The organism is Streptomyces sp. NPDC058045 (assembly GCF_042885635.1).
GTDB lineage: Bacteria > Actinomycetota > Actinomycetes > Streptomycetales > Streptomycetaceae > Streptomyces.
In genome coordinates, this window is the sequence record NZ_JBHVRR010000014.1 from 57,672 (window position 1) to 114,241 (window position 56,570).

At 72.9% G+C, this 56,570-nt stretch carries 54 protein-coding genes and 1 pseudogene (2 of these 55 cut by a window edge); 38 read left to right on the plus strand and 17 right to left on the minus strand.

Annotated elements, in window-relative coordinates:
• The 4 genes from ACFVST_RS11755 to ACFVST_RS11770 all read left to right on the plus strand — a co-directional run.
• Nucleotides 1-350: the end of an aldehyde dehydrogenase family protein gene (locus ACFVST_RS11755; protein WP_390149358.1), read on the plus strand. Its footprint begins 1,048 nt before the window's first position; only the last 350 of its 1,398 coding nucleotides appear in the window; its start codon lies off the left edge, out of view; it ends in the stop codon at nt 348-350.
• A complete protein-coding gene (locus ACFVST_RS11760; protein WP_390149360.1) occupies nt 347-1,144 on the plus strand; it encodes a 3-oxoacyl-ACP reductase in 798 nt (265 codons plus the stop codon). The genes ACFVST_RS11755 and ACFVST_RS11760 overlap by 4 nt, the downstream gene beginning before the upstream one ends.
• A 68-nt stretch (nt 1,145-1,212) precedes the next feature.
• A complete protein-coding gene (locus ACFVST_RS11765) occupies nt 1,213-2,496 on the plus strand; it encodes a haloacid dehalogenase-like hydrolase (protein WP_390149361.1) in 1,284 nt (427 codons plus the stop codon).
• Nucleotides 2,497-2,573: 77 nt separating this feature from the next.
• Nucleotides 2,574-3,656 (plus strand): DUF2510 domain-containing protein, encoded by a 1,083-nt coding sequence (locus ACFVST_RS11770; protein ID WP_390149485.1) that lies wholly within the window; start codon nt 2,574-2,576, stop codon nt 3,654-3,656.
• A gap of 51 nt (nt 3,657-3,707) precedes the next feature.
• On the opposite strand, the gene ACFVST_RS11775 is transcribed toward ACFVST_RS11770, so the two are convergent.
• Nucleotides 3,708-4,940, minus strand: a complete 1,233-nt coding sequence (locus tag ACFVST_RS11775) for an amino acid deaminase/aldolase (RefSeq protein WP_390149362.1) — start codon at nt 4,938-4,940, stop codon at nt 3,708-3,710.
• A gap of 343 nt (nt 4,941-5,283) precedes the next feature.
• On the opposite strand from ACFVST_RS11775, the gene ACFVST_RS11780 reads away from it, so the two are divergent.
• Together ACFVST_RS11780 and mycP are read left to right on the plus strand one after the other, a co-directional pair.
• The gene (locus ACFVST_RS11780; RefSeq protein WP_390149363.1) at nt 5,284-6,711 is read left to right on the plus strand and encodes a hypothetical protein; all 1,428 of its coding nucleotides are present in this window, start codon (nt 5,284-5,286) and stop codon (nt 6,709-6,711) included.
• Between the two features lie 10 nt (nt 6,712-6,721).
• Nucleotides 6,722-7,897: a type VII secretion-associated serine protease mycosin gene (mycP, locus tag ACFVST_RS11785; RefSeq protein WP_390149364.1), complete on the plus strand. Its 1,176-nt coding sequence runs from the start codon at nt 6,722-6,724 to the stop codon at nt 7,895-7,897.
• An 11-nt stretch (nt 7,898-7,908) separates the two neighbouring features.
• Here the strand turns inward: mycP and ACFVST_RS11790 are convergent, their stop codons facing one another.
• Nucleotides 7,909-8,832 (minus strand): serine hydrolase, encoded by a 924-nt coding sequence (locus ACFVST_RS11790; RefSeq protein ID WP_390149366.1) that lies wholly within the window; start codon nt 8,830-8,832, stop codon nt 7,909-7,911.
• 122 nt (nt 8,833-8,954) lie between these two features.
• Here ACFVST_RS11790 and ACFVST_RS11795 point away from each other — a divergent pair, with 122 nt between their 5' ends.
• Nucleotides 8,955-9,749, plus strand: a complete 795-nt coding sequence (locus ACFVST_RS11795; RefSeq protein WP_390149368.1) for an SseB family protein — start codon at nt 8,955-8,957, stop codon at nt 9,747-9,749.
• Nucleotides 9,750-9,803: 54 nt separating this feature from the next.
• Here ACFVST_RS11795 and ACFVST_RS11800 read toward each other — a convergent pair whose 3' ends face one another.
• Nucleotides 9,804-10,199 carry a DUF1844 domain-containing protein gene (locus ACFVST_RS11800; RefSeq protein WP_390149370.1) on the minus strand — a complete coding sequence of 132 codons (396 nt, stop codon included), beginning with the start codon at nt 10,197-10,199 and terminating at the stop codon, nt 9,804-9,806.
• Between the two features lie 348 nt (nt 10,200-10,547).
• Here ACFVST_RS11800 and infC point away from each other — a divergent pair, with 348 nt between their 5' ends.
• From infC to ACFVST_RS11840, 8 genes are all read left to right on the plus strand, one after another.
• Entirely contained in the window at nt 10,548-11,195 is a 648-nt protein-coding gene (gene infC, locus ACFVST_RS11805) for a translation initiation factor IF-3 (protein ID WP_390149487.1), read from the plus strand.
• Between the two features lie 109 nt (nt 11,196-11,304).
• Nucleotides 11,305-11,499 carry a 50S ribosomal protein L35 gene (gene rpmI / locus ACFVST_RS11810; protein ID WP_390149372.1) on the plus strand — a complete coding sequence of 65 codons (195 nt, stop codon included), beginning with the start codon at nt 11,305-11,307 and terminating at the stop codon, nt 11,497-11,499.
• 109 nt (nt 11,500-11,608) lie between these two features.
• Complete coding sequence (rplT, locus tag ACFVST_RS11815; RefSeq protein WP_390149374.1) at nt 11,609-11,992, plus strand: 50S ribosomal protein L20; 384 nt, start codon at nt 11,609-11,611, stop codon at nt 11,990-11,992.
• Nucleotides 11,993-12,187: 195 nt separating this feature from the next.
• Nucleotides 12,188-13,057 carry a TrmH family RNA methyltransferase gene (locus tag ACFVST_RS11820; RefSeq protein ID WP_390149376.1) on the plus strand — a complete coding sequence of 290 codons (870 nt, stop codon included), beginning with the start codon at nt 12,188-12,190 and terminating at the stop codon, nt 13,055-13,057.
• 3 nt (nt 13,058-13,060) lie between these two features.
• Nucleotides 13,061-14,146, plus strand: a complete 1,086-nt coding sequence (locus ACFVST_RS11825) for an ATP-binding protein (RefSeq protein ID WP_390149378.1) — start codon at nt 13,061-13,063, stop codon at nt 14,144-14,146.
• A gap of 194 nt (nt 14,147-14,340) precedes the next feature.
• Nucleotides 14,341-15,471 (plus strand): phenylalanine--tRNA ligase subunit alpha, encoded by a 1,131-nt coding sequence (gene pheS / locus ACFVST_RS11830; protein ID WP_390149380.1) that lies wholly within the window; start codon nt 14,341-14,343, stop codon nt 15,469-15,471.
• Nucleotides 15,471-18,038: a phenylalanine--tRNA ligase subunit beta gene (gene pheT / locus ACFVST_RS11835; protein ID WP_390149382.1), complete on the plus strand. Its 2,568-nt coding sequence runs from the start codon at nt 15,471-15,473 to the stop codon at nt 18,036-18,038. The genes pheS and pheT overlap by 1 nt, the downstream gene beginning before the upstream one ends.
• 389 nt (nt 18,039-18,427) lie before the next feature.
• Entirely contained in the window at nt 18,428-19,489 is a 1,062-nt protein-coding gene (locus ACFVST_RS11840) for a PP2C family protein-serine/threonine phosphatase (RefSeq protein WP_390149384.1), read from the plus strand.
• A 95-nt stretch (nt 19,490-19,584) separates the two neighbouring features.
• Here ACFVST_RS11840 and ACFVST_RS11845 read toward each other — a convergent pair whose 3' ends face one another.
• Nucleotides 19,585-20,442: a 3-hydroxybutyryl-CoA dehydrogenase gene (locus tag ACFVST_RS11845; RefSeq protein WP_390149489.1), complete on the minus strand. Its 858-nt coding sequence runs from the start codon at nt 20,440-20,442 to the stop codon at nt 19,585-19,587.
• A 213-nt stretch (nt 20,443-20,655) separates the two neighbouring features.
• Between ACFVST_RS11845 and ACFVST_RS11850 the strand changes: the two genes are divergently transcribed.
• Entirely contained in the window at nt 20,656-21,849 is a 1,194-nt protein-coding gene (locus tag ACFVST_RS11850; protein WP_390149386.1) for a glycoside hydrolase family 10 protein, read from the plus strand.
• Between the two features lie 20 nt (nt 21,850-21,869).
• On the opposite strand, the gene ACFVST_RS11855 is transcribed toward ACFVST_RS11850, so the two are convergent.
• Nucleotides 21,870-22,067, minus strand: a complete 198-nt coding sequence (locus ACFVST_RS11855) for a DUF1918 domain-containing protein (RefSeq protein WP_390149388.1) — start codon at nt 22,065-22,067, stop codon at nt 21,870-21,872.
• A 64-nt stretch (nt 22,068-22,131) separates the two neighbouring features.
• Nucleotides 22,132-23,106, minus strand: coding sequence for a DMT family transporter (locus ACFVST_RS11860; protein ID WP_390149390.1), 975 nt, complete (start codon nt 23,104-23,106; stop codon nt 22,132-22,134).
• Between ACFVST_RS11860 and ACFVST_RS11865 the strand changes: the two genes are divergently transcribed.
• Entirely contained in the window at nt 23,105-24,535 is a 1,431-nt protein-coding gene (locus ACFVST_RS11865; RefSeq protein WP_390149392.1) for a PLP-dependent aminotransferase family protein, read from the plus strand. The genes ACFVST_RS11860 and ACFVST_RS11865 overlap by 2 nt on opposite strands.
• Nucleotides 24,536-24,563: 28 nt before the next feature.
• On the opposite strand, the gene ACFVST_RS11870 is transcribed toward ACFVST_RS11865, so the two are convergent.
• The 3 genes from ACFVST_RS11870 to ACFVST_RS11880 form a co-directional block, all read right to left on the minus strand.
• A complete protein-coding gene (locus ACFVST_RS11870) occupies nt 24,564-26,129 on the minus strand; it encodes a hypothetical protein (RefSeq protein WP_390149394.1) in 1,566 nt (521 codons plus the stop codon).
• Nucleotides 26,126-27,208 carry a hypothetical protein gene (locus ACFVST_RS11875; protein WP_390149396.1) on the minus strand — a complete coding sequence of 361 codons (1,083 nt, stop codon included), beginning with the start codon at nt 27,206-27,208 and terminating at the stop codon, nt 26,126-26,128. The genes ACFVST_RS11870 and ACFVST_RS11875 overlap by 4 nt, the downstream gene beginning before the upstream one ends.
• Nucleotides 27,209-27,273: 65 nt before the next feature.
• Nucleotides 27,274-28,614: an MFS transporter gene (locus ACFVST_RS11880; protein ID WP_390149398.1), complete on the minus strand. Its 1,341-nt coding sequence runs from the start codon at nt 28,612-28,614 to the stop codon at nt 27,274-27,276.
• A 204-nt stretch (nt 28,615-28,818) separates the two neighbouring features.
• Between ACFVST_RS11880 and ACFVST_RS11885 the strand changes: the two genes are divergently transcribed.
• Complete coding sequence (locus ACFVST_RS11885; RefSeq protein WP_390149400.1) at nt 28,819-29,535, plus strand: GntR family transcriptional regulator; 717 nt, start codon at nt 28,819-28,821, stop codon at nt 29,533-29,535.
• A gap of 34 nt (nt 29,536-29,569) precedes the next feature.
• On the opposite strand, the gene ACFVST_RS11890 is transcribed toward ACFVST_RS11885, so the two are convergent.
• Nucleotides 29,570-30,574: a MerR family transcriptional regulator gene (locus ACFVST_RS11890; RefSeq protein WP_390149402.1), complete on the minus strand. Its 1,005-nt coding sequence runs from the start codon at nt 30,572-30,574 to the stop codon at nt 29,570-29,572.
• Between the two features lie 15 nt (nt 30,575-30,589).
• A complete protein-coding gene (locus ACFVST_RS11895; RefSeq protein WP_390149491.1) occupies nt 30,590-31,267 on the minus strand; it encodes a HEAT repeat domain-containing protein in 678 nt (225 codons plus the stop codon).
• Nucleotides 31,268-31,571: 304 nt separating this feature from the next.
• Between ACFVST_RS11895 and ACFVST_RS11900 the strand changes: the two genes are divergently transcribed.
• The 3 genes from ACFVST_RS11900 to ACFVST_RS11910 all read left to right on the plus strand — a co-directional run bounded on the left by ACFVST_RS11900 (nt 31,572) and on the right by ACFVST_RS11910 (nt 34,286).
• Nucleotides 31,572-32,585: an ArsR/SmtB family transcription factor gene (locus tag ACFVST_RS11900; RefSeq protein WP_390149404.1), complete on the plus strand. Its 1,014-nt coding sequence runs from the start codon at nt 31,572-31,574 to the stop codon at nt 32,583-32,585.
• Nucleotides 32,586-32,703: 118 nt separating this feature from the next.
• Complete coding sequence (locus ACFVST_RS11905; protein WP_390149406.1) at nt 32,704-33,693, plus strand: alpha/beta hydrolase; 990 nt, start codon at nt 32,704-32,706, stop codon at nt 33,691-33,693.
• A gap of 71 nt (nt 33,694-33,764) precedes the next feature.
• Nucleotides 33,765-34,286 carry an AAA family ATPase gene (locus ACFVST_RS11910; protein ID WP_390149408.1) on the plus strand — a complete coding sequence of 174 codons (522 nt, stop codon included), beginning with the start codon at nt 33,765-33,767 and terminating at the stop codon, nt 34,284-34,286.
• 18 nt (nt 34,287-34,304) lie between these two features.
• Here the strand turns inward: ACFVST_RS11910 and ACFVST_RS11915 are convergent, their stop codons facing one another.
• Nucleotides 34,305-35,918 (minus strand): N,N-dimethylformamidase beta subunit family domain-containing protein, encoded by a 1,614-nt coding sequence (locus ACFVST_RS11915; RefSeq protein ID WP_390149410.1) that lies wholly within the window; start codon nt 35,916-35,918, stop codon nt 34,305-34,307.
• A 139-nt stretch (nt 35,919-36,057) separates the two neighbouring features.
• Here ACFVST_RS11915 and argC point away from each other — a divergent pair, with 139 nt between their 5' ends.
• From argC to ACFVST_RS11940, 5 genes are all read left to right on the plus strand, one after another.
• On the plus strand, nt 36,058-37,086 hold the full coding sequence (gene argC, locus ACFVST_RS11920; RefSeq protein WP_390149412.1) for an N-acetyl-gamma-glutamyl-phosphate reductase: 1,029 nt from the start codon (nt 36,058-36,060) through the stop codon (nt 37,084-37,086).
• 82 nt (nt 37,087-37,168) lie between these two features.
• Entirely contained in the window at nt 37,169-38,347 is a 1,179-nt protein-coding gene (gene argJ / locus ACFVST_RS11925) for a bifunctional glutamate N-acetyltransferase/amino-acid acetyltransferase ArgJ (protein ID WP_390149414.1), read from the plus strand.
• A complete protein-coding gene (gene argB, locus ACFVST_RS11930) occupies nt 38,344-39,258 on the plus strand; it encodes an acetylglutamate kinase (protein WP_390149416.1) in 915 nt (304 codons plus the stop codon). The genes argJ and argB overlap by 4 nt, the downstream gene beginning before the upstream one ends.
• Nucleotides 39,255-40,478, plus strand: coding sequence for an acetylornithine transaminase (locus tag ACFVST_RS11935; RefSeq protein WP_390149418.1), 1,224 nt, complete (start codon nt 39,255-39,257; stop codon nt 40,476-40,478). The genes argB and ACFVST_RS11935 overlap by 4 nt, the downstream gene beginning before the upstream one ends.
• A 7-nt stretch (nt 40,479-40,485) precedes the next feature.
• A complete protein-coding gene (locus tag ACFVST_RS11940; RefSeq protein ID WP_390149420.1) occupies nt 40,486-41,031 on the plus strand; it encodes an arginine repressor in 546 nt (181 codons plus the stop codon).
• Nucleotides 41,032-41,086: 55 nt separating this feature from the next.
• Here ACFVST_RS11940 and ACFVST_RS11945 read toward each other — a convergent pair.
• Nucleotides 41,087-42,055: pseudogene (locus ACFVST_RS11945) on the minus strand (bile acid:sodium symporter family protein).
• 194 nt (nt 42,056-42,249) lie between these two features.
• Nucleotides 42,250-42,846, minus strand: coding sequence for a pyridoxamine 5'-phosphate oxidase family protein (locus tag ACFVST_RS11950; protein ID WP_390149422.1), 597 nt, complete (start codon nt 42,844-42,846; stop codon nt 42,250-42,252).
• Nucleotides 42,847-43,016: 170 nt separating this feature from the next.
• Between ACFVST_RS11950 and ACFVST_RS11955 the strand changes: the two genes are divergently transcribed.
• From ACFVST_RS11955 to ACFVST_RS11970, 4 genes are all read left to right on the plus strand, one after another.
• Nucleotides 43,017-44,210 carry an argininosuccinate synthase gene (locus tag ACFVST_RS11955; RefSeq protein WP_390149424.1) on the plus strand — a complete coding sequence of 398 codons (1,194 nt, stop codon included), beginning with the start codon at nt 43,017-43,019 and terminating at the stop codon, nt 44,208-44,210.
• 108 nt (nt 44,211-44,318) lie between these two features.
• A complete protein-coding gene (gene argH, locus ACFVST_RS11960; protein ID WP_390149426.1) occupies nt 44,319-45,746 on the plus strand; it encodes an argininosuccinate lyase in 1,428 nt (475 codons plus the stop codon).
• Between the two features lie 54 nt (nt 45,747-45,800).
• Nucleotides 45,801-46,355 (plus strand): TetR/AcrR family transcriptional regulator, encoded by a 555-nt coding sequence (locus tag ACFVST_RS11965; RefSeq protein ID WP_390149428.1) that lies wholly within the window; start codon nt 45,801-45,803, stop codon nt 46,353-46,355.
• A complete protein-coding gene (locus tag ACFVST_RS11970) occupies nt 46,352-47,962 on the plus strand; it encodes an MFS transporter (RefSeq protein WP_390149430.1) in 1,611 nt (536 codons plus the stop codon). The genes ACFVST_RS11965 and ACFVST_RS11970 overlap by 4 nt, the downstream gene beginning before the upstream one ends.
• Nucleotides 47,963-48,074: 112 nt before the next feature.
• Here the strand turns inward: ACFVST_RS11970 and ACFVST_RS11975 are convergent, their stop codons facing one another.
• Nucleotides 48,075-48,746: a lysophospholipid acyltransferase family protein gene (locus tag ACFVST_RS11975; RefSeq protein ID WP_390149432.1), complete on the minus strand. Its 672-nt coding sequence runs from the start codon at nt 48,744-48,746 to the stop codon at nt 48,075-48,077.
• Nucleotides 48,747-49,118: 372 nt separating this feature from the next.
• Between ACFVST_RS11975 and ACFVST_RS11980 the strand changes: the two genes are divergently transcribed.
• From ACFVST_RS11980 to ACFVST_RS11990, 3 genes are all read left to right on the plus strand, one after another.
• Nucleotides 49,119-50,309 (plus strand): glycerophosphodiester phosphodiesterase, encoded by a 1,191-nt coding sequence (locus ACFVST_RS11980; RefSeq protein WP_390149434.1) that lies wholly within the window; start codon nt 49,119-49,121, stop codon nt 50,307-50,309.
• A 209-nt stretch (nt 50,310-50,518) separates the two neighbouring features.
• Nucleotides 50,519-51,079: a sigma-70 family RNA polymerase sigma factor gene (locus ACFVST_RS11985; protein ID WP_390149436.1), complete on the plus strand. Its 561-nt coding sequence runs from the start codon at nt 50,519-50,521 to the stop codon at nt 51,077-51,079.
• 59 nt (nt 51,080-51,138) lie between these two features.
• On the plus strand, nt 51,139-51,642 hold the full coding sequence (locus ACFVST_RS11990) for a GNAT family N-acetyltransferase (protein WP_390149438.1): 504 nt from the start codon (nt 51,139-51,141) through the stop codon (nt 51,640-51,642).
• Between the two features lie 24 nt (nt 51,643-51,666).
• On the opposite strand, the gene ACFVST_RS11995 is transcribed toward ACFVST_RS11990, so the two are convergent.
• Complete coding sequence (locus ACFVST_RS11995) at nt 51,667-52,089, minus strand: hypothetical protein (protein ID WP_390149440.1); 423 nt, start codon at nt 52,087-52,089, stop codon at nt 51,667-51,669.
• Nucleotide 52,090: 1 nt separating this feature from the next.
• Nucleotides 52,091-52,450, minus strand: a complete 360-nt coding sequence (locus ACFVST_RS12000; RefSeq protein WP_390149441.1) for a hypothetical protein — start codon at nt 52,448-52,450, stop codon at nt 52,091-52,093.
• Between the two features lie 94 nt (nt 52,451-52,544).
• On the opposite strand from ACFVST_RS12000, the gene ACFVST_RS12005 reads away from it, so the two are divergent.
• From ACFVST_RS12005 to ACFVST_RS12025, 5 genes are all read left to right on the plus strand, one after another.
• Entirely contained in the window at nt 52,545-53,192 is a 648-nt protein-coding gene (locus ACFVST_RS12005) for an HAD-IA family hydrolase (RefSeq protein ID WP_390149443.1), read from the plus strand.
• A gap of 407 nt (nt 53,193-53,599) precedes the next feature.
• Entirely contained in the window at nt 53,600-54,703 is a 1,104-nt protein-coding gene (locus tag ACFVST_RS12010; RefSeq protein WP_390149445.1) for a methionine ABC transporter ATP-binding protein, read from the plus strand.
• A complete protein-coding gene (locus ACFVST_RS12015; RefSeq protein WP_390149447.1) occupies nt 54,700-55,524 on the plus strand; it encodes an ABC transporter permease subunit in 825 nt (274 codons plus the stop codon). Before ACFVST_RS12010 ends, ACFVST_RS12015 begins: the two co-directional genes overlap by 4 nt.
• A gap of 79 nt (nt 55,525-55,603) precedes the next feature.
• Nucleotides 55,604-56,440 carry a MetQ/NlpA family ABC transporter substrate-binding protein gene (locus ACFVST_RS12020; protein WP_390149493.1) on the plus strand — a complete coding sequence of 279 codons (837 nt, stop codon included), beginning with the start codon at nt 55,604-55,606 and terminating at the stop codon, nt 56,438-56,440.
• A gap of 121 nt (nt 56,441-56,561) precedes the next feature.
• A protein-coding gene (locus ACFVST_RS12025; RefSeq protein ID WP_390149449.1) for a GNAT family N-acetyltransferase crosses the window boundary here: on the plus strand, nt 56,562-56,570 show its beginning. Its footprint extends 633 nt past the window's final position; the window shows 9 of its 642 coding nt (coding positions 1-9); it begins with the start codon at nt 56,562-56,564; its stop codon lies beyond the right edge, outside the window.

Here is a 56,570-nt window from a genome sequence, read left to right on the forward strand (position 1 = left end):
TCCTCACCGGCACCGATCCCACCGCCCCCGTCGCCGTCGAGGAGGTCTTCGGCCCGGTCGCCGTCGTGCTGCCCTTCGACGACGAGGAGGACGCGGTACGGCTCGCCAACGCCACCGAGCACGGACTCGCCGGCTCCCTCTGGACCCGCGACGTGGGCCGGGCGCTGCGCGTCTCGGCAGCCGTCCGGGCCGGCAACCTCTCCGTCAACTCCCATGCCGGTGTGCGGTACTGGACCCCCTTCGGCGGCTACAAGCAGTCCGGGCTCGGCCGCGAACTCGGCCCCGACGCCCTCGCCGCCTTCACCGAGACCAAGAACGTCTTCATCAGTACGGAGGACCGAGCCCAGTGACCGAGCACCCCGCACCCGCCCCGGCCGTCTGCCGCCGCCTGGTGGACCGCACCGCCGTCGTCACCGGCGCCGGCAGCGGCATCGGACTCGCCGCCGCCCGCCGCCTCGCCACCGAGGGCGCCCATGTGGTGTGCGCCGACATCGACGCCACCGCGGGCCGGGCCGCCGCCGACACCGTGGGCGGCACCTTCGTCCACGCCGATGTCACCGACCCGGACCAGGTCGACGCCCTCTTCGCCACCGCCGACGCCGTCCGCGGTGGTATCGACATCGCCTTCAACAACGCCGGGATCTCCCCGCCCGAGGACGACTCCATCCTGGACACCGGCCTGGACGCCTGGCGCCGCGTCCAGGAGGTCAACCTCACCTCCGTCTACCTCTGCTGCAAGGCCGTACTGCCGTACATGCGCCGCCGGCGGCGCGGGTCCATCATCAACACCGCCTCCTTCGTCGCCGTGATGGGCGCCGCCACCTCCCAGATCTCCTACACCGCGTCCAAGGGCGGAGTGCTCGCCATGTCGCGGGAGCTGGGGGTGCAGTTCGCCCGGGAGGGCATCCGGGTCAACGCGCTGTGCCCCGGGCCGGTCAACACCCCACTGCTGCAAGAGCTGTTCGCCGCCGACCCGGAGCGCGCCGCCCGCCGGCTGGTGCACATCCCGGCCGGGCGGTTCGCCGAGGCGGAGGAGATCGCCGCCGCCGTCGCCTTCCTCGCCAGCGACGACTCCTCCTTCGTCAACGCCACCGAGTTCCTGGTCGACGGGGGGATCGCCGGCGCCTACGTCACCCCGCGGTGAGCGCGGGCGGAAACCGATCCGGCGTTTGTCCTGCCCCCGGGACCCGAACTCCGGTACGGTCCGCGCCCATGCGTATCCGATCCGTGCTCGCACTGAGCCTCGCCGCGGCCGCCACCCTCGCCGCCCCCGTGCCCGCCACCGCAGCCACCTCCGCGAACCCGGCCCCCTCCGCACACTGCCCCCAGCTCTCCAAGGACCTGCCCTGGTACGGCGCCAACCGGGCCCGGCTCCAGCAGGTCATCGACGCCCGCGGAAGCTGCGCCAATCCGCACCTCGGCCGAGGTCAGCGCCCCGTCGCCGCCTTCGACTGGGACAACACCGTCACCAAGAACGACATCACCGACGCCACCCTGTCCTGGGCCCTCGCCCACGACAAGATCCTCCGGCCCAAGAGCTGGCGCGACACCAGCAAGTGGCTCACCGAGGAAGCCGACCGCGCCCTCACCAGCGCCTGCGGCACCTCCGTACCCGTCGGCTCGCCCCTGCCCACCTCCACCAACACCCGCTGCACCGACGAGATCTGGGAGATGCGCGAGAAGGGCAGCCTGATGAACGGGCACCCCGGCTTCGCGGGCGACTGGAACCACCGCCGCACGGTCCCCCAGTACGCCTGGGTGCCGCAGCTCTTCACCGGGCGCACCGTCGCCGAGCTGAGCGAGTACGCCGAGCGGGCCAGAGCGGAGGCGCTCGCCGCGCCCGCCGGCTCCACCCGCACCGTCGGCACCCACACCATCCCCGGCTACGCCCGCTACTACCCGCAGCAGCGCGACCTGATCCGCACCCTGCAACGCGCCGGATTCGAGGTGTACATCGTCTCGGCCGGCTCCGAACCCGTCACCGAGGTGTGGTCCCGCGGAGTCGGCATCGACGCCGACCACACCATCGCCATCCGCTCCCTCACCGACCGCCGCGGCCGCATCACCCCCTGGTCCGAGGGCTGCGGCGGCACCCGTCCCAGCATGGGCGAGGAGATCCCGTACATCGACGGCAAGCGCTGCTGGATCAACCAGGACATCTACCGCGTCCGCGGCAAGGCGGCCTGGAAGCAGCAGCCCGCGCCACGGCGGATCGCCGTCGGCGGCGGTGACGCGGACACCGATGTCACCTTCGTCGCCGACGCCACCGGCGCCCACCTCGTCCTCAACCGCAACAAGGACGAGATCATGTGCCGCGCCTACGACGACGAGGACGGCCGCTGGCTGGTGAACCCGATGTTCATCGAGCCGCTGCCGCGCCGCACCGCGCCCTACCCCTGCTCCACCGCGGGCGACAACCTGCCCGGCGGAGGCAAGGGCCCGCTGCACCGCGCGGACGGCAGCGTCGTCCCCGACCAGCAGGACACCGCGTTCTGATCCACGTCCGCCGATCCGGGGGTGCGGAGCCCGCCGCACCCCCGCCGGACCGCAGGCTCTAGAGTGCCGGGATGAGCATGACACCCCCGCCTGGCTGGTACCCGGAGCCGCACACCCCCACCGGTGAGCGCTGGTGGGACGGGAACGCCTGGACCGAGCAACGCCGCGCCTCCGGATCCACCGAGCCCGCCGGGGGAGCCGCGCCGCAGGCGCCGGACGGAGCCCAACAGCCGGGCGGGGCAGGCCAGTTCGGGCCGCCCTCGGGTGACTCGGGCCAGTTCGGGCCGCCGTCCCCGCCGGACGGTCCCGGCGGGTTCGGGCCGCCGTCCCCGCCGGGTGGGCAGGGCAGTTTCGGCCCGCCCACCCCCGTACCGCCGGGCCGGCCGCCGGGTGGGGGGCGGAACAAGGTGATCGCGCTGGTGGTGGCCGCGGTGGTGCTGGTGGCCGCGGCCATCACCGGGGTCGTGGTGTTCGGCGGTGACGACGACCCGGAGGCCGGTCCCGACCCCTCGCCCACCGCCACCAAGGACGACAAGCCGGACCCGGTCGACAGCCCCACCGTGTCCGCCTCGCCCTCGGCCTCGGACGACCCCTCCACCGCGGTGGACCCCCTCAACGGCCTCGTGTTCAAGCTCCCCAAGGGCTGGGAGAAACCGGACAGCCTCTCCGACGACACCCTCAAGATGGCCTACGGCGACACCTACGACTGCCCCGGCAAGGGCCTGCTCTGCCGCCACGGCAAGGTGCACTCCACCACCGTCAGCTCCACCGACGAGAAGTCCCCCAAGGCCCTCGCCAGCAAGGACATCTCCGAGAACGCCAAACTCGCGTATGACGAGGACGAGTTGGGGGACCAGCCCTACGGCGGCATGAAGAGCCACCTGAAGGTCGACGAGGGCGCCATCGCGGTGGCCGGCCGCAGCGGCTACTACGTGCGCTGGAAGGTCGTCACCGAGGTCGGCCCCGGCGGCTATGTCCAGTCCATCGCCTTCCCGTCCAGCGTCGGCTCGGAGTCCCTGGTCATGCTGCGGCTGGTCTTCGACGAGGGCAAGGACGGGCCGCCGCTCTCCGACATGGACAAGATCGTCAAGGACCTCCGCTCCACCGCGGACAACGGCTCCGGCGGCGCGGGCAGCGATGTGAGCCCCACCGGCACCTGACCCGAACCACCGCCGGGCGGCGGTGACTTGACGGCGGGGGACGCAGCGGAATCAGAGGAAGGTGAGCCCCTCGCCGCGGTAGGTCGGCACCGTGTCCACCACCGCGTCGCCCTCGATCAGATGCAGCCGGTCGAACCGCTCGCACAGCTCCCCGGCCTTCGCGTGCCGGAACCACACCCTGTCCCCGATCAGCAGATCGTCCGCGGCCGGACCGAGCAGCGGCGTCTGCACCTCGCCCGGCCCCTCCTGCCGGTCGTAGCCGAGCCCCTCCGGCAGATACGGCACCGGCAGCCGGTCCCGGCCCGCCACCCCCGACGCGGGATACCCGCCGCCGAGCACCGTCACCACCCCCACCCCGGGCCGGCGCACCACCGGCTGGGCGAAGAGGGCCGCCGGACTACCGCTGAACGAGCGGTAGTTGTCGAAGAGATGCGGCACATACAGCCCGGACCCGGCCGCCACCTCCGTCACCGCCGCCTCCGCCGCGGTCCGCTGCACACTGCCGGTGCCGCCGCCGTTCACGAACTCCAACTCCCCGGCGACCGCCCGCACCGCCCGCACCGCCTCCGCTCGCCGCACCGCCAACTCCCGCCGGGCCGCCGCCTGCATCAGCCGCACCGCCCCCGAGTGCAGCGGCCGACCCGCCACCCGGTCACCCACGCCCGCCACATGCCCCTCGTACGCCATCAGACCCACCAGCCGGAAACCGGGCCTGCGCACCACCGCACGGGCCGCCTCCGCCAGCGCAGCCGGGGAGTGCAGCGGCGAACGCAGCGCGCCCACCCGCAGCCGGCCGCCCAACAGCCGTAGTGAGGTGTCCAGTTCGAGGCAGACGCGCACCTCCGCCCGGCCGCCGTCGCGCGCCTCGTCCACCAGCCGCAGTTGCGCCGGGTCGTCCACCAGTACCGTCACCGCCGCCGCCAGCTTCGGATCACCCGTCAGCTCGGCGAACCCGGCCCGGTCCGCCGAGGGATACGCCAGCAGCACATCCCCGAACCCGGATCGCGCCAGCCACAGCGCCTCGGCCAGGGTGAACGCCATCACGCCACAGAAGCCGTCCCGCGCCAGCACCCGTTCCAGCAGCGCCCGGCAGCGCACCGACTTGCTCGCCACCCGGATCGGCTTCCCGCCGGCCCGGCGCACCAGATCGTCCGCGTTCGCGTCGAAGGCGTCCAGATCGACGACCGCCAGCGGCGCCTGAAGCCCCGCGGTCGCCCGCTCCAACCGGGCCCTGCTGAGGGGAAGCCGGGGGCGGGCGGTGGTGCGGGGCGCTCGGGCTGTCATGCCGAAAGCCTGCCAGAACGCTGCTACCGGGGGTAGGTCCGATGGCCCGCCGGAGGGCGACATAGGGAGGTAAAGGGCAGATCACCCCCGTCTGCGGACAGGTTCCCGCAGGCCCGGCAGCAGCCCGTAAAGTGACGGCACACGGTGGCCATCACCCGCACCCCGGACGGCGCCCGATCGGCCACCCGGCGAGCGGACCGGCGACCGCCACCCGCACCCCACCGGGGCCCGCACCGGGTTCACGGACCGGCGGTTCGGGGCACGGGTACGGCGATACGGCAAGCAGCCGCGGGCACGAGGAGCCGGACGCGGGCAGCCAGAACGGAAACGGGGGGGGCGCGCAGTGGACACCGACGCGCAACCCACCCACGGCCACCGCCCCGGCCCCACCGCCTCTGCCCCCGCCTCCGAAGTCTCCGGCAAGAGCGCCCAGGGTGCGGGCCGGATGCCTGTGCCGACCCAGCCCGTTGCGCCGCCGCACACCGGCGCAGCCCCATCGCAGGGGGCGCCGACCCGCACCGGCCTGCCCGCGCCGCCCCCGCCCCTGGCCTCCACACGCTTCCCCGACACCGCGCCCCCGCCCGCCAACACCCCGCCCCCACAAGGGACTTCAGCCCCGAGCGGTCCCGCCGCCTCCCCGGGGCTCACTCCCGCACCCGCCCCGCCCGCCTTCGCCCCGACCGTCCCCGCACCCCCGGCCGCGCCCCCCTTGCCGCCGCTGCCCCCGCGGTACGCCGCCGCGGTCACCCCTCCCGCCCCGCACACCCTGCCGCCCGGCTTCACCGCCGCGGCCGACTCCCCGGCCACCGGGATCGGCCTCCCACCCAAGAGCGCCGCACCCACCTCCGCCCCAGCCTCCGGAACGGACGGGACGCGGGGACGGCGGCGCGCCGACGGGGTGGTGGGCCTCGTGTCGGGGCTCGGCGCCAGGTCGCCCTTCGCCCGGTTCGCGCGCCCCGCCCGGCGCGGGCCGGACGACCACCTCGCCCGGCTGCGGCCGGTGCCCGGTGCCCGGCTCGGGGCCCGTACCGCGGCGGCCGCGGTCTGCGCGGTGCTCGGACTCGGCCTCATCGGCGGTGCGGTGACCGGGAATTGGCTCACCGGGGACAGCGCCGCCGCGGCCGGTCCGCAGCAGTCGTACCAGGCCGCGGGGGACCTCTGGCACAGCGTGCCGGTGGACCGCCTCTTCCCGCCCGTGGTGCGCGGCGCGGGCGCGGGACCCGGTGGCGCGGACCGCAGGTGGACCCGGATCGGCATCGCCCCCGACGCCGACTGCAAGCAGGCCTTCGACCCGCTGCTGCGCAAGGTGCTCGCCCCCGTCGGCTGCGACCGGCTGCTGCGCGCCACCTACACCGACGCCACCCGCAGCCATGTCACCACCGTCGGCCTGCTGTTCACCGAGGCCGACGCCGGCACCATGACCGCGCTGCGCGACCGCCTCACCACCGAGCACCTGGACCGCCGCCCCGACCTGATGCCCCGCCCGTACCCGGTGCGGGGCACCCCGGCCGCCGCCTTCGGGGACCGCCAGCGCGGCTCCTGGGCGCTGTCCGTGCTCACCGACGCCCCGGTCGTCGTCTACGCGGTGTCCGGCTTCGCCGACGGCCGTACCGTGGCCGACCCGCAGCCCGCCGCCGAGGCGATGCGCAGCGGGGCCACCACCGCGCCCGCCCAGTCCGGCCTGGGCAACGAGGTCATGGGCCTCTCGGACCAGATCGAACACGGCCTGCGCCGGGCCGCGGAAGCCGCCGACACCGCAGACGACTCCTAGGGACCGCCCGATGACGCCCGCCCCGCACCCCCGCCGGCGCGCCCGCGGACCGGTACGTGCCGCCGCGGCCGCGCTGCTCGCCACCGGTCTCGCCCTGCTGCCCGCCACCACCGCGCACGCCGACGGCATCCGCGGCCAGCAGTGGGCCCTCGACGCGCTCCACGCCGAGCAGGCCTGGCAGACCACCAAGGGCAAGGGCATCACGGTCGCCGTACTGGACACCGGGGTCGACGGCCGCCACCCCGACCTCGCGGGCAGCGTGGCGAAGGGGCGGGACCTCGTGGGCTTCGGAGCCGGGCGCGGCGACCGCAGTTGGGCCCGGCACGGCACCGCCATGGCCGGCATCATCGCCGGCCACGGACACGGCACCGGCCGCGCCTCCGGCGTTCTCGGCATCGCCCCCGAGGCCCGGATCCTGCCGGTGCGGGTGATCCTGGAGGACGGCGACCCGGCCCGGAAGAAGGCCCGCAAGACCCGCGGCGGCGCCCTCGCCTCCGGCATCCGCTGGGCCGCCGACCACGGCGCCGACGTCATCAACCTCTCCCTCGGCGACGACTCGGCCTCCGCCCACCCCGAGCCCGCCGAGGACGCCGCCGTCCAGTACGCCCTGCGCAAAGGCGCCTCGGTGGTCGCCTCCGCGGGCAACGGCGGCGAGAAGGGCGACCACATCTCGTACCCGGCGGCCTACCCCGGCGTCATCGCCGCCACCGCCGTCGACCGCTACGACACCCGCGCCACCTTCTCCACCCGCCGCTGGTACGCCACCGTTGCCGCCCCCGGCGTGGACATCGTCCTCATCGACCCGGACCGGCGCTACTACGAGGGCTGGGGCACCAGCGCCGCCTCCGCGTTCGTCTCCGGCGCCGTCGCCCTGGTGAAGGCCGCGCACCCCGGGCTGGCACCGGCGCAGATCAAGCAACTGCTCCAGGACACCGCACGCGAGTCCCCCGTCGGCGGCCGGGACGACTCCCGCGGCTACGGCATGGTCGACCCGGCCGCCGCCATCCGCAAGGGCACCGGCCTCAAGTCCCGGTCCCTGCGCCCCGCCTCGTACGGCCACGAGTACTTCGGGCACGGTCCGGACAAGGCGGAGGGTGGCTCGGGCTGGGCCGGCTCGCTCGCCGGGGGCGCGGGCGTCGTGCTGCTGATCACCGCGGTACTCCTCTGGCGCACCCGCCGCAACTGAGCCGGCGGGTGTCAGTGCCGCCCGCCGGGCGCGATCTCGCCGACCGCCGCCTTCGCCGCCGCCTCCACCAGCTTGACGCCGTGCGCCATGCTCGGGGTGCCGCTGGACAGCACCGCCACCAGATACCGGTGACCGCCCACCGTCACCCGGCCCACGCTGTTCACATCCCAGCGGCCGGTGGCGCTCCGCGGCAGCCAGCCGTTCTTCAGCGCACACGGCGAGCCCGCCGCCGACACCCCCCACGCCTGCCCGGGATCGACCCGCCCCATCAGCTTCTGCAGATACGCGCGGTTCCCGGCACTGAACACCGGGCGGGGCGCTCCCTTGCCCGGCTCGTTCGCGAACACATGCCGCAGCAGCCGGAGTTGGTCGTCCGCGGTGGTCTGGGTCAGACCCCACTCGCCGCCCTTGCCGCCGTGGGTGCCGGTGAGGCCGAGCCGGCGGTTGGCCGCGTCGAGCGCCTTCTCGCCGCCCAGGTCGTGCCAGAGGTCGGTGGTGGCGTCGTTGTCGCTCAGCCGGATCATGTCGGCCGCCAGGGTCTTCTGCCGCTCGGTCAGCGGCTTCCGGTCGTCCTGGGAGCGCAGCAGCAGCGCCGCGAGCACATCGACCTTGACGATGCTCGCCGTGTCGAAGGTGGGGCCGTGGGCGTAGCGGGCGCCGCCGCCCGTCCCGTCCAGCGGTGCCACCGCCGCGGAGAGCCGCACCCCGTGCCCGGCACGCGCCACCAGCGGGGCCAGCGTGTGTGCGAGGCGTGTGTCGTGGTTCACGGCCCCCGGGGCGGAATTCCTGCTGCGGTCCATGCCCGTCTCCTGTTCGGTGGCCGCGGCGGCGGACCCGGCACCGAACACCGGGGACAGGGCCACGGCCGCGGTGGCCGCGAGAACCCCGGCGCGTACGGAGAAGCGTGACGTGCTGGTACTGGCGGATCGAGACATACCGGGGTCCGTTGTCCTCTCTCGGTGAACGTGCGTCCGCGGTCGTACGCGGCGAACGGGCGTCGCGGAGGCCCCCGGCTCCGCCCAGCACCATAGGCGCCCGGCTCGATATGGTCTGTGACGTGGCGAACAAGAACATCCCCGACCCTGGTTTCTCCGACGACGACGGTTCCGCCGATCCCCGGCTGGCCGCCGCCCTCCAGGCCTGGTCAGAGCTGGCCGAGGACAGCGGGGCCAAGGCCAGAGCCGCAGTCGAGACACAGGTGCTGGCGGCGCTCGCCGGGGCCCGGCTGCTGGTGCCCGTGGTCGCGGTCCTGGGCGAACTGGAGGAACCCGTACCGGCGTCCGCTGCCGGAGAGCGGGGCGGGGCGCGGGCGCTGCCGCGGGAGAAGACCAGCGACATGGCGGTGCCCACCCTGCGCGCCGGGGACCGCCTCGCCCTGCCCGCCTTCACCTCGACCGACTCGCTGGCCCGCTGGGATCCGGCGGCCCGCCCGGTCGCCGTCCCGCTGCACCAGGCCCTCCAGGCCGCCGCGCACGAGGGCGCCGACACCCTCGTACTCGATCTGGCGGGGCCGGTGCCGTACCAGGTGACGGGGGCGGCGCTGCGGGCGCTGGCGGAGGGGCGCAGTACCGCGGATCCGCTGGCCGATCCGGCGGTGACCGGGGCGGTGCGTGCCCATGTCGCCGGTCAACCCGCGGTCCGCCGGGCGCAGTTGGCGCCGGGCGAGGCGGACGGCACGCTGCTGCTGGTCCTCGACGCGGCGGCCGACCCGGCGGCCACGGTGAACGCGCTGGCCCGCGCCCTGGCCGCGGACGAGACCCTGCGTGCCCGCCTGGTCCGCGGCCTCGACCTGGCGGTGCTGCCCCCGGACAGCACCCCGCCCGGCGAGCCCCTCTACGTCCGCGAGGGCTGAGCGGCCCGCCCTGCTGTGAAGCCCGGACGTCCAGACGTCCAGACGTCCAGACGCTCAGCCGAAGACCGGTCCGGTGTACTTCTCGCCCGGCCCCTGGCCCGGCTCGTCCGGCACAACCGAGGCCTCGCGGAAGGCGAGTTGGAGGGACTTCAGGCCGTCCCGCAGCGGGGCCGCGTGGAAGGAGCTGATCTCGGTGGCGCCGCCGTCCAGCAGCCCGGCGAGCGACTGGATCAGCTTCCGCGCCTCGTCCAGGTCCTTGTGGTCCTCCTCGCCCTCCGCCAGCCCCAGATTGACCGCCGCGGCACTCATCAGATGCACCGCCACCGTGGTGATCACCTCGACCGCGGGTACGTCCGCGATGTCACGGGTCATGGCGTCGAAGTCGGTAACAGGTCCGTCGGCCGCGTCGGTCGCGGGGGAGGCCTGCGGGTCAGGGGTGGCGTCGCTCATGCCCACACGATAGGCCCCGTCCCACCGCGGTTAGCCGCACCCCCCGGAAGCTGCTAGCCTGGGCAAGGACCGGCTGGACAACTGCGTTACGCGGCTGCCCGGCCACAAGTGGAGGCTCCGCTCTCCCACCCGGCCGTCCATGAGGACGGCGGGTCACCGGTCAGGTTGTCCCGCAGTTGTGCGGGACATCCGATGCGCCCCGTGCTCGCGGTGGTGTTCCGGTAGTGACAGGAGCCCCGCTGTGATCGCCCGGGGCATTTTTTCTGCACCGGCGCGGTTCGGTCCAACGAACAGAGACGTTACGCGGCTGTCCGCCAGACCGTCGCGTGGTGCTACCGAGGAGGATCCATCAGCGCCGAGCCCCGCATCAACGACCGGATTCGCGTTCCCGAGGTGCGACTTGTCGGTCCCAGCGGCGAGCAGGTCGGGATTGTCCCGCTTGCCAAGGCCCTGGAGCTTGCGCAGGAGTACGACCTCGATCTCGTCGAGGTCGCGGCGAACGCCCGTCCGCCGGTCTGCAAGCTCATGGACTACGGGAAGTTCAAGTACGAGTCGGCCATGAAGGCCCGTGAGGCGCGCAAGAACCAGGCGCACACGGTCATCAAGGAGATGAAGCTCCGGCCGAAGATCGACCCGCACGACTACGACACCAAGAAGGGTCACGTCGTCCGGTTCCTCAAGCAGGGCGACAAGGTCAAGATCACGATCATGTTCCGCGGCCGCGAGCAGTCCCGCCCGGAGCTGGGCTACCGCCTGCTCCAGCGGCTCGCGGAGGACGTCCAGGACCTCGGTTTCGTGGAGTCGAACCCGAAGCAGGACGGCCGGAACATGATCATGGTCCTCGGTCCGCACAAGAAGAAGACCGAGGCGATGGCCGAGGCCCGCGAGGCCCAGGCGGCCCGCAAGGCGGACGCGAAGGCCCACCCCGGCCGCTCGCAGAACGCCGCCGACGAGGAGGCCGCCGAGGCTCCGGCCCAGGCCGCCGCCGACGCCTGACCGCTGGGACGTGCCCTCGGGGCCGCCCCGGACAGACACAACTGACGCCCCTGTGCCCGGCCCAGTGGACCGGGCACAGGAGCGCCACCGACGAGGAGAGTACGGCGCTATGCCGAAGAACAAGTCGCACAGCGGTTCCAGCAAGCGCTTCAAGATCACCGGCTCCGGCAAGGTGCTCCGCGAGCGCGCCGGCAAGCGCCACCTGCTTGAGCACAAGTCGTCCCGACTGACCCGGCGCCTCAGCGGCAACGCCGAGATGGCCCCGGGCGACGCCAAGAAGATCAAGAAGCTTCTCGGCAAGTGATGTCGCGCCCCCGGTGACGGGGGCCTCGCGACGCCGGACCGGGACCTAAGTCGAACCGGGCCGTGGACCCCACCCCACCCCCACGGCCCCGCTACAAGGAGTCAAACAAGTGGCACGCGTCAAGCGGGCAGTCAACGCCCACAAGAAGCGCCGGGCGATCCTCGAACAGGCCAGCGGCTACCGCGGTCAGCGTTCGCGCCTCTACCGCAAGGCGAAGGAGCAGGTCACCCACTCCCTCGTCTACAACTACAACGACCGCAAGAAGCGCAAGGGCGACTTCCGGCAGCTCTGGATCCAGCGGATCAACGCCGCCGCCCGCGCCAACGGCATCACCTACAACCGCTTCATCCAGGGTCTCAAGGCCGCCAACATTGAGGTGGACCGCAAGATCCTCGCCGAGCTGGCCGTCAACGACGCGAGTGCCTTCGCGGCGCTCGTCGAGGTCGCGCAGAAGGCGCTGCCCAGCGATGTGAACGCGCCTCGGGCGGCGTGACGCCGCGGTTGCCGTTTGGCGTGGGATCGGACCCGTGGGCCGTTGGGCCTGCGGGTCCGATCTCGTCCCGGGGGCGGGACTGGCCTGATTCGTCCGCCGGTCGGAGCCAGGTTCTGCGCAGTTCCCCGCGCCCCCGAAGATTTGCGCAGTTCCCCGCGCCCCTTAAGCGAGGGGTGCCCTTCCAGGTTGGAATTCATGGGTGCCGTACCCGAGTTGATCTCTGCTCGTTCGTCGCGGGTCGCTGCCGCGCGGCGGCTCGGTAGGCGGAACTTCCGTGGGAAGGAACGGCTGTTCCTCGCGGAGGGGCCGCAGGCCGTACGGGAGGGCGCCGCGCACCGGAGCGGTGGCGAGGCCACCCTGGTCGAGCTGTTCGCCACCGTCGAGGCCGCCGACCGGTACGCGGACATCGTGGGCGCCGCCCGGGACACCGGGGCCCGGGTCCACCTCGCCGACGAGGCCGTGATCGCGGACATCTCCACCACCGTCACCCCGCAGGGCCTGGTCGGGGTCTGCCGCTTCCTGGACACTCCGTTCACCGAAGTCCTCGCCGCCCGGCCCCAGTTGGTCGCCGTCCTCGCCCATGTACGCGACCCGGGGAACGCGGGCACCGTGCTGCGCTGCGCGGACGCCGCCGGTGCGGAGGCCGTCGTCCTCACCGACGCCTCCGTCGACGTCTACAACCCGAAGGCGGTACGCGCCTCCGTCGGCTCCCTCTTCCATCTGCCGGTCGCCGTCGGAGTGCCCGTCGAGGAGGCGGTGCGCGGGCTCGCCGGTACCGGGGTGCGGGTGCTGGCCGCGGACGGGGCGGGGCGGGACGACCTGGACACCGAACTCGACCGCGGCACCATGGGCGCCCCCACCGCCTGGATCTTCGGCAACGAGGCCTGGGGGCTGCCCGAGGAGACCCGGGACCTGGCCGACGCCGTGGTCCGCGTCCCCCTGCACGGCAAGGCCGAGAGCCTCAACCTGGCCACCGCCGCCGCCGTCTGCCTCTACGCCTCCGCCCGTGCCCAGCGCGCACCCGGCGGCTGCCGCACCGCACCCGGTGCCGGGCCGAGGAGCTAGCGGATGGACCACAGCACCGGCGCCCCGCGCCTGCCCCTCGGCCCGGACGACCTGCCCGACGGGCTGGTGACCGCCGACGCGAACGGCCGCGTCACCTGCTTCAACGCGGCCGCCGTCCGGATCACCACCGTGCCCGCCCGGCAGGCACTCGGCGCGCCCCTCACCGAGGTCCTGCCACTGGTGGACCTCGACGGGCGGCCCTGGTGGCAGCTCACCGACCCCTACGGCGGGCTCGCCACCCGCACCCGGCAGCCCGAGCGGAATCTGCTGCTGCCCGGCGGGCGGGAGGTCCTGGTCTCGGCGCGCTACGTCCGCACCGCGCCCACCGGGCCGGTGCACCGGCTGGTGGTGTGCCTGCGGGACACCGACGCCCGCCGCCGCACCGAGCGCAGCCACGCCGAACTCATCGCCACCGTCGCCCATGAACTGCGCTCCCCGCTCACCTCGGTCCGCGGCTTCACGGCGACCCTCCTCGCGAAGTGGGACCGCTTCACCGACGAGCAGAAGCGCCTGGTGCTGGAGACCGTCGACGCCGACGCCGCGCGCGTCACCCGCCTCATCGCCGAACTCCTCGACATCTCCCGGATCGACTCGGGGCGCTTGGAGGTCCGCCGCCAGCCCGTCGACCTGGCCACCGCCGTCGGCCGCCATATCCAGGCGCATGTGGCGGACGGCCGGCCCGCCGAGCGGTTCCTGCTGCGGGTGCGGCCGCCGCTCCCGGAGCTGTGGGCCGACCCCGACAAGATCGACCAGATCCTCGCCAACCTGCTGGAAAACGCGGTGCGGCACGGCGAGGGAACTGTCACCATCGAGGTGGCCCCCGCGGCCGGTGAGGAGCACGGCGGCTCTGGGGGAGGCACCGCCGTCACCGTCAGCGACGAGGGCCCAGGCATCCCGGAGGAGTCCATGAACCGCGTCTTCACCCGCTTCTGGCGAGGCAGCAAACGCGGCGGCACCGGCCTCGGCCTCTACATCGTCAAGGGCATCGTGGAGGCGCACGGCGGCACCATCACCGTCGGCCGGGCCCCCGGCGGCGGGGCCAGGTTCCGATTTACCCTGCCTGTGGCTGCTCCGGCCTACCTGGACTGAAATCAATGGGGGCCGCGCAGCGACATCGCAAGGGTGGTGGTGGGAGACGGGTGGGCAGGCGATCCCAGGGAAGCGCCCACCGTTAGAATCCCTCTTTGGCACCTTTGCGTCCCCGTCCGTGGACGATCCGGCCTCCGGCCTCCGAGTCGCGGACCAGGGGGCCGCCAGCCAGCCAACCGGAAGCACGGGAAGAGATGTCGGCACCGAACAAGTCGTACGACCCTGTCGAGGTCGAGGCACTGAAACCGGAAGAGATCGAGCGGATGCGGGACGAGGCGCTCGCCGCCTTCGCCGCCGCCGGCGACCTCGAACAGCTCCAGGAGGCCAAGGTCGCCCACACCGGCGGCACCTCGCCGCTGGCCCTCGCCAACCGCGAGATCGGCGCGCTGCCGCCGCACGCCAAGGCCGACGCAGGCAAGCGCGTCGGGCAGGCACGCGGCGCCGTCAACAAGGCGCTCGCCGCCCGGCAGACCGAGCTGGAGGCCGAGCGGGACACCCGGGTCCTCGTCGAGGAGGCCGTGGACGTCACCCTCCCCTACGACCGCACCGCCCCCGGCGCCCGCCACCCGCTGACCACCTTCATGGAGCGGGTCGCCGATGTCTTCGTGGCCATGGGCTACGAGATCGCCGAGGGCCCCGAGGTCGAGGCCGAGTGGTTCAACTTCGACGCGCTGAACTTCACCCCGGACCACCCGGCCCGGCAGATGCAGGACACCTTCTTCGTCCGGGGTCCCGCCACCGGTGAGCAGGGCGACGAGTCCGGTGTGGTGCTGCGGACCCACACGTCCCCGGTGCAGGCCCGCACCCTGCTGGACCGCGAGCCGCCGGTGTACATCGTCTGCCCGGGGCGGGTCTACCGGACCGACGAGCTGGACGCCACGCACACCCCGGTCTTCCACCAGATCGAGCTGCTCGCCGTGGACGAGGGCCTCACCATGGCCGACCTCAAGGGCACCCTGGACCACATGGTCAGGTCGATCTTCGGCTCCGACATGAAGACCCGGCTGCGGCCCAACTACTTCCCCTTCACCGAGCCGTCCGCCGAGATGGACATGCTCTGCTACGTGTGCCGCGGCACCTCGGTGGGTGACCCGGACCACCCGTGCCGCACCTGCTCCAGCGAGGGCTGGATCGAGCTGGGCGGCTGCGGCATGGTCAACCCGCGGGTGCTGGTGGCCTGCGGGGTGGACCCGGAGAAGTACAGCGGATTCGCCTTCGGGTTCGGCATCGAACGGATGCTGATGTTCCGCCACAACGTCGAAGACATGCGAGACATGGTCGAGGGTGACGTCCGTTTCACCCGGCCGTTCGGGATGGAGATCTGATGCGGGTCCCGCTTTCCTGGCTGCGGGAGTACGTCGACCTGCCGGCCACCGAGACCGGCCGCGACGTACAGGCCAAGCTGGTGTCGGTCGGGCTTGAGGTGGAGACCGTCGAGCGGCTCGGCGACGGGCTCAAGGGCCCGCTGGTGGTCGGCCAGGTGCTGACCATCGAGGAGCTCACCGAGTTCAAGAAGCCCATCCGCTACTGCACCGTCGACGTCGGCACCGCCAACGGGACCGGCGAACCGCAGGAGATCGTCTGCGGCGCCCGGAACTTCGCCGTCGGCGACAAGGTCGTCGTGGTCCTCCCCGGCGCCACCCTGCCCGGCGGCTTCGAGATCGCCGAGCGCAAGACGTACGGCCATATGTCCCGCGGCATGATCTGCTCCAGCGACGAGCTGGGCATGGGCGATGACGGCACCAAGGGCATCATCGTGCTGCCGCCGGAGTACGAGACCGGCACCGACGCCGTCGAACTGCTCGAACTCGTCGACGAGGTCCTGGACATCGCCGTCACCCCCGACCGCGGCTACTGCCTCTCGATGCGCGGCGTCGCCCGCGAGACCGCCATCGCCTACGGCCTCACCCTGCGCGACCCGGCCCTGCTCGACGTGCCCGCGCCCAACGCCTACGGCTACCCGGTCACCATCGGCGACCCGCACGGCTGCGACCGCTTCACCGCCCGCACCGTCACCGGTATCGCCCCCGAGACCCGCTCCCCGATCTGGCTGCGGCGCCGCCTCCAGAAGGCCGGGATGCGGCCCGTCTCGCTCGCCGTCGACATCACCAACTACGTGATGCTGGAGCTGGGCCAGCCGCTGCACGCCTACGACCGCTCTCGCGTCCAGGGCGCGATCGGGGTGCGCCGGGCCGAGCCGGGCGAGAAGCTCACCACCCTCGACGGGGTGCAGCGCAGCCTCGACCCGGGCGACCTGGTCATCACCGACGACCGCGGGCCGATCGGCCTGGCCGGAGTGATGGGCGGCGCCAACACCGAGATCGCCGACCCGGAGATCAACGCCGAGACCGGCGAGGCCGACGGCACCACCGAGGTCGTCATCGAGGCCGCGCACTTCGACGCGGTCTCCGTGGCCCGTACCGCACGGCGGCACAAGCTGTCCTCCGAGGCCTCCCGCCGCTTCGAGCGGGGTACCGACCCGCAGGCCGCCGCGGCCGCCGCGCAGCGCACCGTCGACCTGCTGGTGCTGCTCGCCGGGGGCTCCGCCGAGGCCGGCGTCACCGAGGTCATCGCGCCGTCCGCGCCGCGCACCCTCACCATTCCCGCCGACCACCCCGACCGGGTCGCCGGTGTCGCCTACGGCCGGGAGACCGTCGTCCGCCGCCTCCAGCAGATCGGCTGCGATGTCTACGGCCAGGACGAGCTGGTCGTCACCGTGCCGTCCTGGCGGCCCGACCTGACCGACCCCAACGACCTCGCCGAAGAGGTCATCCGCCTGGAGGGCTACGAGAATCTGCCCTCCACGCTGCCCAGGCCGCCCGCCGGCCGCGGCCTCACCGAGCGGCAGCGGTTGCAGCGCCGTATCGGCCGCGCGCTGGCCGGCGCCGGCTATGTGGAGGCGCTGAACTACCCGTTCCTCGGCGAGCAGGTCTTCGACCAGCTCCAGCTCGACGCCGACGACCCGGCCCGCCGGGTGGTCCGGCTGGTCAACCCGCTCTCCGACGAGGAGCCCGCGCTCCGCACCCTGCTGCTGCCGGGCCTGCTCGGCGCGCTCCGCCGCAACGACGGCCGCGGCAGCCACGACCTGGCCCTCTTCGAGACCGGCCTGGTCTTCCTTCCCCGAGCTCTCAGCTCCGTTCGAGCAGGGGAGACCCCAATCCGCGAGGAGCAGCGCGCCGCGGTACGGCTGCCCGTCGACCGGCGCCCCACCGACGAGGAGCTGGCCGTGCTCACCATGGCGCTGCCGGTGCAGCCGCGGCACGCCGCGGTGGTCCTCGCCGGGGCCCGGGAGCAGGCCGGCTGGTGGGGCAAGGGCCGCCCGGCCGAGTGGGCGGACGCCGTGGAGGCGGCCCGCGTCCTGGCCCGCGAGGCCGGTGCCGCACTCGTGGTCCGCCAGGGCCGTTACGGCCCCTGGCACCCCGGGCGCTGCGCCGAGCTGGCCGTCACCATCAACGGCCGTGAGCAGATCATCGGCCACGCGGGCGAGCTGCACCCCGGGGTGCTGAAGACCCTGGGCCTGCCCGCCCGCACCTGCGCCATGGAACTCGACCTGGATCTCCTGGAGTTGGCGGGCGACGGCCCGGTGCGCAGTCCGCGTATCTCCACCTTCCCGGTCGCCACCCAGGATGTGGCGCTGGTGGTGGACGGGGCGGTGCCGGCGGTGGAGGTGGAGCGGGCGCTGCGCGAGGGCGCGGGTGAACTGCTGGAGTCCATCCGGCTGTTCGACGTCTTCACCGGCGAGCAGCTCGGCGGGGACCGCAAGTCCCTGGCGTACGCACTGCGTTTCCGGGCCGCGGATCGCACGCTGACCGTGGAGGAGGCCAGTGCCGCCCGGGACGCGGCGGTCGCCCTCGCCGCGGAGCGCACCGGTGCCACCCTGCGCGGCGCCTGACCGCACCGCACGCAAGCAGGCAGAGGGGCCGTCCGCACACCGCGGGCGGCCCCTTAGGCCGTGTCGTTTGGATCTCCGCGGCGTCGCGGGGTCTGGTGCGCACTCTCGCCGCACCGGCCGAAAGCCCAAGTAGCTCCGCTACGAGGACTTCCAGCCGGCACGCCGAGAGCACGCACCAGACCCCGCTCCTTGCTCCACGGAGATCCAAACGACACGTCCTAGCCGTCTCCTCCCTGCCTCGGATCTCACTCGTTCGAGTGCCAATCGCCTTGGGGGCGGGCCGAGTTGGCCAACGGGTCGCCAGAATCGTCGGCGGCTGTAGGAACGGCCTGCCGCCGCAGAACCCGGGGCGGGACCCCCACCCCGGCCGAGCCGAGGGTGGCCGGGTGGTGCACAGGACGACAGGAGCGGCGCCCCGGCGCGGCCGCGGCCGCTCGCTCGCCCTGCCCGCGGTGTGGGGCGCGCTTACCGTCGGCTATGAGCTGGGCTGCCCGCTCGCCGCCGAGGACGCGCTCGGTGCCCGTCTCGCCACCAGCGCCGTCCTCCTCGCCGTCGGCTCGGGGCTGATGCTGCGGCTGCGGCGGGTGCTGCTGCGTGAGGTGCGGCAGGTGCGCCGGGTGGCGGGCGCCGCGCAGAACGCGCTGCTGGGGCCGCTGCCGCCGCAGGTCGCCGGGCTGGCCCTGGCCGCCCGCCGCCTCTCCGCCGACGGCCACGCCGCGCTCGGCGGCGACCTGTACGAGGTGGCGTCCACCGAACACGGGGTGCGGGTCGTCATCGGCGATGTGCGCGGACACGGCCTGGCGGCGCTCGGTACGGCCGCCGCACTGCTCGGCGGTTTCCGGGAGGCCGCCCACGACGAACCCGAACTGGCCGGTGTGCTGCGGAGGTTGGAGCGTACGCACGCCCGCCACCAGCGGCTGCGGGCCGGTCGGCGGCCGGCGGATCGGGCCTGGGGCGGCGAGGACTTCGTGACGGTGCTGCTGCTCCAGATCGCCGCCGACGGGCGGATGACAGCGCTCAACTGCGGGCACCCGTGGCCGTATCGGCTGCGCGGGCCGGCGGCCGGGGCGCCCGGGGCCGCCCGGCGGGTGGAGCAACTGCACGCGGACGATCCGCTGCCGCCACTGGGCAGCTTCCCGCTGCCGGCCGAACTGCCGCCGCTCAGCTGCGGGTTGCTCCGCCCCGGCGAGGCGCTCTTTCTGCACACGGACGGCGCCAGCGACGCCCGGGACGCGGCGGGCCGCTTCTTCCCGCTGCGCGCCGCGCTCGCGGACACCGTACGCCGCGCCCAGCCCGCGCCCCGGGCGGTGGTGGGCGCCGTGCACTCCCGGCTGCTGCGGCACACCGGCGGGGCACCCGAGGACGATGTGGCCCTGCTGGTCCTGCGCAACGACCGCCGCCCGCTGCCCGCCCCCGGCACCGGACCGATGGCCCGCCCCGCCGCCCGCTGACCGGACGACGGGGACCAACCGGAGCCCGCAGCAGGCCGGTTGACCGCTCTCACGGAACCGGCCTGGTGCTCAATAGGCGTGCTCAGCAGCCGTGCTCAGTAGGCGTAGAAGCCGCAGCCCGTCTTGCGGCCGAGGCGGCCCGCGTCGACCATCCGCTGGAGCAGCGGAGGAGCGGCGTACAGCGGCTCCTTGTACTCGGCGTACATCGAGTCGGCGACGGACGCGACGGTGTCCAGGCCGATGAGGTCGGAGAGCCGCAGCGGGCCCATCGGGTGGGCGCAGCCCATCTCCATGCCGTTGTCGATGTCCTCGCGGCTGGCGATCCCGGACTCGAACATCCGGATCGCGGACAGCAGATACGGGATCAGCAGCGCGTTGACGACGAAGCCGGAGCGGTCCTGGGCGCGGATGGCGTGCTTGCCGAGTGCCTTCTCCACCAGGGCCTGGGCCCGGCTGATGGTGCCCTCCGACGTGGTCAGCGCCGGAATCAGCTCCACCAACTGCTGTACGGGGGCCGGGTTGAAGAAGTGGATGCCGATCACATGGTCGGGGCGGCTGGTCGTGACGGCCAGCTTCACCAGCGGGATGGAGGAGGTGTTGGAGGCGAGGATGGCGTCCGGGCGGGTCACCACCTGGTCCAGCACCTGGAAGATCTCCGCCTTCACCTGCTCGTTCTCCACGACCGCCTCGATGACCAGGTCACGGTCGGCGAACTCGCCGAGGTCGGTGGTGAAGGTGAGCCGGGCCTGGGTGGCCTCCAGCTCCTCCGCGGTGATCTTGCCGCGTTCGGCGGCCTTGGCAAGGGAGTTGTACAGCCGGGTGCGGCCGAGCTCCAGCGCCTCGCCGGTGGTCTCGGCGACCTTGACGTCCAGTCCGGCGCGGGCGCACACCTCGGCGATGCCCGCTCCCATCTGGCCGCAGCCCACCACTCCGACGCGGGTGATGTCGGTCAGGGTGTCCGTCACATCAAGCCTTTCATGGTCTTCTGTCCGGCAGAGCCGGCCCCCGTGGTCGGCCTGCCTCGGGCTGCACGGTACTCCGGGATCCGGGATTCGCTCCCGGCCGGGTGGGGCAGGTCGCCGGTGCCGCAGAGCGGTGAGCGACAGGTGGTCCACAGCGGAGTGGCCCCGGTCACGGGGGCATCGACGAACAGAGGAGGCTGAAGGGTGCATATCTCTCGGAGAGGGTTCTCCACCGCGGTCGCGGCCGCTGTGGCCTCGGTCACAGCGGGCGGTACGGCGTATGCGAGCCCCTCGAAGGGCGAGGTGCGCGGGATGTGGGCGGCGACGGTGGAGAACCTGGACTGGCCCTCCGCGCCCGGCCTCCCCGTCGCCCGCCAGCGCGCCGAGCTGAAGACGCTGCTCGACACCGCGGTACGGCGCGGCCTCAACACGGTGATCCTCCAGGTGCGGCCCGCCGCCGACGCGCTGTGGCCCTCCCGGTACGAGCCGTGGTCCGAGTTCCTCACCGGCACCCAGGGGCAGGACCCGGGCTGGGATCCGCTGGGGACCGCGGTCGCCGAGGCCCATCGGCGGGGACTGGCGCTGCACGCCTGGTTCAACCCGTACCGGGTGGCCAACCACGGTGACCTCGGGCGGCTCGCGGAGGGGCACCCCGCCCGGCGCCGCCCCGAGTGGACCGTCGCCCACGGCGGGCGGCTCTACTACAACCCGGGCCTGCCCGAGGTCCGGCGCTTCGTCCAGAACGCCATCCTGGACGCGGTCCGCCGCTACCCGATCGACGGGGTGCACTTCGACGACTACTTCTACCCGTACCCGGTGCGGGGCGAGGTCTTCGACGACGACGCCGCCTTCGCCCGGTACGGCGGGGGCCTGGACCGGGCGGCGTGGCGGCGCCGCAATGTCGACCTGATGATCCAGGAGATGTCCGCCCGCCTACACCGGCAGAAGCCCCGACTCCCCTTCGGCGTCAGCCCGTTCGGAGTCTGGCGCAACGCGTCGACCGACCCGCGCGGCTCCCGTACCACCGCAGGTGTGCAGAGCTACGACGACCTGCACGCGGACACCCGGCGCTGGATCAAAGAACGCTGGGTCTCCTATGTGTGCCCGCAGTTGTACTGGAACATCGGCTTCGAGGCGGCGGACTACGCGGTGCTGCTGCCCTGGTGGGCGGAGGTGGTGCGGGGCACCGGGGTGGGGCTGCTGATCGGGGAGGGGCTCTACAAGGCGGGCGATCCGGAGCAGCCCGCGGCCTGGCAGGACCCGGCGGAGCTGTCCCGCCATCTCACCCTGGCCGCCCGCCACCGGCAGGTCGGCGGGCATGTCTTCTTCTCCGCCCAGGACGTGGCCGGCGACCCCATCGGCGCGATGGCCCGGGTGGCCGCCGACCACTACCGGTAGGCGGGTGGGCGGAAGCCGCCTCAGTGCCGGGTGGGGTGGGCGGGCTTGATCTCCGAGTCGGGCCCGGGGGACATGATCGCCTCGTGGCCGTCCTCGAACCGCACCCGGTACGGCGGCTCTCCGTGGTCGCCCATCACTTCGACTATCTTCGCGACCCTGTCGTGCTGTCCCACGGTCCTGCCGTGCATCAGCAGCCGGTCGCCCTTGGTTGCCTGCATCCCCGTGACCTCCTGAAAAGGGGTTCGCTGCCGTGTGCCCGCCGGGTGCCCACCGCGGGCCGTGTCAACCCCGGGTCCGCTGGGTCACCGCGATGCACACCAGTACCGCGAGGGCGGTGAGCGGGGCCGCGGGGGTGAGGTCCTCGCCGAGCAGGCACACCGACCAGACCAGGGTGAGCAGCGGCTGCGCCAACTGGAGCTGGCTGGCCTTCGGCACCCCGATCACGCCCATGCCCCGGTACCACACCACCAGCCCGAGGAACTGCGAGCCCGCCGCCAGCCACAGCAGCCCGGTCGCGCCCCGCACATCCCAGTGGACGGGCTCATGGGCGAGGGCGAGTACGGCGCCCAGGACGGCGACCGGCAGGCACAGCACCAGGGCCCAGGCGATGACCTGCCAGCCGGGCAGTTCCCGGGCCAGCCGGCCGCCCTCGGTGTAGCCGGCCGCGCAGATCAGCAGCGCCCCGAAGAGGTAGAGGTCGGCGGTGCCGAGCCGGCCGCCGCTCTGCTGCACGGTGAACGCGACGACCGCGGCCGCCCCGGCGAGCGCCGCCGCCCAGAAGGTGCGGCTGGGCCGGGTGCCGGTGCGCATGGCGGCGCACACGGCTGTGGTGAGCGGCAGCAGTCCGACGACGACGGCGGCGTGGGCGGTGGTCGCCGTGACCAGGGCGAGGGTGGTGAGCAGCGGGAAGCCGAGTACGGTGCCGGCTGCGACCATGGCGAGGCCGGGCCAGTGCCGTCGGGCCGGTAGCGGTATCCGCAGCGCCAGCAGGCAGCCCCCGGCGAGCAGTGCGGCCAGTACGCAGCGGATCGTTACCAGCGACCAGGGGCCGAAGGTGCTGAGGCCCCAGGCGGTGGCGGGGAAGGTGAGCGAGAAGGCGGTGACGCCGAGTGCGGCGAGCAGGGTCGCGCCCCGGCGAGCGCTCGGGGAGTGTGCCGCCGGGCCGGGTGCGGTGCTTGCGCCCACCGGCTCTCCGGGCGCCGCCGCCGACCCGACTGCTACTCCTGAACCATCCGTAGCGCTATTCTGTGCTCTCATGCAACAGCGTAGCAGTGTGGCCGAATTGGCGCAGATCCTCCGCGAGGAGCTGGAGCGCTACTCGCCGGGTGGAAAGCTGCCGTCGAGTCGGGAGCTGGTGGACCGCTTCCGGGTCAGCCCGGTGACGGTGTCCCGTGCGCTGGCGCGGCTCGCCGCCGAGGGGCTGGTGGTGACCCGGCCGGGCGCGGGTGCCTTCCGGGCCGAGGCTCCCGGACCGGCCGCCCCCGGTGACACCTCCTGGCAGGAGGTCGCCCTCAGCGCGGACGCCACCGCCGATCCGGTGCCCCGCTCGGTGGACGCCTCCGCCGTGTTCAGCACCCTCGACACCCCGCCCGACGGCGTCATCGAGTTCAACAACGGCTATCTGCACACCTCCCTCCAGCCGGAGCGGGCGATGGCCGCCGCCCTCGCCCGCGCCGGCCGCCGCCCCGGCGCGTGGAGCCGGCCGCCGGTGGACGGGCTGCCCGAGCTGCGGGACTGGTTCGCGCGCGGGATCGGCGGCGGTATCACCGCGGCCGAGGTGCTGATCACCGCCGGCGGCCAGTCCGCCCTCACCACGGCACTGCGCGCGCTGGCCCCGCCCGGCGCCCCGGTCCTGGTCGAGTCGCCCACCTATCCCGGGCTGCTCGCCATCGCCCGCGCCGCCGGACTGCGGCCGGTGCCGGTGCCGGTCGACCCGGACGGGGTGCGGCCCGAGCTGCTGGCCGCCGCGTTCCGCGCCACCGGTGCCCGCCTCTTCGTCTGCCAGCCCCTCTTCCAGAACCCGACCGGCGCGGTCCTCGCCACCGGCCGCCGCGGCGAGGTGCTGCGGATCGCGCGGGAGGCGGGGGCGTTCGTGGTGGAGGACGACTTCGTACGGCGGCTGGCACATGCCGATGCCGGGGTGCTGCTGCCGCCGCTGGCCTCGGACGATCCGGACGGGGTGGTGGTGCATGTCTGCTCCCTCACCAAGGCCACCTCGCCCAGCTTCCGGGTGAGCGCGCTGGCGGCGCGGGGGCCGGTGCTGGAGCGGTTGCGCGCCATCCAGGTGGTGGACCAGTTCTTTGTGCCGCGCCCGCTCCAGGAGGCCGCCGTCGAACTGGTCGGCTCGCCCGGCTGGGTGCGCCATCTGCGGTTCGTGGCGGGGGAGTTGAAGGCGCGGCGGCAGGCGATGGCGGCGGAGGTGGGACTGCGGCTGCCCGGTCTGGCGCTGCCGTACGTACCGGCGGGCGGTTACCACCTGTGGCTGCGGCTGCCCGACGGTACCGACGAACTCGCCCTGGCCGCAGGGGCGTTGCGGGCCTCGGTGGCCGTCTCGCCCGGTCGTCTCTACTTCGGTGCGGAGCCGCCTGCCCCCTATCTGCGGCTCAGCTATGCGGGGGTGGCGGGTGTCGGGGAGATCGCGGAGGGGGTGCGGCGGCTGGCCTCGGCGTGGGAGGGGCTGAAGTAGCCTGCCCGGAACCGGAGTTGGGCCGAGGCTACCGGCGTTGGGGGATGACGCAGCCGCGGCCCCTGCTGATGTTCTTCGGTGGGGACCCCTCCGGCCAGGCCAGGTCCACGAGGCGCGGGGTGGGCAGCGTCGGGTCGAGGCGGACCACGGCGACGGCCTTGTCGTACGGGTTGCCGTGGTTGTCCAGGCAGATCCAGCCGCTGGCGCCCTGCGCGGTGAGCTGGCCCTGGAGGCGGGTCCAGCCGTGGGCGATGCGCCGCAGCGGGGCGAGGTGGGTGCCCTGGGAGTGGACCTGGATGCCCTTGATCGCGGTGAGCGCCGAGTCGTAGACGCTGATGGTGCGGGTGTCCGCGAGGTCGACGGGCCCGATGGAGCCGGGCCCCTCGCCCTGCTCCGTCCCGCGGGCCAGCGCCTTCAGGTCTTCGAGTACGGAGGGGGTGCCGCCGGTGCGGGGGACCCGGCCGCGCTGCCAGGCGTCGGGGTGGGTGATCGCGGTGTACTGCACGGTGATCTTGCCGCGGCCGCTCTCCTTGTCCGGCAGCATCCGCTTCTTGTCGAGCCGCTTGTCCAGATAGAGGGTGGCCGCGTCGGATCCGCTGATCACCTTGAACGAGGTGCCGGCGCAGGCGCGTTCGGTGGCCAGGGCGTTGATGAACTGCCGCAGATGCACCGGCCGTCCCGCGAAGTACACGGTGTCCACCGGCGGGGTCGCCACGCACAGGGTGACCACCATGCCCGCGAAGTCGTGCTCCAGGCCGCTCGGCGCGTCGGGCCCCTCGGAGGTGAAGCTCTGCGGCGCGTGCGGCGATTCGGCCAGCTTGCGGGCGAACACCCGCCGCAGCGCGGCCGCGTACGGGTCCCCGGGCCGCTCGTCCTGTACCAGGATGGCGCGCCGCGGATCGAGGTCCCGGTCGTAGTGGACGAGGGCGTCGGCCTGTTCGGTGTTGGTGGGCACCACCCGGGCGAACCCCTCGTAACGGGTGGCGCCGCGGCCGCCGTTGGCCAGGCTGTCGGCGGTGACGGGGCCGCCGACCGCGGGCAGGTGCAGGGTGTTGGTGAGGTAGGAGAGGGCCGCGGCGGTCTCCGGCACACTGCGGTCGAAGCCGAACACGACCCGCAGGTTGTCGGGCGCGCCGGTGAGCCGGGCGAGGCGGTCCGCCACCGGCCGCCAGTGCCCGCGGTCCCGGCCCGGGTTGGCCAGCAGCAGCCGGATTCGCGGCGGGCTGGCCCGGTTGGCCTGGTGCTGGGCGAAGTAGGCGCCCTGCACCTCGTGCAGGATCTGCTCGCGCCCGGCCGGGGTGGCCGCGTCCATCGGGATCATCAGGGCGATGGTGGCGTGCTGTTCCTTCGACACCCGCCGGTTCTCCGCCCTGATCTGCCCGAGGACACCGCGGAGCCGGTCGCTGAAGACATAGGACCCGTCGGTGACTGTGACGCACTCGCCGTCGATCCGCTCACCCCCGTCTCCGCAGCTTCTGGCCCGGTCGACCAGGTAGCAGGTGGCGAGGCCGGCGAGCAGGGCGAGGGCCAGGGCGCAGTTGAGGAGGGTGAGGGGGCCGAGGCCGGGGCCGAGCGGGGTGCGGGTGCGCCTCATCTGCCGTCTCCGTCCGGGGTGTTCGCGCAGGTCAGGGTGAGCAGCCAGCGTTCCGCGGGGGAGCGTCCGGCGGAGGAGGTCCAGGAGTCGAGGTCCCCGGCGAGGTCGTCCACCCGGCGCTCGGAACCGGCCGCCCGGTGGGTGGTGGACAGGGCGAGGACCACGGGCCGGGTGGGACGGCGTCCGCCGACCGCGGCGGTCTCATAGGCCCCGGCCAGGGCGTCGAGCAGGGCCCGGCCGGTGGGGGTGTGGGCCTGCGGCAGCAGGATGAGCGGCGGCCGGTCCCGGTTCAGCCGGCGGTAGCGGGTGTAGTAGGCGTCCAGGTCGGCGAGGAAGGCGCGGGTGAGGAGGGACTCCACGGTGTTGCCGTGCCGGTCGCGGCCGTCCCGGTTCACCCGGAACAGCTCGGTGACGACGGCTTCCCGGCGGGCCTGCACGGTGCGGTGCGGCACGCCGAGGACCCGTCCCCACCAGTGCAGCGCCACCCGGTCTGGGCGCCGCTTCAGCCGGACCAGCCGGGGCAGGGCCAGACCGAGGGAGGCGAGGACGCCCGGGGGGCCGAGTTGGGAGAGGGCCTGCTCGACGCGGTACAGCCCGGCCTCCGGTCCCGGCTGCTGGTCGGCGCGGTCCCGCTGGAGTTCCTTCATCAGCAGGCGGAGTTGGTCGTCCAGGCCCGGTTCGCGGTCCAGGTGGTGCCAGTTGCGGTCTGCCCAGTGCCGTACCAGCAGGCCGGTGGAGAGGCGGGGGAAGGTGAGGGGCGGGCGGTGGGAGAGTTCGCAGCCGAGGCCGCCGGCCCGGGTGGAGAGGTGCCAGAGGCAGTCGACCACCCCGCGTCCGGAGGTGTTGTCCGCGTCGGTCGGCACCCGCAGATCGTTGACGGGCAGCGCCCCGCGGCCGCCGAAGTGGTGCCGCAGCCGCTCCAGCATCTCCCGGCCCGCCGCCGCGTCCGGTTCGACCAGCTCCAGCAGGGGCGGGCCGCCGCGGCGCCTGATACGGCCGCCCATACTGACGCGGGCCAGCCGCCGCTCCATCAGCAGCCCGGACAGTACGCGGGTGAGCTGCGCTTCGTACCGGGTCATCACTGCCTCCTCGGCGGTGACGGCCGGGCCGGGGCGGCCCGGGGCGGCGGGGTGAACGGCCGCTGTCAGTAAGGGAGTTGAGGCTCGGCCAGCAGCCGGGTGCCGCGGGTCTCGGGCAGGCCGAAGAGGGCCACGAAGGCGAGGGCGTAGCCGAGGGCGGCGAAGGCGAGCGCACCGCCGACGCCCCAGCTCGCGGCGAGGACACCGACGAGGGCGGGGAAGGCGGCGCCCACCGCCCGGCCCACGTTGTAGGTGAAGCCCTGCCCGGTGGCGCGGACCTCGGTGGGGTACAGCTCCGCGAGGAAGGAGCCGAAGCCGGAGAAGATCGCCGACATGCAGAACCCGAGCGGGAAGCCCAGCAGCAGGGACACCCCGTCCCAACTCGCGGGCACCTGCGGGTAGAGCAGTACGCACAGGAACGACAGCACGGCGAAGGTCTGGATGGTGCGGCGGCGGCCGAGCCGGTCGGCGAGGTGGGCGCCGGTGATGTACCCGGCGAAGGCCCCGGCGATCTGCACCACCAGGAAGCCGCCGACGCCGCCGACGGACAGGCCGCGTTCCTCGTCCAGATAGGTCGGCACCCAGGTCGCCAGGGTGTAGTAGCCGCCCTGCACACCGGTGGAGAGCAGGCCCGCCAGCAGGGTCCGGCGCAGCAGCCCGCCGCGGAAGATCGCCGGGAAGGTGCCGCCGGGCGGGGCGGCGGCGCGACGCCGCTCGGCGCCGGGGGCGTCGGTGACGCTGCGGCGGAGGTAGAGCACCAGCAGCGCGGGCAGGGCGCCGGTGAAGAACAGCAGCCGCCAGGCGAGGTGTTCGTCGACGAGCTGGAAGACGACCGTGTACACCAGCACCGCCAGCGCCCAGCCGACCGCCCACGCCGACTGGATCCAGCCCAGGGTGCGGCCCCGGTGCCGGGCCGAGGCGTACTCCGCGACCAGCACCGCGCCGACCGCCCACTCCCCGCCGAAGCCCAGACCCTGGAGCGCCCGGAACACCAGCAGGGTGCCGAAGTCGGGGGCGAAACCGCAGGCCACGGTGAAGAGGGCGTACAGCCCGACGGTCCACATCAGGGCGCGGACCCGGCCGATCCGGTCGGCCAGCACTCCGGCGAGAGCGCCGCCGACCGCGGACACCAGCAGGGTGACGGTGGCCAGCAGCCCGGTCTGCCCGTGGTCCAGGGCGAACGCGGCACCGATCGCGGTCATCCCGAGCGGCAGTACATAGAAGTCGTAGGAGTCCAGGCCGTAGCCGCCGAAGGCACCGAAGAAGGCGCGCCGCCCTCGCGGGTCCAGCGCCCGGAACCAGGGGAAGGCGCCGCCGTGCGATTCCAGCGGCAGGGGCGGAGCGGTGGGGGCGGTGGGGGTGGGGGCCGGGGTGGTCTCGTCCGGTGGGGGAGAACTCGTATTCATGAGCCTGCACCTCTCCAAGTGCCGTGTAGATGCTCCGAGTTGTCGCTCCGTCAAGGTAGGGGATGTGAGAACAATCCGACAAGAAGGCGATTCCCTGATCCTTTTGCCGGGGTGATCCGTGATCCTCTGCGGGGGCGGTCTCTTCTTGTCGCGGTAGTGCCGCTGGCATACGGTCGGTGGCGGGAGCCGAGGAGGGGCGGGGCGATGGCCGGATTCGTGGACCAGGCGGGCGAACAGGCCGCGGACCGGGACCCGTTGGGCCGCAGCAGCATCGCGGAACGGGTCGCCGACCTGCTCCGCACCCGGATCGGCGAGGGGTTCTACCCGCCGGGCGAGAGGATGCGCGAGGACGGCATCAGCAGGGAACTCGGCATCTCCCGCAACACCCTGCGCGAGGCCTTCCGCCTCCTCACCCATGAGCGGCTGCTGGCCCACGAGTTGAACCGCGGGGTCTTCGTCCGGCGCCCCAGTGCCGCCGATGTCGCGGACATCTACCGGGTGCGCCGCATGGTGGAGTGCGCCGCCCTGCGCGCCCTGGGCGAGCCGCCGTACGACGTCGCCGGTCTGGAGGGCGCCGTCGTGGACGGTGAGCGGGCGGTGGCCCGGGAGGACTGGAACGCGCTCGGTGCGGCCAACTTCCACTTCCACCGCGAGCTGGTCGCCCTGGCCGGCAGCCCCCGCACCAACCAGACCATGCGCACCGTCCTGGCCGAACTCCGCCTCGCCTTCTACGCCCACTCCGACCTGCGCGCCCTGCACGCCCCCTATCTGGGCCGCAACCGCGAGCTGACCCAGGCCCTGGCCCGCGGCGAGACCGCCGAGGCGGAACGCCTGCTGGTCGAGTACCTGGACGACTCCAGTGCCCAACTCACCGCCGCCCTCGGGGAGTTGGGCGGCACGGAGGAGAAGGAACCGGCCTGAGCGGGCAGCCGGGACCCGTACCCCGGAGCCTTCGTCACTCCCGTTCGCGAAGCCGCAGCAGATAGGTCGCGGTCACGGCGACCGCGCGATCCGGGTCCCGGGACAGCTCCGCGAGGGCGCGGGCGGCGCCCGGACCCGGGACGGCCGCCAGGGCCTGGGTGAGGCGTCCGCGGGCGGGTGCCCCGGTGGCCGGGGCGGCGAGGCGGGCCACGAGGGCGGCGGCGATCTCGTCCGCCGCCGCGGTGTCGACGGCCAGCACGCCCAGCGCGTCGGCCGCGTCGGTGTCCCGCGCCCCGGCCACGATCGCGTCCAGCAGCGCGGGCACCGCGGCGGCCTCGCCCCGCGCCCCCAGCGCCAGCCCCGCATGGCGGCGGACCACCGGGTCGCGGTGGCTGAGAGCCTGCCGCAGAGGTGCCGCGGCCTCCTCGTCGGGCAGCTCCGCGAGCGCGAGCACGGCACGTTCGCGCACCGCGGCCGACGGGGCGCCCAGACCCGCCGCCAGCAGAGCCGCACCCGCGCCGCCCGACAGCGCCAGCGCCCAGCGCAGGGCCCCGGCCACATTCGGCTCCGTCTCGCTCAACGCCGCCTCGACCAGGGCCTCCACCGGCACCGGGGACCCCCCGACCGAGGCGAGCGCCGCACGCTGCCGGGCGTCCGGACTCCTCGCCTCCAGTGCCTTCAGCAGGGCCACCACCTGAAGGGCGTCGTCCCAACCGGCGGGCTCCGCGGCGTCGATCCGGCGCAGCCGGTTCAGCAACTCGGTCTCGACCGCGATCCGTTCCCGCGTCTGGCGGATCAGATCGCCGACGAGCGCCGCGGGTGTGGAACCGGGGCCGTCCAGCGCCTGCCCGATCTCCCGCAGCGAGAGCCCCAGCGACCGCAGCCCCTCGATCCGGAAGATCCGCCGGATGTCCTCCCCGGAGAACTCCCGGTACCCGGACCCGGTACGGCCCGAGGGGCGCACCAGACCCAGCGACTCGTAGTGCCGCAGCATCCGCGCACTCACCCCGGACCGCCGGGCCACCTCACCGATCAGCATCTACGGTGCCGCCTTTCAACCGGAAGAGTCCTCGGGAGAGTTCGGTCCCAGCGCCATGATGCGCTTGGCGTCCTCCACGGCGGAGTCGAAGCCGGCCTCCGGGTCGTCCAGCAGCCGCAGGGTGGCGAGTGCGTGGGTGCGCACCCGGGGGTCGGGCGCCGCCGCCGCGCGCTCCAGGACGGGCCGTACCGCCTCGCCCAGCGCCACCAGGGCCCGGCTCAGGCTCAGCCTCATCTCCCGTTCGCCCCGGGCCAGTTGGGTCGCCAGCACCTCCGCCAGCGCCGACCGCTCACCCTCCGGGACCAGGACCACGGCCGCCCGCCAGGCGCTGCGTGCCACCTCCTCGTCGGGGTCGGTCAGCACGGCCCGGGTGAGCGCCGGCCAGGCCCGGCCGTCACCGATCTTGGAGAGGGTGTGCAGTGCCTGGCTCCGGGCCTGGGCGCGCGCCGAGCGGACCTCGCGGATCAGCAGCGGCAGCGTCAGCGGCGCCGGGTGCCGGGTGAGTGCCCAGGTCAGCATGTCGCGGACGAAGAAGTCCGGTTCCACCGCGCACCGTTCGACCAGCGCCCCGGCATACCGCGGGTCCGGGGCCGAGCCCACCGCCATCGCCGCCCGCAACCGCACCGACGCACGCCCGTCCGCCAGCTCCCGCAGCACATCCGCCGCCCGCGCACCCTGCCCCGTGACCGTCATCGGGACCACCTCCTCGGCAGCCAGTGAAGGGCTTGCCACCGTGTCAGGGTCAAGCACCCGGCGGCCGGGACGGCCAGGTGGGGACCGTGGCCGAAGCCCAACCCCCGCGGGCATATCCCGCCCCCGACCGGGTAGTGGCATGTTCTCCGCACGGCCCACCGAGAGGCGGGACCGGCGGCAGGGTACGGGGGCGGGGATCCGGGCGGTTTGACCTCCGCGCGGCCATGCATCGGGTATGAGTACGGCCATGCCCGGGGCCCGTCCCGCCCTCCGGGTGTTCGTCCTGCCTTCCGATGGAGCGACCATGCTGCGGATCCACTTCACCCCCGAGGACATGGCCCGGGTCAGGGTGGCCCCGGGACCGGACTTCCTGTGGGAGATCGCCAACAGCGTGCAGACCCTCCAACGCCGGGACGGGGAAAGGGAGTTCGGCACCTGGCGGCGGTGGGTGCGGCCCCGGCTCTCGGACAGCAGGCGCCTGCTGTCCCCGCTGCTGCCACCCCGCGGCTACTCCCCGGACTTCCTCACCCCCACCTACGGTGACCGCACCACCTTCCAGGGCGCCGTGGACACCCTGCTCGGCACCCCCCGCACCAGGCTCCGCGCCGAACTGGCCCGGCTGTCCACCTCGATATGCCTGCCCGACTGGGTACGCGCCCTCGCCGAGGGCGACCCGCAGGTCCTCGAACGGCTCGGGGCGGCGCTCCACACCTACCAGGCTGAGGCACTGGTACCGCACTGGCGGCGGGTCCGGGCGGATGTCGAGGCGGACCGGGCCCTACGGCTGCGGTGCCTGATGGAGGGCGGCACCGAAGGGCTGCTGTCCGGTCTCGGCCCGGTCGTCCGCTGGCAGCCACCGGTACTGGAGGTGGCCTACCCCGTCGACCACCAACTCCGGCTGGAGGGGCGGGGGTTGGTGCTCCAGCCGTCGTTCTTCTGCTGGCCCACCCCGATCACGCTGGCCGACGGAGAACTGCCGCCCGTACTGGTCCACCCCATCCAGCACACCGCGGACTGGGCGCGCCCGGCCGCCGACCCCGGCGGCCACGATCCGCTGGGCCCGCTGCTCGGGCACACCCGCGCCGACCTGCTGCGGGCCACCCACACCGGCTGCTCCACCGTGGAGGCCGCCCGGCTGCTGGGGGTGACGCACTCGGCCGTCAGCCAGCATATGAACGTGCTGCGTGCGGCGGGCCTGATCACCACCGTCCGCGGAGCGGGACGCGCCTTCCATGTGGCGACCGCCCGCGGGCGTTCCCTGCTGTCCGCCGAGACCCCGTACGCCGGCGGCCCGGCGAGCGGCAACTCCCGCCCGTAAGCCTGGACTTACAGCGCTTGTGCTTCCGCGGGGGACCCCTCACCCTGTTCTTCCGCCGCCGCGGGGTCCGTCGGCCGCGTGCTGCGTGACACCCCCACCTCGCCCCTTGGAGACCACGTTGAGCATCCAACAGCCCAGCCGAAGAGGCATCATCAGAGCCGCCGCCGGAATCAGCACCGCGGCGGCCCTCGGCGCGGGAGGCGTCCTGGCGTCCGCGTCGTCCGCGCAGGCGGCCGGAGACGGCAACGGGCTGCGCATCGTGGAGCGCAACGAGAGCAACGCACGGATGTGGTATTACCGCTTCGCCACCAGCGCGATCGGCTGGAACCCGGGCGTCAACGTCCTCCTCCCGGACGGCTACCACACCAGCGGCCGGCGCTACCCGGTGCTGTACCTCTTCCACGGCGGCGGCACCGACGCGGACTTCATCTACTTCGACCGCCTGGGCATCCGCGACTGGAGCGCCGGGAAGCCGATCATCATCGTGATGCCCGACGGCGGCCACGCCGGCTGGTACTCCAACCCGGTCAGCTCCAACACCGGCCCGCGCAACTGGGAGACCTTCCACATAGCCCAGTTGCTCCCCTGGATCGACGCCAACTTCCGCACCTACGCCGAGTACAACGGCCGTGCCGTCTCCGGCTTCTCCATGGGCGGCTTCGGCGCGCTGAAGTACGCGGCCAAGTACTACGGCCACTTCGCCTCGGTCAGCGCCCACTCCGGGCCGGCCAGCCTGCGCCGCGACGGCGGCCTCGTCGGCCACTGGGCCAACCTCACCTCGGCGGCGCTCGACCTGGCCGGCGGCACCGTCTACGGCATCCCGGCGTGGGACGAGGCCCGGGTCTCCGCGGACAACCCGGTGCAGCGCATCGAGAGCTACCGCAACAAGCGGGTCTTCATGGTGGCCGGCACCAGCCCCGACCCGATCAACTGGTTCGACACCGCCAACGAGACCCAAGTCCTCGCGGGCCAGCGGGAGTTCCGCTCCCTCCTCGGCAGGGCCGATATCCCGCACGAGTGGCACGAGGTCCCCGGCGGCCACTTCGTCCGCCCCGACCTGTTCCGCCGGGACCTGGACGGCATCATCGGCCGCCTCCGCAAGGCCTGACCAACTCCCCTGCCAGGCCGTGCCGTTCGAACCACCCCGGTGACCGGACGGCACGGCCTACCGTGGTGCCGGTGATCGTATGGCTGAACGGCACCCATGGCGCGGGCAAGACGACGACCGCCGACCTGCTGCGGCAACTCCTCCCGGATTCACGGGTGTTGGACGCCGAGAAGGTCGGCGAGACCCTGATGGACATCAAGCCGCCACTGCCCTGGACCGGCAACTTCCAGCACTGGGCCTCATGGCGCCCCCTGGTGGTCGACACCGCCCGCCGGGTACTCGACCACACCGGCGGAACCCTGGTGATGCCGATGACCGTCCTGATCGAGCCGTACTGGCGGGAGATCAGCGCCGGCCTCGCCCAACACGCCATCCCCGTACGGCACTTCGTCCTCCACGCCGACCAGGAGACACTACGCGCGCGGATCGACGGGGACACCGATCTCGGTCCCTCGCAGTTCCGCCTCGACCACCTGGAGCCCTACGCGGAGGCCGCCCGTACCTGGCTGCACGCCGAGGCGGAGGTCGTCGACACCACGCATCTCGCGGCGGCCGAGGCCGCCCGGCGGATCGCGGAGGCCGTCAAGAACTGAGGCCGGGCGCCCGCCCGTTCAGGCCTCCGACCGGTAGACCTCCCGCACGTTCGGGCGCGGGGAGGGCCGGTGACGGGCGCACGGTCCCTCGGCGAAGGCGCGGAGCACGTTCTCCGTGGTGCGGGTGACGAAGGTGCGGGTGCGGGCGTCCATCCCGTGGTCGCGGCCCCCGTCGCGGGTGCCCGCCATCAGGCCCTCCACCCAGCGCATGGTGCCGGTGGCGAAGACCCCCGCGCCGCCGGGGACGGTGTAGTACGCCGAATCGCCGTGGCTGCGGCGGCCGTTGCACACCAGGGGCGAATGCGCGGTGATCTCCAGCGGCCCGGGGGTGGGCGCGCTCGGCGTGACCCGGTCGTACTCCACCCCCACCAGATGCGCGAACCCCTCACCCCGGTGTGCGCCCGTCCCCTCGTACACCCAGTGGTCCGGGGTGTGCACGACATACGGCGCGTCCGTCGGGTAGCCCTCGTACAGCACGCCCGTCAGCGAGGACTCCGGGTCGGGGGCGGGGGACTGGCGGAAGTCCGTGGTGACCAGGGCGGGTTGGTCCGCGTAGCAGGGGTCGGACCGGAAGGACGACTTGTAGCAGACCACGGTGCGCCCCGGCGGTGTGCCCTGCTCCAGGCGGATCCGGCGGAAGCAGGTGTTGGCGCCGAGGAAGGCCACATTGGTCCCCGCGTCCCGGGCGGCCGTGATGTGCCGCCGCTGCTCGGGTGTCCAGTACTCGTCGTGGCCGAGGCTGATCACGGCGCGCGCCCCGTGCAGGACGCCCGGGTCGCGGTGCACGTCCATACCGGTGGTGTAGGCGAGCGGGATACCGAGCCGTTCGGCCAGGACCACCGCCGCCCGCTCGTACACCATGAACTTCTCCGCGCCGTTCGAGTCATAGGGCCGGTCGAAGCTCACGGCGAGGGAGCGGGTGGCGTACCCGCCCGACGGCCCCGCGTAGAGGCTGTGGCCGCCCCAGCGGTTGTACGCCTGCCAGGTGGCCGGGGCGTGCATCAGCACCGTGCGGCCCGCGCCCCGGGTGGAGCGCACCACCAGCGGGACATAGCGCTGGTGCCCGTCCTCCGCGTCCAGCCGCAGCAGATACGCCCCCTCCGGCCACCCGGCCGTACCGAGCACCGTCGTACGCGGCCATCCCGCGTGCACGGTGCGGGTGCCGGACAGCACACGCGGCTCGTCCTGGACGCGGCCCCGGATCCGCCCGGACGACCACACCAGCCGGGCCCCGGCCCCGCCGTACCAGCCGACGCGGAAGGCCGAGACCCGGAAGGACGGCGAGGTGGTCGAGACATGCAGGCCGACCTCCTCGCCCGGCGTCACACTCACCCGGTCCGTGTAGCCGACCACGGCGGTGCCGGGCCCCCGGGACCGGATACGCCAGTCCGCCGTCCCCGGACGCTCCCGTTCCGACTCGGGCCGACCGGAGGCGGCGGCCCGGTGCGGGGTGCGGGTGGGGGAAGAGGCGGTGCAGGCGGAGGCGGAGACGAGCCCCGCACCCGCGCACCCCTCCAGAAAGGTCCTCCGCCGCAGCCCCGCCGGCCGTTCCGGCCCTATGGGGTCCTGCCGCGCGCTGTTCCGCTGGTCGGGGCCCACATCGCCTCCCGTACGTCCGGTTGGTGCGGCCACCTCCCCTCAAGGCCAAGGTGGCACAGCGGAGCCGGGCGCGCGCCTTGCGGTCGGCCGGGCGGACGGCAGACCCGCCGCGATCACCGCATTGCATAAACGTGCGTACATGCGTATAGTCATGCTTCTACGAGGAGGGTTCATGGTGGTTCACGCAGCAGTCGCGGGAGCGAGTGGATACGCGGGCGGAGAGCTTCTGCGGCTTCTCGTCGGGCATCCCGAGGTCGAGATCGGTGCCCTGACCGGGAACAGCAACGCGGGCGAGCGGCTCGGCGCCCTCCAGCCCCATCTGCCGCCGCTCGCCGACCGAGTGCTCCAGCCCACCACCCCCGAGGTCCTCGCCGGGCACGACGTGGTCTTCCTGGCACTCCCGCACGGGCACTCCGCCGCCGTCGCCGGGCAACTGGGCGAGGACGTCCTCGTGGTCGACCTGGGCGCCGACCACCGGCTGCGCTCCGCCGCCGACTGGGAACGCTTCTACGGCTCCCCGCACGCCGGCACCTGGCCCTATGGACTGCCCGAACTGCCCGGCGCCCGCGCGGAGTTGACCGGCACCCGGCGGATCGCGGTGCCCGGCTGCTATCCGACCGCGGTCTCCCTCGGCCTCTTCCCCGCCTACACCGCGGGGCTCGCCGAACCGGAGGCCGTGGTGGTCGCCGCCTCCGGCACCTCCGGCGCCGGCAAGGCCGCCAAACCGCATCTGCTGGGCAGCGAGGTGATGGGCTCCATGTCGCCGTACGGCGTCGGCGGCGGGCACCGCCACACCCCGGAGATGATCCAGAACCTCGGCGCCGCGGCCGGTGAGGCGGTCACCGTCTCCTTCACGCCGACCCTGGCCCCCATGCCCCGCGGCATCCTCGCCACCTGCACCGCCAAGGCCCGCCCCGGCGTGGACGCGCAGGCGGTGCGCACCGCGTACGAGAAGGCCTTCACCGGCGAACCGTTTGTGCACCTCCTGCCCGAGGGACGGTGGCCGGCCACCGCCTCCGTGTACGGGTCCAACGCGGTCCAGATCCAGGTCGCCCTGGACGAGGCGGCCGGGCGGATCGTCGCCGTCAGCGCCGTCGACAACCTCACGAAGGGCACCGCGGGCGGCGCGGTGCAGAGCATGAACATCGCCCTCGGCCTCCCCGAGGAGACCGGGCTCACCTCGATCGGAATCGCACCGTGAACCGGCCCCGCGCGGGCGGACACCGCAGCAGCCGCCCCTGCCGAGTGAACGAAGTAAACAAAGCGAACAAGACGGAGACAACGTGAGCGTCACGGCAGCCAAGGGATTCTCGGCGGCGGGCATCGCCGCCGGGATCAAGGAGAGCGGCAGCGCGGATCTGGCCCTGGTGGTGAACCACGGGCCCAGCCTCGCCGCCGCCGGAGTCTTCACCTCGAACCGCGTGAAGGCCGCCCCCGTCCGCTGGTCCGAGCAGGTCCTCAAGGGCGGCCGGGTGTCCGCCGTCATCCTCAACTCCGGTGGCGCCAACGCCTGTACGGGCGCCCAGGGCTTCCAGGACACCCACGCCACCGCGGAGAAGACCGCCGAGGCACTGGACGCGGCGGGCCTGGACGGGACCGGCGGGCACAGCGCCGGTGAGATCGCCGTCTGCTCCACCGGCCTGATCGGCGTCACGCTGCCGATGGACCGGCTGCTGCCCGGCGTCGACACCGCGGTCGCCGGACTCTCCCCCCACGGCGGGGAGAAGGCCGCCATCGCCATCAAGACGACCGACTCGGTGCACAAGACCGCGGTCGTGAGCGGCGACGGCTGGACGGTGGGCGGGATGGCGAAGGGCGCCGGGATGCTCGCGCCCGGCCTCGCCACCATGCTCGTCGTCCTCACCACGGACGCCGACGTGGACGCCGCCGCCCTGGACCTGGCGCTGCGCGACGCCACCCGCACCACCTTCGACCGGGTCGACTCCGACGGCTGTATGTCCACCAACGACACCGTGCTGCTGCTGGCCTCCGGCGCCTCCGGCACCGTCCCGGACACCGAGGAGTTCGCCGCCGCCGTCCGCGCCGTCTGCGACGACCTGGGCCGCCAGCTCATCGCGGACGCGGAGGGCGCCAGCAAGGACATCAGGATCGACGTGGTGAACGCCGCCACCGAGGACGAGGCGGTCGAGGTGGGCCGCAGCATCGCCCGCAACAACCTCCTCAAGTGCGCCTTGCACGGCGAGGACCCCAACTGGGGCCGGGTGCTCTCCGCGATCGGCACCACCTCCGCCACCTTCGAGGCGGACGCGCTGAACGTCGCCATCAACGGGGTGTGGGTGTGCCGGGGCGGCTCCGTCGGCGAGGACCGGGACCTGGTCGACATGCGTTACCGCGAGATCGTCATCACCGCCGACCTGGCCGCGGGCGACGCCACCGCCACCATCTGGACCAACGACCTGACCGCCGAGTACGTCCACGAGAACAGCGCCTACTCCTCATGAGCACCCGCAAGCACACCGCACTGCCCAAGGCGCAGATCCTCATCGAGGCGCTGCCCTGGCTCACCCGCCACCACGGCCGCACCGTCGTCATCAAGTTCGGCGGGAACGCCATGGTCGACGAGGCACTGAAGGCGGCCTTCGCCCAGGACGTCGTCTTCCTGCGGCACGCGGGTCTCCGGCCGGTGGTGGTGCACGGCGGCGGCCCGCAGATCAGCGCCCAGCTCGACAAGCAGGGCCTGGTCAGCGAGTTCCGGGCCGGGCTGCGGGTCACCACACCCGAGGCGATGGACGTGGTCCGGATGGTGCTCGCCGGTCAGGTGCAGCGGGAGCTGGTCGGCCTGCTCAACCAGCACGGCCCGCTCGCCGTCGGCCTCACCGGCGAGGACGCCCACACCCTCACCGCCACCAAGCACCTGCCGGAGATCGACGGCGAGCAGGTGGACCTGGGCCGCGTCGGCGAGATCACCGACATCGACACGGGGGCGATCGAGGCCCTGCTCGCGGACGGCCGCATCCCGGTGGTCTCCTCGGTGGCGCGTTCCGCGGACGACGGCCATGTCTACAACGTCAACGCCGACACCGCGGCCGCCGCACTGGCCGCCGCCCTCGGCGCGGAGACCCTGATGGTCCTCACCGATGTCGAGGGCCTCTACGAGGACTGGCCGAACAGCGACGACGTGATCAGCCGCCTCACCGCCGCCGAACTGGAGAAGCTGCTGCCCGACCTGGCCAGCGGCATGGTGCCCAAGATGCAGGGCTGCCTGCACGCGGTACGCAACGGCGTCCGCACGGCCCGCGTCATCGACGGCCGCGTACCGCACTCCATCCTGCTGGAGATCTTCACCGACGAGGGCATCGGCACCATGGTCGTGCCCGACGCCCGGCCGCACACCGAGGGGAAGCCGTCATGAGCAGCACGCAGGAGACAGCGAACGCGGCCCTCACCCGGCGCTGGCAGGGAGCCCTGATGGACAACTACGGCACCCCCCGCCTCCCCCTGGTACGGGGCGAGGGCGCCAGGGTGTGGGACGCCGAGGGGCGCGAGTACCTGGATCTGGTCGGCGGGATCGCGGTGAACGCGCTCGGCCACGCCCACCCGGCGGTGGTGGCCGCGGTGACCCGGCAGATCGGCTCGCTGGGCCATGTCTCCAACCTCTTCGTGGCGGAGCCGCCGGTGGCGCTCGCGGAGCGGCTGCTGCACCTGCTCGGGCGTGAGGGCCGCGTCTTCTTCTGCAACTCGGGCGCCGAGGCCAACGAGGCCGCGTTCAAGATCGGACGGCTCACCGGCCGCCGCCATATGGTCGCCACCGAGGGCGGCTTCCACGGCCGCACCATGGGCGCCCTCGCCCTCACCGGCCAGCCCGCCAAACAGCGGCCCTTCGTCCCGCTCCCCGGCGAGGTCACCCATGTCCCGTACGGGGACGCCGAGGCGCTGCGGGCCGCCGTCACCGAGGACACCGCACTGGTCGTGGTGGAGCCGGTGCAGGGCGAGAACGGGGTGGTGGTGCCGCCGGCCGGCTATCTGCGGGCGGCCCGGGAGATCACCCGCGCCACCGGCACCCTGCTGGTGCTGGACGAGGTGCAGACCGGCGTCGGCCGCACCGGCCACTGGTTCGAGCATCAGGCTCACGAGGGCGTCGACCCGGATGTGGTGACCCTGGCCAAGGGCCTCGGCGGCGGGCTGCCGATCGGTGCCACGGTCGCCTTCGGGGCGGCGGCCGAACTCCTCGGCCCAGGCCAGCACGGCACCACCTTCGGAGGCAATCCGGTCGCCTGCGCCGCCGGTCTTGCCGTCCTCGACACCATCGCCGCCGAGGGGCTGCTGGAGAACACCAAGCGGGCCGGGGAGCGGATCCGCGCCGGTGTGGAGGGGCTTTCGCACCCGCTCGTCGACTATGTCCGGGGCGAAGGACTGCTGCTGGGTATCGTGCTCACCGAGCCGCTGGCACCCCGGGTGCAGCAGGCGGCTCAGGACGCCGGCCTCCTGGTCAACGCGCCCGCCCCCGACGTCGTACGGCTGATGCCGCCACTCACCCTGGACGACGGCGCGGTGGACGCGCTGTTGCGGGCGCTGCCCGGTGTCCTGGACGAGGCCCAGCGCGGGCACGGGGACGGACGAGCCGGAGAATGAGACGACGATGAGCCAGCCGCAAAGCCAGGCACCGGAGCAGGAGCACGAGCACGGCCCGGCGGTCCCACAGACCCGCACCGCACGCCACCGGCGGATCGTGGACATCCTCAACCGCCAACCGGTGCGCTCCCAGAGCCAGTTGGCGAGGGCCCTGGCGGACGACGGGCTGACCGTCACCCAGGCCACCCTGTCCCGCGATCTGGACGAGCTGAACGCCGTCAAGATCCGCAACAACGACGGGGACCTGATCTACGCGGTGCCGAGCGAGGGCGGTTTCCGCACCCCGCGCGCCCCCCTTGGGGAGTCCGCGAAGGAGGAGCGGATGCGGCGGCTCTCCGCGGAACTGCTGATCTCCGCGGAGGCCTCGGCCAATCTGGTCGTCCTGCGGACCCCGCCGGGCGCCGCGCAGTTCCTGGCCTCCGCGATCGACCAGGCCGAACTCCACGACATCCTGGGCACCATCGCGGGCGACGACACCCTGCTGCTGATCAGCCGGGAGCCCACCGGCGGCCAGGCCCTCGCGGACCATCTGCTCCGCCTGGCACAGAACTGACCTGGCCCGCCTGACAGTTGACGCCGATCGCCCACCCTGCGGCGGGCTGCCCGTCTCAGTCGGCGGGCTGCCCGTCCCGGTCGGTGGGCCGACGGTCCCGGTCTGCGGGGTGGCCGCCCGCGGCGTCCGTACGGCGGGAGCGGTGCGACATCCAGGCGGCGACCAGGGCCCCGGACACGTTGTGCCAGACGGAGAAGACCGCGGCGGGCAGTGCGGCCAGCGGGCTGAAGTGGGCGGTGGCCAGGGACGCGGCCAGGCCCGAGTTCTGCATCCCGACCTCGAAGGCCATCGCCCGGGACGCCGGCGGACCCAGCCTCGCCAGCTTGCCCGCGCCGTAACCCAGCGCCAGGCCGAGGCCGTTGTGCAGGACGACGGCCAACAGGACAAGCCCGGCAGCCGACTTGATGGCCTCCGAACTCCCCGCCACCACCACCGCCACGATCACGGAGATGGTCAGCGCCGACAGCCACGGCAGCACCCCGAGGACCCGCCCGAGCCACCGGCCCAGCAGCAGCCGCACCAGCAGCCCGGCGAAGACCGGCAGCAGCACCGTCTTGAGGATGTCGGTCACCATCGCCCCCGCGTCCACCGGCAGATACGCGCCCGCCAGCAGCAGCGTCAGCGGCGGGGTGACCAGCGGCGCCACCACCGTGGAGACAGTGGCCACGGACACCGAGAGCGCCACATCGCCGCGCGCCAGATAGGTCACCACATTGGAGGCGGTGCCGCTGGGCGCGCAGCCCACCAGGATCACCCCGGCCGCCAACTGCGGTGACAGGCCCAGCAGATGGGCGATCAGCCAGCCGAGCCCCGGCATGATCACTTAGTGCGCGACCAGCCCGAGCGCCACCGCCCACGGCCTGCGCGCCACCCCCTTGAAGTCCAGCGGGGTCATGGTGAGGCCCATACAGAACATCACCACGCCCAGCAGATACGGCACATTCACCGACCAGCCCGCGAAGGTGCCGGGGGTGACGAGCCCCACCGCCCCGGCCAGCAGGACCAGTACGGGAAAGACGGTCACCGCCCGCCGCGCGGCCCGGTCCGTACCGGTGTCCTTCGCGGTGCTCGCGGGCGGTTCGGCGGGGGCGGGGCCTTGCGGCTGGCTCTGCTTCTTCTGCACGGCGCGATGCAACGCCGGAACGAAACCCTCCGCAACCGCGTCTCGCCATCTGGTCGATGCGCCCGGGATACGGACGATTCGGAGGCAGGAGTGGATCAGCCGGTGGCGGGAGGGGTGGGTGGCAGGGGCAGGGGGAGTCCGGGCAGCCCGTCGATACTGCTCGCCACATGCTCCTTCCGCTCGAAGTAGGTACCGAGCGAGGCGTCGTCCTCGCGGGCGAAGCGCTTGCCGTGCAGTTCCCGGTCCGACTCGTAGCTCATCAGGGGCACCGCGTAACCGCAGGTGTCCCGGATGAGTCCGGCGTGCACCACGATCACGGCGCGCAGTCCGTGGTGGGTGCTGTCGATGCCGGGGAAGCGCGCCAGCAGGCCGGGGAAGCGGGGGTCGTCCCGGAAGACGGGCTCGCCGCGCCCGTGCACCCGCACGATGTTCGGCGGGCCCTGGAACGCGCACCACATCAGGGTGATGCGTCCGTTCTCCCGCAGGTGGGCGATGGTCTCGGCGTTGCTGCCGGCGAAGTCCAGGTAGGCGACGGTCAGTTCGTCCAGTACGGCGAAGCTGCCGGTGAGGCCCTTGGGGGAGAGGTTGACCGTTCCCTCGCCGGAGAGCGGGGCGGTGGCGGTGAAGAAGACGGGCTGGGCCTCGATGAACGAGCGGAGCCGGCCCTCGATGCGTTCATACGTCTTTCCCATGGCCCCGAGTATGCGGCCCCGATCGTTCGCCCGTCTAACCGTTTGACTGACTAAGGGTTTTTCGGTGCGCGCCGAGGGTGCGCCGCCGCGCCCCGGAATGCCGAATTGACGAAACATACGGCAGGCTGCATACTCATACATGTCAGCGAATGCACTGTGAGGAGAAACCCGTGACCGAGCGCGTCGTACTCGCCTACTCGGGCGGCCTGGACACCTCCGTCGCCATCGGCTGGATCGCCGAGGAGACGGGCGCCGAGGTCATCGCCGTTGCCGTGGACGTCGGCCAGGGCGGCGAGGACCTGGACGTCATCCGCAAGCGCGCGCTCGCCTGCGGTGCCGTCGAGGCCGAGGTCGCCGACGCCAAGGACGAGTTCGCCGACGAGTACTGCCTCCCGGCGATCAAGTCCAACGCCCTCTACATGGACCGCTATCCGCTGGTCTCCGCTCTCTCCCGACCCGCCATCGTCAAGCACCTGGTGGCCGCCGCGAAGAAGCACGGCGCGACCACCGTCGCCCACGGCTGCACCGGCAAGGGCAACGACCAGGTCCGCTTCGAGGCCGGCATCGTCGCCCTCGCCCCCGACCTCAAGTGCATCGCCCCGGTCCGCGACTACGCCATGACCCGGGACAAGGCCATCGCCTTCTGCGAGCAGAAGCAGCTCCCGATCGCCACCACCAAGAAGTCCCCGTACTCCATCGACCAGAACGTCTTCGGCCGCGCCGTCGAGACCGGCTTCCTCGAAGACATCTGGAACGGCCCCATCGAGGACATCTACGAGTACACGCAGAACCCGGCCACCCCCCGCGAGGCCGACGAGGTCGTCATCTCCTTCAAGGCGGGCGCCCCCGTCGCCATCGACGGCAAGCCGGTCACCGTGCTCCAGGCCATCCAGCAGCTCAACGAGCGGGCCGGCGCCCAGGGCGTCGGCCGGATCGACATGGTCGAGGACCGCCTCGTCGGCATCAAGTCCCGCGAGGTGTACGAGGCCCCCGGCGCCATCGCCCTGATCACCGCCCACCAGGAGCTGGAGAACGTCACCGTCGAGCGCGAACTCGCCCGCTACAAGCGGCAGGTGGAGCAGCGCTGGGGCGAACTCGTCTACGACGGCCTGTGGTTCTCCCCGCTGAAGCGCGCCCTGGACGGCTTCGTCGACGAGGCCAACGAGCATGTCTCCGGCGACATCCGGATGACCCTGCACGCCGGCCGCGCCACCGTCACCGGCCGCCGGTCCGAGGAGTCCCTCTACGACTTCAACCTCGCCACCTACGACTCCGGCGACACCTTCGACCAGTCCAAGGCCCAGGGCTTCATCGACCTCTTCGGCCTGTCCCAGAAGATCGCCGCCAAGCGAGACCTCGCGTAAGGCATACCCTTTCGGCTACGTACGACCTCGGCCGCCTTCCCGGTGCGTGTGCGGGAGGCGGCCGAGTGCATGAAGACCCATCCAGCACAGCCCAAGGAGCACAGCGCAGTGAGCAGTAACAGCGGTGACGTCCGCCTCTGGGGCGGCCGGTTCGCCGACGGCCCCGCCGAGGCCCTGGCGAAGCTCTCCGCCTCGGTCCACTTCGACTGGCGCCTCGCCCCGTACGACATCGCCGGGTCCCGCGCCCACGCCCGCGTCCTGCACACCGCGGGCCTGCTCACCGAAGACGAGCTGACCCGGATGCTCGCCGGGCTCGACCAGCTCGAACAGGACGTCGCCGCGGGGGAGTTCACCGGCACCATCGCCGACGAGGACGTGCACACCGCCCTCGAACGCGGACTGCTGGAACGGCTCGGCCCCGACCTCGGCGGCAAGCTGCGCGCCGGCCGCTCCCGCAACGACCAGGTCGCCACCCTCTTCCGGATGTATCTGCGCGACCACGCCCGCGTCCTCGGCGGCCTCCTCGCCGAACTCCAGGACGCGCTGGTCTCCCTCGCCGAGGCCCACCCCGACGTCGCCATGCCGGGCCGCACCCATCTCCAGCACGCCCAGCCGGTGCTCTTCGCCCACCATGTGCTCGCCCATGTGCAGTCCCTCTCCCGGGATGCCGAGCGGCTGCGCCAGTGGGACGAGCGCACCGCGGTCTCCCCCTACGGCTCCGGCGCGCTGGCCGGGTCCTCGCTCGGGCTCGACCCGCAGGCCGTCGCCCGCGACCTGGGCTTCGAGCACGGCAGCGCCGCCAACTCCATCGACGGGACCGCCTCCCGGGACTTCGTCGCCGAGTTCGCCTTCATCACCGCGATGATCGGCGTCAACCTCTCCCGGATCGCGGAGGAGGTCATCCTCTGGAACACCAAGGAGTTCTCCTTCGTCACCCTGCACGACGCCTTCTCCACCGGCTCCTCGATCATGCCGCAGAAGAAGAACCCGGACATCGCCGAGTTGGCCCGGGGCAAGTCCGGCCGCCTGATCGGCAATCTGACCGGGCTGCTCGCCACCCTGAAGGCGCTGCCGCTGGCCTACAACCGCGACCTCCAGGAGGACAAGGAGCCGGTCTTCGACTCCTGCGACCAACTGGAGATCCTGCTGCCGGCGTTCACCGGGATGATGGCCACCCTCACCGTCAACCGGGAGCGGATGGAGGAGCTGGCCCCGGCCGGTTTCTCGCTGGCCACCGATATCGCCGAGTGGCTGGTCAAGCAGGGGGTGCCGTTCCGGGTGGCGCACGAGGTGGCCGGCGAGTGCGTCAAGGAGTGCGAGGCGCACGGCATCGAACTCGACCAGCTCACCGATGAGCAGTTCGCCAAGATCTCCCCGCATCTGACGCCCGCGGTGCGCGGGGTGCTGAACGTGCCGGGGGCACTCGCCGCCCGGGACGGCCGCGGCGGCACCGCACCGTCCGCGGTCGCCGTCCAGCTCGCCGAGGTCAAGGCCGATGTGGCCGCCCAGCAGGAGTGGGCCACCGCCAAGGACTGACCGGCTGAATACGCACATGAGACGTTCATGTCTCATGTGGGGTATTCTCGTCTCATGAGTCTCGACCGTCGTGAACAGGTGCTGCACTCCGCGGCCGCCCTCCTCACTCGCAAGGCCACCGCCACCATGGACGAGGTGGCCCGCGCCGCGGGCATCAGCCGCGCCACCCTCCACCGCCACTTCGCCGGGCGCGACGCCCTGGTCAGGGCGCTGGAGGAACTGTGCATCCGGGAGTGCGAGACCGCCCTCGACACCGCCCGGCTCGACGAGGGCGACGCCGTCGACGCGGTACGCCGCCTGGTCCGCGCCCTCGAACCGGTCGCCGGTCTGCTCTGCTTCCTCGTCACCGAGAACCAGCTCTTCGAGGGCGACGAGCAGAACGCCGGCTGGGCCCGGCTCGACGCCCGGATCGGTGCCCTCTTCCAACGCGGCCAGGAACAGGGCGAGTTCCGCATCGACCTCACCACCGCCTGGCTCACCGAGGCCCTCTACGGGCTCGTCGGCTCCGCGGCCTGGGCGGTGGCCGACGGCCGGGTCGCCGCCAACGACTTCGAGTTCATGGTCACCGAGCTGCTGCTCGGCGGTGCCCGGCGGAGCGTGACCAAGTGACCCGCGCCCTGCCCACCGCACCCACCGCCACGCCGAACCAGCCGGCCGCCCACCGCTGGCTCGCCCTCTCGGTCCTGCTGCTGGCGGTCCTGCTGGTCGCCGTCGACGCCACCGTCCTCGGCCTCGCCACCCCCTACATCAGCGAGGACCTCCGTCCCTCCGGCACCCAGCTCCTCTGGATCGGCGACGTCTACTCCTTCGTCATCGCCGGTCTGCTGGTCAGCATGGGCAGCCTCGGCGACCGTATCGGCCGCAAGAAGCTCCTCCTCGTCGGCGCCTTCGCGTTCGGTGCGGTCTCGGTGCTCAACGCCTATGCCACCAGCGCCGAGTTGATGATCCTGGCCCGCGCCCTGCTGGGGATCGCCGGCGCCACCCTGATGCCGTCCACCCTGGCCCTGATCCGCAACATCTTCCCCGACCCCCGCGAACGCAGCCTCGCCATCGGCATCTGGGGCGCCATGGCCTCCGCCGGTATGGCCGTCGGGCCCGTCGTCGGCGGCGTCCTGCTGGAGCACTTCTGGTGGGGCTCCGTCTTCCTGATCAACCTGCCGGTGATGGCGGCCCTGGTCCTGGTCGGCGCCAGATTCCTGCCGGAATCCCGCAATCCGCACCCCGGCCCCTGGGACCTGCCCAGCCTGCTGCTCTCCCTGATCGGCATGATCGGCCTGGTCTACGCCGTCAAGGAGACGGCCGCCCATGGCCCGTCCGCGGTGGCCCTGGGCGTCGGCGCCCTCGGCGTCCTGGCCCTCGCCGCCTTCGGGCGCCGCCAACTCACCCTGCCGGTACCGCTGTTGGACATGCGGCTCTTCGCCCAGCGCGGCTTCTCCGGGGCCGTCCTCGCCGATCTGCTGACCGTCCTCGGCCTGTCCGGACTGGTCTTCTTCCTCTCCCAGTTCCTCCAACTCGTCCAGGGCCGCGCCCCGTTCGAAGCCGGGCTCGCCGAACTGCCCGCCGCGGTGGGCGCGGTGGCGGCCGGACTGGTCGCCGGTGCCGCCGCCCGCCGCTCCTCGGTCCGTGCGGTGGTCTGCGGCGGACTCACCGCCATCGGCCTCGGCCTGGCCGCGCTGACCGTGGTGGACACCTCCACCGGCTACCCGCTGCTCGGCGCCGCCCTGCTGGTGGTCGGCGTCGGCGCCGGGCTCTCCTTCACGGTGACCGCCGACGTGATCCTCTCCAGCGTGCCCAAGGAGCAGGCCGGCGCCGCCTCCGCCGTCTCCGAGACCGCCTATGAACTGGGCACCGCCCTCGGCATCGCCCTCCTCGGCTCCGTGGTCACCGGCGTCTACCGCGACTTCACCGCCCCCGAAGACCTGCCCGGTACGGCTTCCGCCGCGGCCCATGAGTCCCTGGGCGGCGCCGTCGAGATCGCGGGCGGACTGCCCGCCGCGAGCGGGGAGGCACTGCTGGCCGCGGCCCGTACCGCCTTCGTCGACGGCCTCCGCCTCGCCACCGGCGTCGGCGCCGCCGTCCTCCTCGCCGCGGCCGCCACCGCCTGGATCCTCCTCCGCGGCCAGCACCTCGACGACTCCCCGGAGGAGGACGCGACCGGTGAGACGTCCATGCCGGAGACCTCGCCGGGCGCGGAGACGGAGGGGGCGGCGGGTTAGTCGCGGTGCTGCCTTGGGGGCGTACCCGGGAAAGGGCGGGCGCCCCCTGCCGGTGGGTGGCAGGGGGCGCCCGGGTGCCGCCAACGGGCGGGCGGCGGTGGGGGAGTGGCGGTCAGGCCGCCTTCGCCTTGGTCGCGTAGATGTCCACGTACTCCTGGCCGGACAGCTCCATCACCTCGGCCATCACCGAGTCGGTGACCGCCCGCAGCACATAGCGGTCCCGGTCCATACCGTCGTAGCGGGAGAACTCCATGGACTCGCCGAAGCGGACCGTGACCCGGCCCGGACGGGGCAGGCCCTTGCCGCCAGGCTGGAGCTTGTCCGTGCCGATCATGGCGAACGGCACCACCGGCGCCCCGGTCATCAGCGTCAGCCGGGCGATGCCGGTACGGCCGCGGTAGAGCCGGCCGTCGGGGGAGCGGGTGCCCTCCGGGTAGATACCGAACACCTTGCCCTCGTCCAGCACCCGGCGGCCCGTCATCAGCGCCGCCACCCCGCCGCGCCCGCCGTCCCGGTCCACCGGGATCATGCCGACGCCGGTGAAGAACCACGCCATCAGCCGGCCCTTGAGGCTCTTGCCGGTGACGTACTCGTCCTTGCCGATGAAGAACACCTGGCGGTCGCAGACGATCGGGAGGATCACCGAGTCGATGAAGGTGAGGTGATTTCCGGCCAGGATTACCGGACCCGAGGACGGAATATGCTCGGCTCCCTCCACCCGTGGCCGGAACATCAGGCGCAGGACGGGTCCAAGCACTGCCTTGATGAACGCGAATCGGGACAAGGGGGGCCCTCCGTGGTCAAGGGGTACAACGCCTGTGCGAGGCGTCAAGCGGGCGGAAGTCTTTGCAGGTGAGGACGATACTCGCCGCCGACCGCCTGGTGCACATCGGACTCACCCACCGGACGGACGCTCCCGGCCCCTTCAACGGTGCTCGGCGGGGCGCCTGTTGCCCCTGTGACGACTGATGGCCGGGAAGCCACTGGACACCACCCGTCCGTTCCCGCTCAGGTCTCCCGGGCGTCACCGGGGCACCCCTACCATCGGTCCCGCCTCGACACGGTGCCGTGCTTCCAGGCCCGCCCGATCCGCCCCAACCGGGCGCTGGGCGCGGGCCACGGCACCGGTCACCACACGGACTTCGGGAGGAACCGCATGGCGAAGCAGGGGTCGAACGAGCGGAGCACGGCCAACGGTCCCGGGCGGCGCGCGCTGCTCGGGGCCGCCGCCCTCGGCGCGGGCGGTGCCGTCATCGGCCTCCCCGGTGCCGCCGCCGCGGCACCGGGCACCCAGGCGGGCAGGAGCGGCGAGAGCGGCAAGGGCGACTACCGGAGCCTGCCGGTGCCCACGATCATCGGCCACCGCGGCACCGCCGGCTACCGCCCCGAGCACACCCTCGGCTCCTATCAGCTCGCCCTGGAACTCGGCGCCGACATCATCGAGCAGGACGTCGTCCCCACCAAGGACGGCCATCTGGTGTGCCGGCACGAGAACGACATCACCGCGACCACCGATGTGGCGGACCACGCCGAATTCGCCGACCGCAGAACCACCAAGAGCGTCGACGGGAAAGCCCTCACCGGATGGTTCACCGAGGACTTCACCCTGGCCGAGCTGAAGACCCTCCGCGCCAAGGAGCGCATCCCCAACAACCGCCAGCGCAACACCCTTTACGACGGCCGCTGGCAGGTGCCCACCTATGAGGAGGTCCTCGACTGGGCCGACGCGGAGGGCCGCAGGCGCGGCCGCCCGGTGTGGACGTATGTCGAGACCAAGCACCCCACCTACTTCCGCGGTCTCGGGCTCGGTCTCGAAGAGACGCTGGCACGCTCGCTGAAGCGTCATGGGCTGCACCGCCGCAACTCGCCCGTCATCCTCCAGTCCTTCGAGCCGAGCAGTATCCAGCGGCTGCGGCGGCTGGTGGACTCGCCCGCGATCGTCCTCCTCGACGCGGCCGGCACCCGCCCCTGGGACTTCCGGCAGGCCGGGGACCCGCGCACCGTGGACGACCTCGTCAAGCCCGAGGGCCTGAAGTGGATGGCGGGCTTCGCCCAGGGCATCGGCCCCACCCTCGACCTGATCATCCCCAAGGACAAGGACGGGAAGCTGACGAGCCCCACCACCCTGGTCAGGGACGCCCACCAGGCCGGGCTGATCCTGCATCCGTACACCATGCGCAACGAGAACACCTTCCTTCCGGCCGACTTCCGCAAGGGAACCGACCCCAACGCCTACGGCGACGCCTTCGGCGCCTTCCGCACCTATTTCGAGACCGGTATCGACGGCGTCTTCACCGACAACGCCGACACCGGAGTCCTGGCCCGCACCGACTTCCAGAACCGCTGACGACGGTCTCCGACCGCGGTCCGCCGTCAACAGGCCGTCGGCGGCGGGCCGTTCACCGTCAGCCGCAGCCGGAAGCGCCCGCCGTGGGCACCCCCGCAGCAACCGCCGTCTCTTCTCTGACACGGCTCAGCGCGGATCGGCACGCCACGAACGGGTGATATCCGCCCGCCCCCACAACCCGTGCGGGGGCGGGCGGCGTTCCGCCGATCATGGACCCCTCCGACTCCGCCAACCCCTCCGACCTCAACGCCCCCGCCACCCCCGACGCCTGGCTCCGCGCCCTGGGCCCACTGCTCAGAGCCGAGGCCGCCGCCGAGGCCCACGCCACCGGCGCCGACCCGGCCGACCTCGAACAGGCCGTCTGGCTCAGGCTGTTGGAGCGTCTCGCCGAAGGACGCCCGCCCAGCCGCCCCGCCCTCTGGCTGCGCCGCACCCTCCGTACCGAGACCCGCCGCACCCGTAGGACCGCGCGCCGCGAGCGCCCCCACCCCGCCGAGCCGGCCACCCCCGCCCGGCACAGCCCGGAACGCGCGCTGCTCGCCCGCCACGGCCGCCTCGCCCTGCACACCGCGGTCCGCGGACTGCCCGGCCGCTGCCCCGCGCTGCTGACCGCACTGCTCGCCCCCACCGATCCCACCTACCGGGAAATCGCAGGGGAGTTGGGTATCTCACAGGGGAATCTGGGGCCCGAACGTTCCCGCTGCCTGGGGTGTCTGCGCAGAATGCTCCTGCAATGCGGGCACGACGATTTCGAAGGTTGCGGCTCCTGACCCGTGGGGATAGGAGTGAGGGACAACCGGCGGAGCAGGTGAGCAGGAGGAATGCGCACATGGGCATGAGTGTGACCATCTCTGCGGCGACGGAAGACGACGCCGAACAGATCCTCAAACTCCAGTACCTCTGCTACCAGAGCGAGGCCGAGCTGTACGGCGACTACACGCTGGAGCCGCTGACCCAGTCCCTGGACGCCCTCCGGGACGAACTCGCCTCGCACACCACGCTGGTGGCGCGGCTCGGCCCCGAAGTGGTCGCCTCGGTACGGGGCGTCGTCGCCCCCGACGGCACCGCCCATATCGCCAAGCTGATCGTGCATCCCCGGATGCGGCGGCACGGCCTCGGCGGCCGGCTGCTCACCGCGATCGAGGGGAAGCTGCGCAGCGAGGGCAGCGCCCGCCGCTTCCAGCTCTTCACCGGCCACCGCAGCGACCACAATCTGCGGCTCTACCGCAAGCACGGATACGCCCAGATCGGCACCGAGCGCGTCCACGACAAGCTCTCCATGGTGACGCTCTCCAAGGACGCGGCACCCGAGGCCTACGTCGCCAGTGCCTGAGCCGCCGCCCCCGGCCGCCGCCCCTCAGCCCATCGGCGCGGCGGCCCGGGACCGGCGCAGCCACATCACCGCGGTCACCGGCAGCAGTACCGGGATGAAGAGGTAGCCCATCCCGTAGTCCGACCAGACCGTGGCGTCGGGGAAGGCGGACGGTTCCACCAGCGTCCAGGTGCCCACCACCAGCACCCCCGCCAGTTCCGCCGCGCAGCACACCAGCGCCGCCCGCCGGGCCCGCTGCCCGCCGCGCACCAGCGAGTACGTGATGAAGCCGTACACCACTCCGGCCAGCGCGGAGAGCGAGTACGCCAGCGGGGCGCGGTCGAAGTCGGTGGCGATCTGGACGACGGAGCGCGAGACGGCGCCCACCACCATCACCCCGTACAGCCACACCAGCAGCAGGCCGGGCCCGTGGACCAGCCGACTGCGGGCCCCGGTCGGTGCCGTCATGTCAGCCTCCCCAGATGTCGAAGAGCCGTACTTCCAGCACGGCCAGCACCACGCCGCCCGCGGCCACCGTCACCGAGCCCCAGCGGGTGCGTTCCGCCAGGGACATGAAGCCCGCCGCCGGTACGCACGCCGCGGCGCCCAGCAGATAGGCCACAAAGATCGCCGTACCCTGCTCCGGCTTCTCGCCGCGCGCCAACTGCACGATGCCGACGACCAGTTGGACCACGGCGAGCAGTGCCACCACGGCCATGCCGATGAAGTGCCAGTCCTTGGTGGGCTGGTCCCGGTAGGCGGCGAAGCCGCACCAGGCGGCGAGCACGAGCGCCGCCAGAGCGGTGGCGATCGTCAGGACGTCAAGCATGTCCGCGACCTTATTACGGGCTGTGACACCCGCCAAAAGGCCCCCCTGTCCCCCTCTGCCCAGGCCCCGGGCACGCCCCCGTAGGCTCGCCGGCATGAAGCTCCACGCCCAGGCACTCCTCTTCGACAACGACGGCACCCTGATCTCCTCGCTGGACTCGGTGGTCCGCTGCTGGACCCGCTGGGCGCGGGAGTTCGGGCTCGGCGCCGAGGACTTCGGCGGTATCCGACTGCACGGCCGTACCGCCCGCGAGATCGCCGCCGACCTGCTGCCCGCCGAGGTCGTGGACCGTGCCGTCGCCCGGATCGAGGACCTGGAGGTGGAGGACGTGGCGAGCGGTGTGGTGGCGCTGCCCGGCAGCCGTGAGCTGACCGCCGCCCTGCCCGCCGCCCGCTGGGCCGTGGTCACCTCCGCCACCCGCCGCCTGGCCGCCGCCCGGCTCGACGCGGCGGGCCTCACCCCGGGACTGCTGCTCGCCGCGGACGACGTACGGCGCGGCAAGCCCGACCCGGAGCCGTATCTGCTGGCCGCCCGCCGCCTCGGGGTCGACCCGGCCGACTGCGTGGTCTTCGAGGACGCACCGGCCGGTATCGACTCGGGACGTGCCGCGGGCATGACCACCGTGGCGTTGGCCACAACGCACACCGCCGGCGAACTCACCGCGGACTATGTGGTGAAGGACCTGTCCGCGGTGTCAGCACTGGCCACCGACGAGGGAGTCACCCTCGATCTGACCGTCTGACCCGGTACGGCACCCCCGCCGGAACGTCCTTCCCCTGGACGGAGTTGTCCGTATTGCGGACAGAGTGGTCGGTTGCGGGCCGTTGGCTGCTTTACTGACCGCATGACCACGACGAGCCACCGCATCCCCGCGACCGAGGCGCCCAGCACGCCCGGTGCTCGTTGCCTGTGTCGAATGTGCGCCTGCTGAGGGCCCCGTACCGCAGCCCGCTCGCGCCCCGAAGCGAGCCCGCGCCGCCTGATCCACCAGGCCACCGCCCCGGCTGCCCGGCGCGCACATCCCCGCGACCCGCCCCGCATCGCCTCCCCGGTATGCCCGCGCGGACCGCCGAAAGCGCCCAGATGTCCGACCATGCCCCGCGCCCGGCGCCCCTGCGCGCCGCGCACTCGACAGTGACGGAACCACACGTGATCACCACCACGGGCCTCACCAAGGTCTACCGCGCACGCGGCCGGGAGACCACCGCTCTCGACGGCGTCGACCTGCATGTACGCGAAGGCGAGGTGTACGGCGTCATCGGCCAGAGCGGCGCCGGGAAGTCCTCGCTGATCCGCTGCGTCAACCTCCTGGAACGCCCCACCTCCGGCACCGTCACCGTGGCCGGGCAGGACCTCACCGCGCTCGCCGGCAGCGGCCGCCGCGCCGGACGGGAACTGCGCCGGGCCCGCAGCCGGATCGGCATGGTCTTCCAGCACTTCAACCTGCTGTCCTCGCGCACCGTCCAGGACAATGTCGAACTCCCCCTGGAGATCCTCGGTTCGAGCGGCGCCGAGCGGTCCCGCAAGGCGCTCGAACTGCTCGACCTGGTCGGCCTCGCCGACAAGGCGCGCGCCTACCCCGCCCAGCTCTCCGGTGGCCAGAAGCAGCGCGTCGGCATCGCCCGCGCCCTCGCCGGCGACCCCGGGGTACTCCTCTCCGACGAGGCGACCAGCGCCCTCGACCCGGAGACCACCCGCTCCATCCTCGGCCTGCTGCGCTCCCTCAACCGCCAACTCGGCCTCACCGTGCTGCTGATCACGCATGAGATGGACGTGGTGAAGACGGTCTGCGACTCGGCCGCCCTGATGGAGCACGGCCGCATCGTGGAGTCCGGCACCGTGAGCGAACTCCTCGCCACCCCCGGCTCCGAACTCGCCGCCGCCCTCTTCCCGGTGAGCGGCGAGGCCCGCGGCGAGGACCGCACCGTGCTGGACGTCACCTTCCACGGCGACGCCGCCACCCGGCCCGTGATCTCCCAACTCTCGCGGACCTACAACATCGACATATCCATCCTCGGCGCCGCCATGGACACCGTCGCCGGGCGCCAGGTCGGCCGGATGAGGATCGAACTCCCCGGCCGCTACGAGGAGAACGTGGTGCCCATCGGCTTCCTCCGCGAACAGGGACTCCAGATCGAACTGCCCGGCCGGGACCCCGCCGCGCCCACCCCGAAGGACTCCCCGGCGGCCGAGGGCACGCCCGCGCCGGTGAACGCCCCGGTGATCGCCCCGGTGAAGGAGAGCGCCAAGTGACCTGGTCCGAGACGCAGCCGCTGCTGGCCCAGGCCTGCTGGGACACCCTCTACATGGTCGGCTGGTCCACCCTGATCGCCGTGGTGGGCGGGCTGCCGCTGGGCATCCTGCTCGTCCTCACCGACCGCGGCGGACTGCTCGCCAACGCCCTGGTGAACAAGGTCATCGGGCAGATCGTCAACATCGCCCGCTCGATGCCGTTCATCATCCTGATGGTGGCGCTGATGGGCTTCACCCGGGCCGTCACCGGCACCACCATCGGCCGCGAGGCCGCCATCGTGCCGCTCGCCATCGGCGCCATCCCGTTCTTCGCGCGGCTGGTGGAGACCTCGGTCCGCGAGGTCGACGGCGGTCTGGTGGAGGCCGTCCAGTCGATGGGCGGCAACACCTGGACCATCGTCCGCAAGGTCCTGGTACCGGAGGCGCTGCCCTCGCTCATCGCCGGGGTCACCACCACCGTCGTGGTCCTCATCGGCTACTCCGCGATGGCCGGCACCGTCGGCGCCGGGGGCCTGGGCGACCTCGCCGTCCGCTACGGCTACCAGCGCTTCGAGACCGGCCTGATGTGGATCACCGTCGCGGTGCTGGCGGTCGCCATCTCCGTGATCCAGTTCGCCGGGGACCTGCTCGCCCGGCGGCTGCACCACCGCGGCGGCCCCGCACCCGCCCTGCGCCTGCTGCGGCCCCGCACCCCCAACACCCCAGCTACCAGCGGTACTTCGGCCGCCACCGGTACTTCGGCCGCACCCGCCGAGCCCGCAGAAAACCCGCGGGCACCCGAGGCGCCCGCCGGAGAGGCGGAGCCCGCCAAGTCCCTTTGACCGCGGCACCCGCCGCACCCACGGCCCCGCCCACCCCGCGGGGCAGCACCACCGCATCACCATGAGAAAGGCACTTTTCGTGCGTAACATCACCAAGATCTCCGCAGCCGTCCTCGCCGCCGGCGCCCTCACCCTCTCCCTCACCGCCTGCGGCTCCGGCTCCGACTCCGGCAAGTCCGGCGCCGACGGCCCCCTCACCGTCGCCGCCACCCCCACCCCCCAGGGCGAGATCCTCGACTACGTCAAGGACCACCTCGCCAAGAAGGCCGGACTCGACCTGAAGGTCAAGGAGTTCACCGACTACGTCGCCCCCAACACCGGGGTGCAGCAGGGCGAGGTCGACGCCAACTACTTCCAGCACAAGCCGTACCTCGACGACTTCAACAAGAAGAACGGCACCGACCTCGTCCCCGTGCCGCACGCCACCGTGCACCTGGAACCCCTCGGCGTGTACGCGAAGTCCGTCAAGAAGCTCACCGATCTGAAGTCCGGCGCCACCATCGCGGTGCCCAACGACACCACCAACGAGGCCCGCGCCCTCAAACTCCTCGCCGACCAGGGCGTCATCACCCTCAAGGACGGCGCCGGTTTCGACGCCACCCCCAAGGACGTCACCGGCAACCCCAAGAAGATCAAGTTCAAGGAGCTGGAGGCCGCCCAGGTGCCGCGCTCCCTCCAGGACGTGGACGCCGCCGTCATCAACGGCAACTACGCACTGGAGGCCAAGCTCAGCCCCGCCAAGGACGCCATCGTCGCGGAGAGCCCCAAGGGCAACCCGTACGGCAACATCCTGGTCGTCAAGAAGGGCGACGAGAGCGACCCCCGCATCAAGAAGCTCGCCGAACTCCTCACCTCGCCCGAGGTGAAGAAGTTCATCGAGAACAAGTACGACGGCGCCGTCATCGCCGCCTTCTGACCGGCTCTGCCGGACCCCTGCGCGGCGGACCGCGACCCCCCGTGGTGCGGTCCGCCGCGCACATGCTGCATCCTGGTGGATTCGGCAGGCCGGATGCTTCCCGACGGTTACGGAGCAGTGCATGACTACC

Coding starts and splice junctions, on each gene's coding strand:
- ACFVST_RS11790 (WP_390149366.1), bottom strand. CDS start 8,832: ATGTCTCGATCCGCCAGTACCAGCACGTCACGCTTCTCCGTACGCGCC.
- ACFVST_RS11895 (WP_390149491.1), bottom strand. CDS start 31,267: ATGACGGTCACGGGGCAGGGTGCGCGGGCGGCGGATGTGCTGCGGGAG.
- ACFVST_RS11825 (WP_390149378.1), top strand. CDS start 13,061: ATGGACCACAGCACCGGCGCCCCGCGCCTGCCCCTCGGCCCGGACGAC.
- ACFVST_RS11965 (WP_390149428.1), top strand. CDS start 45,801: ATGAGTCTCGACCGTCGTGAACAGGTGCTGCACTCCGCGGCCGCCCTC.
- ACFVST_RS11820 (WP_390149376.1), top strand. CDS start 12,188: ATGGGTGCCGTACCCGAGTTGATCTCTGCTCGTTCGTCGCGGGTCGCT.
- rpmI (WP_390149372.1), top strand. CDS start 11,305: ATGCCGAAGAACAAGTCGCACAGCGGTTCCAGCAAGCGCTTCAAGATC.
- pheS (WP_390149380.1), top strand. CDS start 14,341: ATGTCGGCACCGAACAAGTCGTACGACCCTGTCGAGGTCGAGGCACTG.
- ACFVST_RS11855 (WP_390149388.1), bottom strand. CDS start 22,067: ATGCAGGCAACCAAGGGCGACCGGCTGCTGATGCACGGCAGGACCGTG.
- ACFVST_RS11880 (WP_390149398.1), bottom strand. CDS start 28,614: ATGAATACGAGTTCTCCCCCACCGGACGAGACCACCCCGGCCCCCACC.
- ACFVST_RS11940 (WP_390149420.1), top strand. CDS start 40,486: ATGAGCCAGCCGCAAAGCCAGGCACCGGAGCAGGAGCACGAGCACGGC.
- ACFVST_RS12005 (WP_390149443.1), top strand. CDS start 52,545: ATGAAGCTCCACGCCCAGGCACTCCTCTTCGACAACGACGGCACCCTG.
- ACFVST_RS11890 (WP_390149402.1), bottom strand. CDS start 30,574: ATGCTGATCGGTGAGGTGGCCCGGCGGTCCGGGGTGAGTGCGCGGATG.
- ACFVST_RS12000 (WP_390149441.1), bottom strand. CDS start 52,450: ATGCTTGACGTCCTGACGATCGCCACCGCTCTGGCGGCGCTCGTGCTC.
- ACFVST_RS11865 (WP_390149392.1), top strand. CDS start 23,105: ATGCAACAGCGTAGCAGTGTGGCCGAATTGGCGCAGATCCTCCGCGAG.
- ACFVST_RS11980 (WP_390149434.1), top strand. CDS start 49,119: ATGGCGAAGCAGGGGTCGAACGAGCGGAGCACGGCCAACGGTCCCGGG.
- ACFVST_RS11950 (WP_390149422.1), bottom strand. CDS start 42,846: ATGGGAAAGACGTATGAACGCATCGAGGGCCGGCTCCGCTCGTTCATC.
- ACFVST_RS11990 (WP_390149438.1), top strand. CDS start 51,139: ATGGGCATGAGTGTGACCATCTCTGCGGCGACGGAAGACGACGCCGAA.
- ACFVST_RS11800 (WP_390149370.1), bottom strand. CDS start 10,199: ATGAGCGACGCCACCCCTGACCCGCAGGCCTCCCCCGCGACCGACGCG.
- pheT (WP_390149382.1), top strand. CDS start 15,471: ATGCGGGTCCCGCTTTCCTGGCTGCGGGAGTACGTCGACCTGCCGGCC.
- argC (WP_390149412.1), top strand. CDS start 36,058: ATGGTGGTTCACGCAGCAGTCGCGGGAGCGAGTGGATACGCGGGCGGA.
- ACFVST_RS11765 (WP_390149361.1), top strand. CDS start 1,213: ATGCGTATCCGATCCGTGCTCGCACTGAGCCTCGCCGCGGCCGCCACC.
- ACFVST_RS11995 (WP_390149440.1), bottom strand. CDS start 52,089: ATGACGGCACCGACCGGGGCCCGCAGTCGGCTGGTCCACGGGCCCGGC.
- ACFVST_RS11775 (WP_390149362.1), bottom strand. CDS start 4,940: ATGACAGCCCGAGCGCCCCGCACCACCGCCCGCCCCCGGCTTCCCCTC.
- ACFVST_RS11985 (WP_390149436.1), top strand. CDS start 50,519: ATGGACCCCTCCGACTCCGCCAACCCCTCCGACCTCAACGCCCCCGCC.
- ACFVST_RS11770 (WP_390149485.1), top strand. CDS start 2,574: ATGACACCCCCGCCTGGCTGGTACCCGGAGCCGCACACCCCCACCGGT.
- ACFVST_RS11870 (WP_390149394.1), bottom strand. CDS start 26,129: ATGAGGCGCACCCGCACCCCGCTCGGCCCCGGCCTCGGCCCCCTCACC.
- mycP (WP_390149364.1), top strand. CDS start 6,722: ATGACGCCCGCCCCGCACCCCCGCCGGCGCGCCCGCGGACCGGTACGT.
- ACFVST_RS11885 (WP_390149400.1), top strand. CDS start 28,819: ATGGCCGGATTCGTGGACCAGGCGGGCGAACAGGCCGCGGACCGGGAC.
- ACFVST_RS11935 (WP_390149418.1), top strand. CDS start 39,255: ATGAGCAGCACGCAGGAGACAGCGAACGCGGCCCTCACCCGGCGCTGG.
- ACFVST_RS11900 (WP_390149404.1), top strand. CDS start 31,572: ATGCTGCGGATCCACTTCACCCCCGAGGACATGGCCCGGGTCAGGGTG.
- ACFVST_RS11875 (WP_390149396.1), bottom strand. CDS start 27,208: ATGACCCGGTACGAAGCGCAGCTCACCCGCGTACTGTCCGGGCTGCTG.
- argB (WP_390149416.1), top strand. CDS start 38,344: ATGAGCACCCGCAAGCACACCGCACTGCCCAAGGCGCAGATCCTCATC.
- ACFVST_RS11860 (WP_390149390.1), bottom strand. CDS start 23,106: ATGAGAGCACAGAATAGCGCTACGGATGGTTCAGGAGTAGCAGTCGGG.